We start from the raw sequence: 57,671 nt of genomic DNA, 5'->3' as shown, positions 1-57,671 counted from the left end.
CGCGCAAGCGCCACGCGCTGCTGCTGCCCGCCAGAAAGCTGGCCCGGATAGCGATCTTCGAACCCGGTCAAGTGGACGAGTTCAATGGCTTCGCCGACACGCCGGGCGATCTCGGCCGTTTTCTGACGGCGCATCTTCAACCCGAAGGAGACGTTCTCGAACACACTCAGATGGGGAAAGAGCGCGTAGTTCTGAAACACAAGTGCGGTGTTGCGCTCGCTCATCGCCCGGCCGCAAAGCCCCCGACCATTGAGCGTGATCTCCCCGGAATCCGGCTCGTAAATCCCAGCTATTGAGCGAAGAAGCGTCGTCTTTCCGCACCCAGAAGGGCCCAACAGGGAAAAGAACTCACCATCTCTGACTTCAAGATTGATATTCTTCAGCGCTTCGACTCCGCCAAAGGTCTTAGAGAGATTTCCAACTACGAGCGACATACGGCTCCCCTGTTCGCACCTCCGCCACAGGGGCTCGGCATGCGGGTTTGAATGTCACCGGGTCGCGCGGCCAGGGCGGCGCGACCCGAATACTGCTGTGAGATCAGCGGAGCGGAGCGATTTCTTTTTCGAACCGTTCGTTCCATTCTGACCGGACGGGAAGCACTTTCTCGTAGTCGAGCTTTTCGAGACTCGCTTTTTCCTCATCGGTGAGCAGATATTTCGCGCTCTCCGCAGAGACCTTGATGTTCTTGTTCATCGCATTGCTGCCGAACCGCTCAGCCCGATACGACTGGAATTCCGCCCCGACGATGAAATTGATCAGCGCGCGCGCGCCTTCAGGGTTGGGCGCGCCCTTCATGGCGCCGATCGCCGTGGGGCTCAGGAAATTGGGCGTCGGGATGACGACCTCGGCCGGGATGCCCTTCTTCTTGATCTCGTATCCGGAATTGGCTCCGAACACCGAGATCGCGACCAGCTCGCCCTGGAGATAACCGCCCAGCTTGGCGAAGGTGCTGGTCCAGTCGACGACGCCCGGGGCAATTTCGCGCAGCGCGTCGAATCCCGGCTCGATATTGTCGACCCCGCCGCCGTTCGCCATCGCCAGAAGCACGAGCGTGTAAAGACCATACGTGTTGCTGACCGGCGGGATGGAAACCATGCCCTTGAACTCCGGCCGGCCGAGATCCTCCCATTTTGTCGGAGGCGCCCAACCGTTGCGCTCGAAAATTTCAGGCTGGTAAATGATGCTGAGCGCGTCCGTGTAGGTGAACGCGCCGATCGTCTCGCCATCCTCCACGATCGGCGCTGTATCGTAGAGCGCCGTCAGGTTTGGAACCGAAGTCTCGTCGATCACATCGAAGAGCCCCTGGTGCATTCCCTGCAGCCAGGCGGCGTAATCGCTCATAACCACATCGATCTGGGGATTGTCTTTCTGCGCGATCGCGGTCGCAATGATTTCCGATGATGTGGCCTTTGGCACCAGCACCATTTCGTAGCCTGTCGCTTCCTTGAACTTTTCGGCCCAGCCCTCTTTCTCGAAAGAGGTTTGGATTGTTCCACCCCAGCTCAAGAGATAGACGGTGCCCTTTTCCGCCGAAATAGCAGGGGTGGCCGCGAGAGCCGCTACCGCCGCGACCATGCCCGCCGCACGAATTGCTCGGTAAGTCCGATTGAATGTCATCGCCATGTGTTGCTTCATCTCCATGCTGGATTTGGTGGATTTCGATCCATTTCGTATTTTTCAGTTCCCACCCCGTTCGGCCGGATAGCTGACAGCTGCTTGTGCTCCTGTGCGGCGCGTCTCCGCGATCTCATATTCGTGAGGCCGACAACACCAGCTCGACAACCAGCCGATGATTCCTCAACGCTAGTGAGTGGCGAGACGTAGGGGAAACACAATCATTCTAACTTTTGGTTCGGAAAATCCGATCCCGGCTGTCGTGATGTCCTTTTGGCCCCTGTTTTCAGGTTCGCTCCGCTCAGGATCCGTCCTGCCTAGCCTGATGCTGACGGCGCCCCGATCTGTCCAGTTTGAGCGGTGAATGATTGCCCGCATCCATCTTCATTATTGGCATGCATGTCAGTCGCTTATGCCGAGCCGCACCATATCTGCGTCTCACCTTAGCAGCCTCATCTCGATTTCGTCCACCATCAGAGAGCGTCTCTCGCCAGGGAGCCTCAAACGGAAAGCGTGCGGCCCATCCCAAAATGGAATGGAGGCGGGAGCGTCGTCACGACGGAACTTGCTTAGACAGCGCCTAACCGACGATGAGCGATACTTTTCTTTTTTGAGCCGACGCCGCGCTCCAATATCAGGGTCAACTTTGGTTCCCTGCCGCATTCCAAATCAGGGCCAGCCACATTTTCTCCAATCCGCGGGAACTCGTGTGATTGGGTCGTGATCGAGGCGCCGGCTGGGAGAACCGCGAGCGCATTGAGAGGTGCGGGCGCCCGCATGACCGATCGAACCGACAGGCGCTTTCACCGCGCTCAACGCCATCAGATCCGGTGACAAACCGGTAAAGGACTAAAGGGGCCTGGAAATGCCAACCGAAGAAATAGATACGCTCGTCGTGGGCGCCGGTCAGGCCGGTGTGGCCATGAGCGAGCATCTGACCAGGCGCGCCGTGCCTCATCTCGTGCTGGAACGAAGCCGCATCGCAGAACGCTGGCGCACGGAAAGATGGGACAGCCTGGTCGCGAACGGGCCAGCCTGGCACGACCGATTTCCGGGCATGGAGTTCGAAGGCGTCGGCCCCGACGGCTTCGCCTCCAAGGAAATGGTCGTGGAATATCTCACCGCCTACGCGTCAAAGTTCAACGCCCCCATCCGCTGCGGCGTGGAGGTGAAGGAGGTTCGTCGAAACGCAGGCAAGCCAGGTTTTCGTGTCGAGACATCGAAAGGCGTGATCGAAGCGCGAAACATCGTGTCGGCCACGGGCGCCTTTCAGCGCCCGGTCATCCCGCCAATCGTTCCCGCGGAGGCGGGTGTGACGCAGATGCACTCCACGTCCTATCGCAACCCGGACCAGTTGCCGGACGGCGCGGTGCTGGTTGTCGGTGCGGGGTCTTCGGGCGTCCAGATCGCCGAAGAATTGTTGCGCGCGGGAAGGCGCGTCTATCTTTCGGTCGGCCCACACGACCGCCCGCCGCGGGCCTATCGCGGCCGCGATTACTGCTGGTGGCTTGGGGTTCTGGGCAAGTGGGACATAGAAGCGCCCGCGCCGGGAACCGCGCATGTCACGATAGCAGTAAGCGGCGCGAACGGCGGACATACCGTTGATTTCCGGAATCTCGCCGCCCAGGGCATGACGCTGCTTGGCATGACGGCGGCGTACAAGAACGGAGTGATGAGCTTCGCCCCTGATCTGGCGGAGAATATCGCGCGAGGTGACGCCAACTATCTCTCCATGCTCGACGAGGCCGACGACTATGTCGCGCGAAATGGCGTGGAGCTGCCGGAAGAGCCGGACGCCCGCGTCATCCCCCCGGATCCGGACTGCCTGACCAACCCTATTCTTGAGCTGAATCTTGAAACTGCGGGCGTAGCGTCGATCATATGGGCGACGGGGTTCACGCACGACTACGGCTGGCTCAAGGTCGACGCGTTCGACGAGCACGGGAATCCGAAGCATCAGCGCGGCGTTTCCACCGAGCCGGGGATATTCTTCCTCGGGCTGCCCTGGCAATCGCGGCGTGGATCATCTTTCATCTGGGGCGTCTGGCACGACGCAAAGCATCTTGCGGACCATATCACCACCCAGCGCAAGTATCTGGATTACCACGCCGCAGCGCTTCGCAAGGTGCAGAACGAATACTGAGGCGGCGCGGCGCCTTCCGATCATCGCCAAACTGATCTTAAGATGACGCCACGGCCCGCCCAGATTTGGATTAACGCAGTTGGAGCGCCTCTCATGGCACATACCCGCATCCGCAAATTCAACACTTCGGACACGTATCCGGAACAGAACCTGGACAACGATCTCTGTCAGGCTGTCGTCACTCAAGGCGGCAAAACCGTCTATCTGCGGGGTCAATGCCCCCAGAATCTTGACGACGCGAAGAACATCGAGAGCCACGATCCAGTGGAGCAGACCCATAAGGTCATGCAAAATATCAAGCAGCTGATCGAAGAGGCTGGCGGTACGATGGACCATCTGGTGAAGGTCGTGGTCTATATCACCGACGTGCGCCATCGTGAGGCCGTCTACCGCACCATGGGCGGCTACATAAAAGGCGTTCACCCGGTGTCCACCGGTCTGGTCGTCCAAGCCCTGGCGCGCCCGGAATGGCTGGTGGAGATTGACGGCACCGCCGTCATACCGGATCAGGCCCGATGACGTTTTCTCTCGTCGCTCGCTGCGCCGAAACGGGCATGTTCGGCGTCGCCATTTCGTCCTCCTCACCCGCCGTCGCGGCAAGATGTTCGTTCGCGCGCGCGGGCGTCGGTGCGGTCGCGACCCAAAATGTGACCGACCCTCGCCTCGGCCCTCTCGCGCTGGATTTGATGGAGAAGGGCCTGACCGCTCGTGAAACAGTGGAGGAAGTGCGGAACGTCGGCGCGTTCATCGATTATCGTCAGGTGCTCGTCGTCGACCATGCGGGGCTATCCGCAATCCACTCCGGCGCGAATTCATTGGGAATCTGGACCGAGGCGCAGGACGACAACGTCGCTTCGGGCGGCAACATGCTGGCGAATGAGGGAGTGCCGCAGGCGATCGTGCGCGGGTTCCTTTCATCCGCGGGTCATCTCGGGGATCGCTTGATCGCCGCGATGCGCGCCGGGCTAATCGCAGGTGGAGAAGCCGGCCCCATTCATTCAGCAGGGATGAAGATCGTCGACGAGGTCAGTTGGCCGGTCGTCGACCTGCGATGCGATTGGACCGACGCCTGCCCCATAGAAGCCGTCGCCGCCGCATGGGACGTTTATAAACCACAGCTTGACGCCTATGTTCAGCGCGCGCTGGATCCCCGTCAGGCGCCCTCATACGGTGTGCCTGGTGATGAATGAACGGCGGCGCCCATGAGCAGACCCGCTTGAGGGGGCCGCTCATGGGCGCTATTGCGCAAATCTGATTGTCGCCCCAATGCCCCTTTCCCCGGAAGGTGAACCGCGCCGGGTTTAGCGGAGGCTGATTTCAGTTGGTTGCGCGGCGATGTCCCCGGTTTCCAGAGCGGGACAGAAGTTGGCCTCTGTTTCCGCCGGCGGAATGTTCCCGATAGGCTTGAGCAGACGGCGGTTATTGAACCAGTCCACCCGTTCGAGTGTTGCGTGTTCCACGGCTTCGAAATTGCGCCGTGGGCCGCGGCGGTGACTGACCTCGGCTTTGAACAAGCCGTTGTACGCGGGCCGCCCGCGGCGGTCAGGCTCTCACTCTCGGGCGCTGTGCTGGCGCGCATGCTCGGCGGCGGCGCGGGCGATCCCGACAAGCGGCTGGCCATCTCGCTCCCCTTCGTCATTCGGAAACGCGGCGTCGAGACGAAGCTCGTTCTCGGCGGCGTCCAGGCGGCGGAGCCCGATCCGGCGCTCATTTGCCTGCTGGCGGACGCCCAATGCTGGATGCGCCGGCTATTGACGGGCGAAGGTCCACGGCTGGATCGGAGCCGTTGTCGGATCTTATGAATTCGGGCGGGCCACGCAGGATGAACAGGTCCGTCAGGGCGTCGACCACGTCGGTCGAATTCAGCTTGCGTTGGACACGGATCACCAGCGCCTCCCTCGTGAACTCGTCAATGATGTTGAGCGTGCGGAACAGCCGCCCGTCATGAGTCCGATCCTGGACGAAATCGTAGGACCGGACATGGTTCGGGCGCTCGGGCCTGAGCCGGACGCAGGACCCGTCATTCAGCCAAAGCCGGCCCTTCTTCGCCTGCCTCCGCGGAACTTTGAGCCCTTCGCGCCGCCAGATCCGCTCGACCCGCTTGTGGTTCACATGCCATCCGGCGTTGTTCAGCATCCCGGTCACCATCCGATAGCCGTAGCGCCCATGAGTGCGCGCCAGCTCGATGATGTCTTCGATCAGCCGTTCCTCGTCGGGCTGGCCACATGGAACCCTGCGCTGCGTCGATCTGCGTTGACCAAATGCGCGGCAGGCGCGGCGCTCGGACACGCCAAGCGCCTGCCGCGCGTTGTCGACGCATCGCCGGCGACGCGAAGGGCTCAGAAGTTCCCCCGGGCGGCCTCCGTCAGGATCGTCTTGTCCAGCGTCAGATCCGACACCGCCCGCCACAGCCGCTGGTTCTCCGCCTCCAGCGCCTTGAGCCGCTTCAGCTGGTCGCGGTTCATGCCGCCATATTCCTTGCGCCAGCGGTAATAGGTGTTCGGCGTCACGCCGATCCGCCGAACCGCGTCAGCGATCGACCGGCCCTGCCCCTGCAGAACCTCAACCTGCCGTAGCTTCAGCACGATCTCCTCGGGCTTGTCTTTTTTGCCTGCCATCCTCTGGTCCTCCTGAGAGCGAGATAGCTCTATCCCGGTGGGTGGACCACTTCAGTGGGGGCAGGCCAGACAGTCAGGAGCACTAGACCAACGCCAGCCGAATAGAGAAGAATTACAAAAGTGACTCCCCTGACAATTGTGGTCAGAAGCTTCCTCGAAAGTATGAGGGAGCAATCAGGGGATGCCGGCGCCCACGCCATGAGCGAGCATCTGGCGCTCATCAGCGCCGAGGTCGATCCCGGCGCCCATGCCGCTCCCACTCGATCGGGCCGGCCGGCATACGACGCCGAAACTAGTCGTCCCTGAAAACACCCCCCTCATGGCGCCGCCGTCGCGCGCGCCGGAGCCGAACACAGTCACGGATATCTGGCGGTTCATCAGCGACAACCGGCTCTCGAACCGCGCCTTCATCAGCTACGACGACATCTTCGCTCATTGCTGTGAAGCGTGGAACAAGCCCACGGATCGGTCATGGCGCATCCGAACAATCGACAGGCGGGATTGGGCGCATCAGTCGTAGACCGCGCTCGATGGTATGAGCGTTTCAAATTCATTCAGCTGAGTCCGGCGAAACAGAAAAATGCCCCAGTTCCGGACCTGGAGCATTTTCAACATTGGACCTGTCGTCAAGCTTTTTTGCGCCTGATGAACGCAAAACCGCTAATTCCGGCGAGCAGCAGCGGGAGGCTCGCAGGCAGCGGGACCGCCGAGACGTCGATGCTTACGCCGCCACGGTTATCACCGATGATGTTGTCGTGGATGTAGAACCCGACATCTTGCTCGCTGCCCAGCGTGAAGCTCGCCATCACCATCCCCTCGACTGAGGCGAAGGCTCCCTCCGGGTCCTCGTAGAAGAAAGGCGTGAAGGGGAGCGCGTAATTCACCAGATTTGTTTTCGTATTGTCGGTCGGGGCAACGTTGGTCTTGTTCACCTCGCCGACAGGCTCCGCTGTTTCAGGCATGAAAAAAGCAAAGGAGTGCTCGAAACCCCTGTTGCAGAGCGTTCCACTCGAAGCATCGCAACCTGAGGCGCTGCTCCAGCGTGACCAGGCCAAGAATAGATCCTTGGTCGGCATGATGTTGTACGTGCCAGGGCCAAAGGTATGGTAAGCGATCGAATTCGTGCCCGCATTTATATCGTTAGCATCAAGATAAAAGCTCCCGGCGCTGTCCTTATGGAGCATGCCCGAGTTTCCGCCCACAACGGAATCCAGATTGATCGTCACCGTCGCCGCCGTCCCCGACAGCGGCGCCAGCAGCGCCAGCAGCGCCACCGCCAGCGAAATTGACAGGGTTTTTGCAATTGACATGATTTTCACGAAGATTTCCCCACATTTGAGATACACACGGTTGAAATTAATAATGCCTTGCGAATTAATTCGCAACCCTCTGTAATATAAATAGAAACTTCTACTCAAAATTCGCCTTTTACGCGAGTGCGCGCCACAGCCAAGGATGGTTTCGAGGCGCGAAACGCCCCACGTCAACACGTTCGGGCTCGGCGAGGGCGGGCGATACCGCACCAATGTCTGGGAATACCGCGGCGTCAACTCCGACGGGGCGGGACGGCTCGAGGAACTCGCCATGCATCCGACTGTCAAACCGGTGCGGATGATCGCCGACGCGATCCGCGACGTCTCGGGGCGGGGCGAGATCGTGCTCGACCTGTTCGGGGGCTCCGGCTCGACGCTGATCGCAGCGGAGAAGACCGGCCGCCGGGCGCGGCTCGTCGAGCTCGATCCAATTTATTGCGACACGATCCTCGCGCGCTGGGAGAGGATCGCGAAGGATGAGGCGGAGCAGCTCGTCTGCGGATGGGAGCCCGATGTCGCGGCCAAGGTGGCGGCCGAATGAGCGGGCGCGCCGGAACGCCGCCGAAGCCGCGAGAGACCCAGCTGACAGTCACGCCGGATCGGACCGATTACGAGGTCGGTTACGCGAAGCCGCCGGCGTCGTGCCGGTTCCGGCCCGGCGTCTCTGGCAACCCGCGCGGGCGGCCGAAAGGCGCGAAGAACAAGCGCCCTGCGCTCAACGAGGAGCGGATGAAGGCGATCATTCTTGACGAAGCCTATCGCGAGGTCGCGATGCGCGACGGCGACCGCACTGTTTCGGTCCCGGTCGCCCAGGCCGTCATCCGGGCGCTCGGCGTCAAGGCGGTGAAGGGCGACCACCGCTCGCAGCGGCTTTTCGCCGAGCTGCTCGGCGCCACCGAGCGGGCCAACAAGGCGCTCGCCGACGAGCTCCTCGAAACGGCGATCACCTACAAGGTCGAATGGGAGCGCGAACTCGACCGGCGCGACCGGCTCGGACTCACCGGCCTGCCGGAACCGCTGCCGCATCCCGACCACGTAGTCATCGACATGGACCGCGCCACCGTCAGCTTCTCCGGCCCGCTCACCAAGGAGGACAAGGCCGATCTCGACTGGATGCTCGGGCGCAGGGCCGAGTTCGAGATAGAGCTGACGGAGCTGCGGCGAGAGCTCGAGGAGGATCCGGAGCATCCGCATCGCGCCCTGATCGACAGCGAAATCGCGCACAACGAGCGCATCATCGGGATCATCGACCGAGGTCTTCAAAAGCGAGGCGGTAAATAGACGGAGCGTGGGTCGCGCCTATGGCGCGGAGGCGCCGCGGCCGCCTTCGAGCCGTCGCCACGCAATTACCCACCCCCTGACGATCAGCCAGGGGGCGCTGGGGAACATGTTCGCGCGCGGCGGCGCAGCGTTCGCGGCGGAAAAGACTGCGGTTCTTGAGCGGCTGCGCCAGGCGCGGGCCGTAGCCAGCGACGAAACCGGGGTGCGGCGGTGGTGCGCGAGGTGATGGGCGGGCGTCGCCCCGAGTTCTGGTGTTCGGATCGCTACAGCGCCCAGCAGAACCACGCCGCACGCCATCAGACCTGTCTCGCACATCTGGCTCGGGACGTCGCTTGCGCCGTCGAGGCCAGCGACGACCCCGCACCGTTCCGGCTCAAGCTCTGGTTCGGCGAGGTCTTCGCGCTATGGCGCACCCTCGGCGATCTCGCCGCCAGCACGGTCGCGCGAAAGCGTCGCGAGCTGGAAAACCGGATCGGCGCCATCCTCACCGCTCGGACGGACTGCGGCCTGACCCGCGCCCTGCTGGCGAAGATCGCCAATGCGCGGGACCAGTTGCTCACTTTCATCGACGCTCCCGATCTGATCGAGCCGACAAACAACGCCTGCGAGCGCGCGCTGCGGCCCGCCGTGATCCACCGCAAAGTGACCAATGGCTTCCGCGCCGCATGGGCGGCCCAAACCGACGCCGCCCTGCGCACCCGCGTCGATACCGCGCGGCTGTCGGGCCAGAACCCCTATCGGATCACCCGCCGAACCCTCGCCTCGTCAGCCCGGCGGGAACCGGGCGGGTAATTACAGAAAAAAGGCCCACACTAGGGCCTCGTCTCGGGTTCGCGAATGGTTTGTGGCGGAGGAAGTGTAACAAATACCGAACTCTCTCCCGTGTCGATGGCTTCGGCACGGGATCGCAGCGAAAATCTGCGCATCAACGAGGGGCAGAGACCCGGTCTTTAGCCAGAAGAGACGCTCGGCCCGCCCGGACCATCAGGACCATCTGCATCTAACCGTGATCAAGGGCTATGTCGGCAAGCTGCTCGGGAACGCCCTGGTAGTACGCTACCTGGCGCAGAACCATCCGGAGTTCCTCGGCGGGTTCCAGACCATCACCGAGATCACGCCAGCCGAGGCCGCCGAGGAGGAGTAGCGGCCCGTAGGCCAACAATGGGGACCCGGACCCGATAAGCGCGGGGACTGCGGGAGACGCCGGACCGTGGGCCGGATCAAGCGCGGCGGTGGGGATGGCGGCGAAGCCGCTCGGAGCCCACCAGGCCGGCTGAGCTTTCGCCGGCTGCGCGGCTGCATGGCGTAGCCGTGTCAAAGTTCGGGCGTGTCGAGACGTTGATCGGCTCGGCACGCCCGCTTCCCTCGTCCTGCTGCGCGCAACAACTTCAATCGCTGCAGGCGCAATTTCGATTGCCCGCGCTCTGTCACTCCGATAGCGTTGCAAGCAGCACAGAAATTGGGCGCGCATAGTTAGCGTGCCCACCGGCTGAGCCGGGAGAGCATGATGGACAACGAGAGGTCGGAGCTGCGCTGGGGCGTCGAGCAGCGTCTCGAGTTCATAGAATTCCGCCTGTTCTGGGAGGGACATGTGAACCGCAGCGATCTGATGGACCAGTTCGGGGTCTCGGTGAACCAGGCGTCCACCGACCTGAACCGCTACATCGGCTTCGCACCGGACAATATGGTCTATGACAAGAGCGCGCGGACCTATGTCCGCGGCCCTGGCTTCAAGCCACAGTTTCTCGAACTCGACGCGCGCCGCTACCTCGCACAGCTGCGCTCGCTCGCTGACGGGATCCTCGACCGTGAGGACTCTTGGATCGCCAACCTCCCGCCATATGCGTCCACCCCTACGCCTGTGCGGGGCGTCGATCCGGTGACGCTCCGTTCGGTTGTCGGCGCCATTCGCCGCTCAGAGGCGATCGAAGTGAAGTACCAGTCCCTCTCCAGCCCCGAGCCCCGCTGGCGCTGGATCGCGCCCCATGCCATCGCTTTCGACGGGTTCCGTTGGCACACGCGGGCGTTCTGCCTGACCGATGACTGCTTCAAGGACTTCCTTCTCTCCCGGATCCTCGACATCCGAGGATCGCGCGAAAGCAAAACGTCGGCCGACGAAGATCGCGATTGGCATTCCGAAGTCACGCTGGAGGTCGGGCCCCACCCCGAACTCTCCGAGACGCAGACCAAGGTCATCGCGATTGACTACGGCATGCGAGGCGGCAAGGCGAAGATCAAGGTCCGGCGCGCGCTCCTCTACTACGCGCTCAGGCGGCTTGGGCTCGATACCGATCCAGCCGCCAGGAGGCCGCAGGATCAGCAGATCGTGCTCCTCAATCGAGAACACATTGATCGCAACATCCCCTCCGTCGGCAATGCCTTCGGTCCCGCAAGTCAGGTTCCGGAGAGCTGAATTGATCACGGAATATCACTCCAAGCTATTTGCGTACGAACTGAGTAAGCGGCATTCCGTTGCCGACAATGAAAAACTCGCCGGAGCACTTTTGGACGCGCAGGTCGACCTCAATCCTCACCAGGTTGAAGCTGCACTGTTTGCATTCAAGTCACCGCTCTCGAAAGGAGCGATTCTAGCTGACGAGGTGGGTCTTGGAAAAACAATCGAGGCTGGGTTGGTCCTCGCTCAGAAATGGGCCGAAGGGAAACGTCGCATTCTGATCATCACGCCAGCCAACTTGCGGAAGCAGTGGTCGCAAGAGGTCGAGGAAAAATTCTTCCTTCCGACGCTTATCCTCGAGGCCAAGAACTACAACAAGATGTCGAAGGACGGGGTGCGTAGCCCATTCGATCAGAAGCGCCTTGTGATCTGCTCTTTTCAATTTGCGGCACGGCACGCCGAGGCTTTGATGGTCATTCCTTGGGATTTGGTGGTAATCGACGAGGCGCATCGCCTTAGGAACGTCTACCGACCAGACAATCGGATCGGACGCACTCTGAAGGGCGCGCTCATGAACGCGCCCAAGATCCTGTTGACAGCTACGCCCCTGCAGAACTCGCTGATGGAGTTGTACGGACTTGTCAGCCTGATCGATGACTTCACTTTCGGCGACGCCAAGAGCTTTAGGGCCAAGTACGCGCGGCTGACGGGTGATGATCAGTTCGACGAACTGAAGCAGCGACTGCAAGCTGTCTGCCATCGAACGCTTCGTCGCCAAGTGCTCGAATACATCCGATATACAAATCGCATTCCCATCACACAGGAGTTTGTGCCAACCGAGGCAGAGCAGGCTCTTTACGACATGGTTTCGGAATACCTGCGAAGGCCTTCTCTGCACGCGTTGCCGTCGTCGCAGCGAACCCTCATGACGCTGATCATGCGGAAGCTGCTCGCATCCTCGACTTTCGCCATCGCAGGCGCTCTTGACTCTCTTGCGCGGAAGCTTGAGCGGCAACTCAAGCAAGACACTGACCTGCGGAGCAAGCTCGAGGAGGAACTCGCGGAAGACTACGAGGAGTTCGATGAACTGGCAGACGAGTGGCCAGAGGGCAATGATCAGCCCGAATTGCTGTCCCCGGACGATGTGAACGCGATCAAGAAGGAAATCTCCGACCTACGCGAATTCCGCGACCTCGCTGTTTCGATTTCTGAGAACGCGAAGGGGCAAGCACTTCTCAGCGCGTTGAGCGCTGGCTTCGCCAAGACACAAGAACTTGGTGCCGCCCAGAAAGCCATCATCTTCACGGAGTCGCGCCGCACCCAAGAGTATCTTGTGCGCCTTCTGTCAGACAACGGCTACGGCGATCAGCTCGTTCTTTTCAACGGATCCAACACGGACGCGCAATCCAAACAGATATATGATGCCTGGCTTGAGAAGCACAAGGGTAGCGATCGCATTACTGGCTCACGGACGGCCGACATACGTGCCGCATTGGTCGAGTACTTCCGAGAGAATGCGTCGATCATGATCGCAACAGAGGCCGCTGCAGAAGGCATCAACCTACAATTCTGTTCCATAGTGGTGAACTATGATCTTCCTTGGAACCCCCAGCGAATCGAGCAACGCATCGGTCGATGCCACCGCTACGGCCAGCTTTATGACGTTGTGGTTGTCAATTTTCTAAACAAAAACAACGCAGCGGACCAACGTGTCTACGAGCTTCTGGCCGAGAAGTTTCAGCTATTCTCTGGGGTATTCGGCGCTTCTGACGAAGTCTTGGGATCGATAGAATCCGGTGTAGACTTTGAGAAGCGGATCGTAACCATCTATCAAACATGCAGGTCGACTGAAGAAATCGAAACTGAGTTCTCCCGGCTTCGGGGCGAGATGGATGAAAACATCAGCGCCGCAATGGAGGACACGCGTCGAAAGCTTCTGGAGAATTTCGATGCGGAAGTCCATGATCGCCTGAAAATCAATCTCGACAAGAGCAAGGAGTACATCGGGCGATACGAACGAATGCTCTGGGCCGTCACGCGGCACGAGCTCCGCGACCGCGCCCACTTCGATGACGAACACCTGACCTTCACGCTTAAAGAACCGCCAAGAGGGCTCGCTGTCCCTACCGGTGGCTACGGGATCGCCAAGAACGGTCTGAGCGAGCACAGATACCGTTTGGGTCACCCGTTGGCGCAGCATATCATCCAGCGCGCCAAGGACCGAACGCTCGATGGCGCCGGGTTGGCGTTCGATTATTCGGCCTGGCCGGCCAAGGCCATCAGCATTGAACCGCTTGTCGGGCGCAGCGGCATACTCGCGGCACGCTGCCTTAGCTTTTCCGGCTTCGACGCGCAGGACCACATGCTTTTCGCAGCGATCACCGATGAGGGCGAGCTGATCGAGGAAGATGTCGTTCGGCGTCTGTTCGAGATGCCTTGCAGCGTTCGCGGGGATCCGGGGCCGATCGAACGCCCCCGGCTTGAGGATGCACTCGCTGCGCGCGAACAAGCCGTGACCGACGCCCTGAAGCGCCAGAACGCGGAGTGGTTCTCGGCCGAGAGCCAGAAGCTCGAAAGGTGGGCCGAGGACAAGGTCTTCGCCGCCGAGAAGGAATTGAAGGATGCAAAGGCGCGGATCCTCGAGCTCAAGCGCGAAGCGCGTACGGCCGAGTCCCCCGAGGCGCAGCACCGGATCCAGATGCAGATTCAGGACCTGGAGAAATCCAAGCGCCGGCTCCGCCAACGCATCTTCGAGGTGGAGGACGAGATCATCGACGAGCGTGATCAGATGATCTCGGACCTGGAAGGCCGCCTCCAACAGGATATCAGCAAACAAGAGCTCTTCGCCGTCCGCTGGGCGGTCGTGTGAGCCAACAGAACGCAGGAGAAACTCGCCACATGCCGAACGTCGAGAAACAACGAGAACGTCTGATCAGCCTGCTGAAGGAGCTGTTTCAACTCGACCAGCCGGACCTGGACTTTGGCTTCTATCGCATCATGCATGCGAAGGCCGGTCAGGTAACGAAGTTTCTCGAAGAGGACCTGCTTGGCATCATCCGCAACGCCTTCGGCGAGGCGGACGGCGCCCGTGTCGAGCAAGCGAAGGCGGCCTACGAGGCTGCCCGCCAGCAGGCCATCGAATACGGCGCACCCGATCCGGACGTGACGGAGCCCGTCAAGAAGGCCAAGGCGGCGTGGGATGCGGCCAAGGAGAGCGGTAGCAACGAGGGCGACGTCTACGACCACCTCTACCGCTTCTTCGAGCGCTACTACGACAACGGCGATTTCATGAGCCGCCGCTACTTCGCGCGTGAGACGGACGGCAAGGCGGCCCCCTATGCCGTCCCCTACGACGGGCGCGAGGTCTATCTGCACTGGGCCAACCGCGACCAGTACTACATCAAGACGTCCGAGTACCTGACCAACTTCACCTTCGATCCGACGCAGGCGAAGGACTTCCAGGCCCGTCACGGTGCGCTGTTCGAGCAGAAGCCGCTCAAGGTCCATTGCCGGATCGTATCGGCGTCCGAGGGCGAGCACAACAACGTCAAGGCGTCCGAGCAGACCGAACGCTACTTCATCATCCACGAACCGGAGCCGGTGAAGATCGAGACGGGCGACACCGGCGAGCCGGAACTGGTGATCCAGTTCCAGTACCGCGCTGATCCCGAAAAGACCGGCCAGGAAGGCACCTGGCGCAAGAAGCGCCTTGCCGAGGCGGCGGAGAAGGTGAAGGCGCGGCTGCCCGAGTTGGATGGCGCGGAAGACTTCGTGACCGCACTTATGACCCCGGCGCCGACCGAGAAGGAGAAAGAGCGCACCCTGCTGGAGAAATACCTGACCAAGTACACTGCCCGGAACACGATGGACTATTTCATCCACAAGGACCTGGGCGGGTTCCTGCGGCGCGAGCTGGATTTCTACATCAAGAACGAGGTCATGCGGCTGGATGACATCGAGTCCGCCGATGCGCCGCGGGTGGAAGCCTACCTGGCCAAGGTCAAGGTGCTGCGGCGCATTGCGCGGCATATCATCGACTTCCTCGCCCAGCTTGAGGACTTCCAGAAGAAACTGTGGCTGAAGAAGAAGTTTGTTGTCGACACCCAGTACTGCATCACGCTCGACCACCTCCCGGAGGAGTTCTATCCGGAGATCGCCGCGAACGAGGCACAGCGAGAAGAGTGGTCATCGATCTGCGATTTCCCGAAGAGCAATTCTCTGCCAAAGAGATCTGACGCTCAGGCCAGAAATCTGGTCTTGGACACTGCTCACTTCTCCGCCCCTTTCGTCGAGAAATTGGTCTCCAAAATCGACGTATCTCCTGAGGCGCTCGATGGCCTTCTGATCAACTCAGAGAACAGTGATGGTCTTAACATCATTCGCCGCTCAGCGACGAACGTTGTGAAGTCTATCTATATTGATCCGCCCTTCAACACTGGCGATGACGGCTTCGCCTACAAAGACAACTATCCGCATTCGAGTTGGCTATCATTGATTCGAACTCGCCTAACCCAAGCAATGCCACTGCTGGATCAATCGGGAACTTTTTCGATAAGTATTGGTCCAGAAGAGATTGGATCTCTGCGATTCCTCTGCGATGATATATTCGGCGAGACAAATCGTCTTCCACTTGTAACCGTCAAGCGCGGCAGCGTCACAGGGCATAAGGTTATCAATCCAGGTGTGGTCACGATCTCTGACTACCTTCTAACCTATGCGAAGAAAAAGAAGTCCTGGATCGGCAATGACGTCTACTCCGAACGAGAGAGGGACGTTCGATACAATCAATTCATTCGAAATCGTGCAGAGAGCCATACAGAATGGAGATTTTGTTCGCTGCTTGATGCCTTCTCTGAACACGTCGGGGTCGAAAAGAGACAACTCAGAAAGCACTTCGGCGATGAACTCGAGTCCGAGATAGTAGACTTTGTCAGCGAGAACGCAGATGCAGTTGTTCAAACGGTGACAGTTGATCGTGCCGGCGTTGGAGCCGATTTTCTTGTTGCCGTCGATCGCTCAGCAGACGAGCCAGGTGTTGTTCACTTGCATGCTCGAACTGGAAACCCGGATGTATATCTCCTCGGCGGAAAGAAGATAATTTTCTATGCTGACAAGCTGCAAACAATCGGGGATCGGCGTGTCACTGCTGAGCGTGCTTCTGATATCTGGCTCGATGTTCTGCCGAATGATCTTCACAATGAGGGTGGTGTTGAGTTGAAGAAAGGCAAGAAACCTGAGGCGCTTCTTGCTCGGATCATTGAGATGAGTACGAACAAATCTGACGTGGTGCTCGATTTCTTTCTGGGCAGCGGAACTACCTCTGCAACTGCACAAAAGATGGGTCGGAAGTGGATTGGGATTGAAGCAGCGGCTTACTTTCGAGAGAAATCACTCGCGCGGATGAAGCAGACCTTGGCGGGTGATACGCGAGGCGTAAGCAAGATGTTTAATTGGAAAGGCGGTGGCGCCTTCAAATACTTGCGCCTCGAGACATATGAGGACACGCTAAACAATCTCGCTTTCAGGTCGTCACCGACCACCGTTGAGGCATCAACTGACTTCGCCCGGGATTACATGCTACGCTACTGGCTCGATTTCGAGACCAATGGCAGTCCGTCGCTCCTGAACATCGAATGGTTCGACGATCCGACCGCCTACAAGCTGAAGATCAAGAAGCCCGGCACGGAAGAGTATGTCGAGAAGGCCGTGGACCTTGTCGAGACGTTCAACTGGCTGATCGGCCTGCATGTCGAGCATCTGGACCGCTGGCGTGGCTATGACGCCACCTTCAAGCGCGAGGTTGATCCCCAGCTGCCGGAGGACACGAACACCCGACTGATGCTCGACGGCGCGCTGAAGGAGACGGACGATGGCGCCTGGCGCTTCCGCAAGGTCGAGGGCTACACCCTGCGTACCCCAGGCGATCACAACGACCGCGAGAAGGCGCTGGTCGTCTGGCGCAAGCTGACTGGCGATCTCGAGAAGGACAACCTGATGCTGGATGAGTGGTTCCGGAAGTACCGCCTCTCCGCGCAGGACACCGAGTTCGACGTAATCTACGTGAACGGCTCCAACAACCTGCCCAATCTCCGCCGGGACGAGGAGACCTGGAAGGTGCGCCTGATCGAGGAGGCGTTCCATCAGGCGATGTGGGACGTGGAGGGCTGAGCGATGGCGAGAAAGCCCAAATCCAAGATCAAGCCGCTCCCCTTCGGCCACAAGCTGGTGCTCAACCAGTGGATTGTCAGCCTGTTCGGCTTCGATCCGCTGAAGGACCACAAGAACGGCAAGCGCACGCTCCGGCCGGTGCAGCCGCTGGCCAAGACGGTGAAGGACGCACCGGAGGGCATGACGGCCGAGAACCTGCACCACTTCTACAAGGCGCTGGACGTTCACATGCAGGCGTGCGCCCAGATCACGCGGGCCGACCTGCTGCGCTACGAGCACAACATCGTCAGCCACACGCTGGCGATCAACGAGAAGCGCGACCGTCCGATCGTCTGGAAGTACTACCAGTGGCTCTCACTGCTGTTCGCCGAGATCTATCTCGACCGGTTCTTCGCTGATCGCGCGGCGCTGCTCGATGCGCTGAACGCCTATGTCGATACCTTCGACAAGTACTGGACCGGTGAGGGCTACGAGACGGGGATCACCCCCTACGAGCTCGACGACCTGAACAAGCTCTGCCTGCAGAACGCCACCGGCTCGGGGAAGACGCTGCTGATGCACGTCAACTTCCTCCAGTTCCGGCACTACGCCTCGAAATCGTCGCTCAAGCACGATCTGACGCGGACGGTGCTGATCACGCCGAATGAGCAGCTTTCCCTGCAGCACGCGCGCGAGATGAAGGGCAGCAATATCGTCGCATCGCGGCTTCTGACGGACAGCGGCGACCTTCTCTCCTCGGGCAAGAACGGGCTGCGTCAGGTGGACTACACCGAGGTGACCAAGCTCGGCGACACCGACGGGCCCAACGTCATCGCGACGCGCAATCTCGGCGACCAGAACCTGCTGCTTGTCGACGAAGCCCATCGCGGGATGGGAAGCCAGGAAGAGCGCGGCTGGTTCCGAAGCCGCGCCCGCCTATCGGAGAAGGGTTTCGTCTTCGAGTACTCGGCGACGTTGAAAGAGGCCGTTACGGCAGCGAAGCGCCCGGAAATCGAGGCATCCTACGCGAAGACGATCCTCTTCGATTACTCTTACCGGTACTTCTACGAGGACGGTTACGGCAAGGACTACCGGATTTTCAACCTTCCGCGGACCTTCTCCCAGCTTGAGTTCTCGTACCTGACTGCCTGCCTTCTGAGCTTCTATCAGCAGCTTAAGCTTTACGAGGACAAACAGGGCATTTATGCGCCTTACAACATCGAGAAACCGCTCTGGGTTTTCGTCGGCTCCAGCGTGACCAAGGCCACCGGATCCAAGGCCGAGAAGGCCACAGTTTCTGACGTAGGCAAGATCCTTGTCTTCATCGCGAAGTTCCTGAAGAGCGAGGGTACGTCGGCCGCCGAGATCGAGCGGATCCTTACCGGCAACGCTCAGGAAACTGGTCTTCTCGACGAGAACGGCGGCGACATCTTCGCCGGCGGTTTCGTCTACCTTCAGCAGCTCATGCTCCGGGAAGGCTGGAAGCCTGGCGACCTGTTCCGCGACATCCTCGAAAAGCTCTTTCAGAACCGGGCCGGTGGTGAGTTGTCGATTGCCCGGATCAAGGGCGACGAGAACGAGGTCATGCTGCGTGTCGGTCAGGCCGAAAAGCCTTTCGGACTCATCAACGTCGGCGACGCATCCGGCTTGGCGACGCATATAGCTGAGCAGGAGTTCGACAACGTCGCGGTCCTGGAATCCGAGTTTGCCGAGACGATGTTCGGGCAGATCAACCAGTCCAGTTCCCCGGTCAATCTGCTCATAGGTTCCAAGCGCTTTGTCGAAGGCTGGGATTGCTGGCGCGTCAGCACCCTTGGTCTCATGCATGTCGGCAAGAGCGAAGGCGCGCAGATCATTCAGCTTTTCGGGCGCGGCGTCCGGCTGAAGGGGTATGACTGGTCGCTCCAGCGCAGCGGCTTCGCCACCCCAACCCATCAACCGGAGCTCATCCAGTACGTCGAGACCCTGAATGTCTTCGGGATCGAGGCCGACTTCATGGAGCGGTTCCGAAAGTTCCTCGAAGAGGAAGAGCTTCCCCGCAACGATCAGAAGCAGGTCTTCACAGTTCCGCTGACAGTGACTTACGACTTCGGGCAACGGCTCAAGGTACTGCGTCCCCGAAAGAAGCGTGGTGACGGTCGCGAGTACGATTTCAAGAGGGACGGCGCAGTGCCGGCCCTGACGCTGATCCCAGAAAAGATACGCCAAAAGGGCGTCGCGATAGATTGGTATCCCCGCATCCAGTCTCTTGAGTCCAAGAAGGGCAGCAAGCTAGGCACCAAGGAGGAGACCGTTTTCGAGGATGGCCATCTGGACTTCCTGGACTACGATGACCTTTTCTTCCGTCTTGAGAAATTCAAGCGTGAGCGCACCTGGCACAATCTCAACATTACGAAGTCCATGATCAGAACGCTGCTCACTGACCGGACCTGGTACAAGGTCGTCGTGCCCTCGGGGAAGATGGAGTTCTCGGATTTTGGGAACGTCGCGCTCTGGCAGGAGATGGCGGCAGAGCTCCTGCAGAAATTCTCGGAAGAATACTACAACTACTGCAAGGCGGCCTTTATCGAGCCACGTCTTGAGCTCCGTGAGATCGAAGCTGGTGACGGTAGCCTGCCTGAAGCTGACGAGTACCAGCTAATCGTCGATGCCAGCGAAACAGCGCTGATTAACGACATCCAGAGCCTCACCGGCGAAATATCTACTCGAAAAGCCGGGGTGTTGCGTGCTGGCGATTTGAAAGGCTGCCTGTTTGGCACGCATCTCTACGAGCCAGTGCTTCATACGGCCAAGGGAAGCAAAATCCAGATTGCGCCGGTTTCATTGAATGAGAGCGAATTCCAGTTCCTGGATGATCTGCGCCTCTTTATCGAAAAGGATCAAGCGCGGCTGGCGGCGGAAGGAATTGAACTATTCTTGCTTCGCAATGAGAGCCGCGGGCGCGGGGTGGGCTTCTTTGAGGCAGGAAATTTCTATCCCGACTTCCTTCTATGGCTCGTGAAGGACGGCAGACAGCACTTGGCTTTCGTCGAGCCTCATGGCCTCCAGCATGAAGGCCCTGGCCACAAGAAGATTGAGTTCCATCAGGTCATCAAGGGCATCCAGGCAAGGCTCGCCAGCGAGAACGTCATACTGAACAGCTTTATCGTCACACCGACACGGTTCGGCAAGCTGAACTGGGGCAAAACGATCTATGAATTGGAGGACATGCATGTTCTGTTCATGGAGGATCGAAAAGACACCTATGTCGCCTCAATAATAAATCGCATGGCGGCATAGACAGGGTTTTGGGGGAATGTCGGAAATTTTCAACATCAGGCCCAGCTGGTTTGTCGGCGCCGCGTATAATCGCACCGAGGACCAGACGCCTAGATTTCTCGCCGAAGGCCTCTGGGAAAACAGCTGCGAAGACGGCAAGTATGGCGATCTCGTGCGCGCGATGCGACCGGGCGACCGGATCGCGATCAAGTCGTCCTATACCCGCAAGCGTGAGCTGCCGTTCGACAACCGCAGCGCCTCCGTCTCAGTGATGGCAATCAAGGCGGTCGGCACGATCACTGCAAATCTCGACGACGGTAAGCGTGTGCAGGTCGACTGGACGCCGGTCTCGCCGCCCCGCGAATGGTACTTCTACACTAACCGCGCGACGGTTTGGCGGGTCAAGCCGGGCGGCTGGATGGAGGAGGGCCTCCTGGCCTTCGCGTTTGACGGCCGGCCGCAGGACCTCGACCGATTCCGGAACGAACCGTTCTGGCGGGAGCGGTTCGGCGATGCGGACGGCGAGCAGCGTTTCCGCTGGACAGTCTTCTACAGCGCCGTTGCAGCAAAACTTCTGGACTATCGGGCAGACCGTAAGCCCTTGATCGAAGGCATCCATGCAATCGCGCAAGAGATGGCGGGGCTAGGGTATCTCCAGGACCGCTATCCGGAAGGTGGTACTGGTCCACTGCGCGACATCTGCCCTTTCACGGCGATGGGCGCGTTCAACCGATCCATGACCGACGCCAATCGGCGCGCGATAGCGGGAGCGCTGGCCAAGCTGATTGGCGTGGAGGAGGAGCTTCCGAACTCCTTCGAGGGCATTCCGGTCCTGAACAACCAGCGATCCTGGTTCTTTCGATACGGCGACAAGCGCCGCGAAGGTGACATCGACAAACTGTGGGACCTGTTCGCATCTGCCGCAGCGCTGGTGGAGGCAGATCAGCCCGATCAGCGGGACCAATTCATCGCCGACTACGACGCGGCCATCGACGTTTGGGGCGCCTCGTGGAACCTCTCCACCGGGCTCTACTGGTCGCATCCGTGGGAATTCCCAACTCTCGACAGCAACTCGCGCTCGTTCCTCACCGGCCGGTTACAGATGCGGATCCCAACGATAGGACCGCAGAAGCCGTGCAGTGGCGCGACCTATCTCAAGCTGCTGGACGACCTAAAGGCGCGTTTTTCTGAGGACAGCTACCCGGTCCACAGCTTCCCCGAACTGTCACTGGCCGCATGGCACTACAAGGCGCCCGACGAGTCGCAGGCAGAGGCCCACCAAGGCGGACCGTCGCCCAATGAGGACGAAGAAGATGCGGCTGTCGTCGATCCGGTCCGGACGCCAGCGCCAGCTGTGCCATACGACGTCGACGACATCCTGCGTGAGGGCTGTTTTCTGGAGCGCGAGGAGATCGACCGCCTGCTGGAGCGCCTGCGCACCCGGAAGAACCTGATCGTGCAGGGGCCGCCGGGGACGGGAAAGACATGGATCGCCAAACGCCTCGCGTTCGCGCTGATAGGCGAGCGCGATGAGGCGCGCGTCCGTGCCGTCCAGTTCCACCCGAACCTCTCTTACGAGGACTTCGTGCGCGGATGGCGTCCGAGCGGCGATGGCAAGCTGACCCTTGCCGACGGCGTCTTCATGGAGGCGATCCGCGCGGCGCTGAGCCGGCCGGAAGCCCGGTTCGTCGTGATCATCGAGGAGATTAACCGCGGCAACCCGGCGCAGATCTTCGGCGAGCTGCTGACACTGCTGGAAGCGGGCAAGCGTACGCCGCGCGAGGCACTGGAACTCTGCTACCCCGATGCCGACGGCATGCGGCGCCCGGTGCACGTGCCCGAGAACCTCTTCGTCATCGGCACCATGAACATCGCAGACCGCTCGCTGGCGCTGGTCGACCTCGCGTTCCGCAGGCGCTTCGCCTTCGTCGGGCTCGAGCCGAGGCTCGGGCCAGCCTGGCGGCGGTGGGTGACCGAGAAGGGAGGCGTCGATCCCGCCTTCATCGACGACATCGAGCGGCGCATCCTTGCGCTGAACGCGCAGATCGCCGAGGCGTTCGGCCGCCAGTTCGAGATCGGGCACAGCTACGTCACGCCAACGGCTAAGCTCGAACCCGGCGGCACGCGCGAATGGTTCCGCCAGGTCGCGGAGACGGAGATCGGTCCGCTGCTCGACGAATACTGGTTCGACGCCCCGAAATCAGCGCGCGAGGCTCTCGACCGGCTGCTGCAGGGATGGTGATCGCCGACGCCGGGGTCGCGCGCGAGACCGCTGCGGCGGGATTCATCGGCCGCATCCCGGTGCGCAATATTTGGCTCCTGATGCTTTACGCCTCGGACTTGTTCAGAACGTTGGGCCGCACACGCGTCGATGTCGAGCGCAACCCCGACGAGATCGCCGATCTCGTCGCCGAACTGCTGGCTCAGGCAGTCGAGGAACGCCAGCGTCGACAGCTGAGCCTCGGCTACCGTCAGCGCAGCGCCGATCTCTCCCGGGTCCGAGGCCGGATCGACGTCCTGCGTACCGAGCGCCGACAGCTGCTTGCGCGCGGCGCCGTGGCGTGCCGCTTCGTGGAGCTCAGCGTCGACACGCCCCGCAACCGCTTCGTCCGCGGCGCGCTTGAGGCGGTGGCCCGGTTGGTCGCGCGCCCCGAGCTTCGCCATCGCTGTCGACGGCTGGCGGCGGACATGCAGGCGCTCGGTGTCGCTGGGGCGATGCCGTCGCGCACCGAGCTCAGCGCCGACCGGATCGGCCGCCATGACGCCGCGGACCAACAGATGCTGGCGGCTGCGATCCTGGCGATGGACCTCGTTCTGCCGACCGAGTGGGCGGGTCCAAGGCCTCTGCCAATGCCCGATCGGGAGGAGCAGTGGGCGCGGAGGCTGTTCGAGCGCGCGGTCGGCGGCTTCTACCGAACTGTCCTGCCGCCCGAGCGCTGGCGCGTGCGGACTGGCGGCCCCCTCGACTGGCCGCTCGATTGGTGGAGCGAGGGCGCGCGAGACATCCTGCCGGGCATGCAGACCGATATCGTGCTCGACGATCTGGTGGCGGGCCGGCGGATCGTGATCGACACCAAGTTCACGGGGATCGTCACGGCAGGCTGGCGGCGCGAGGCGACGCTGCGCAGCGGATACCTCTACCAGATCTACGCCTATCTGCGCTCCCAGACAGGTCGGGGCGATGCGCTGGCGGACCGCGCCGAGGGCGTGCTGCTGCACCCAACGATCGGAGAAGCGATGGACGAAGCCATTTCTGTGCACGGACATCTCATTCGTTTCGCCACGGTCGATCTCGCAGCCGACGGCGCGGCTGCGGCCTTTCGTCGGCAACTTCTAAAACTCACTCTTCAGTTTCAGGGCGAGACGCCCCCTGATGAACCTCCAGTCCCTTAGCGGCGTGCAGCTTGCTGCAGAGAACGAATTTCAGCGTGCCCCCTTCAGCCGATCTTGCAGCCCCAGAACGAGGTGTGATCGGCGGCGTAGTAGCCGTCCGCGACCCGGAAATACCCCTGCAGCTCGACGGTATCGCCCGTGGTGAGGGGGACCATGGTCTGGAGCCAGATCGCTGTGGCGAGCGAGACATGGGTGGCGGAGATTTCGCCGAGGGAGCCGCGGATTTCGGTCGTGCCGTTCAGCACCAGCCGCCCGCGCATGCGGGCCGTGGCGCTGGCGTTGATCTTGTAGAGCAGCGTCGCGCCGAACAGGTAGGTGCCGTCCACCGGCGCCACGAAATGGTTGTTTGCGGCGTCGAACGCCCCCTGATCGTTGTAATCCGTGTTGTTGAGACCGATCTTCGTCCAGGTCCCGACGCCGACATAGTTGTCGTAGTTGGTCCAGGCCTTGAAGCGGGGCAGCCGGGGTTGATCGACGATGCCGGTGGCGTTGTCGACGCTGAGCCCGTCGAAGAAGGTGCTGCCGTCGGCCGAGACCGCGAGACGGAAGCGGTCCGAGCCGAAGAGCCCCACAAGCGCCTTGGTCACGAAGCCGGTCTGCAGCGTCCGGCCGAGATCGTCGCCTGCCGCCTCCTTGTTCATGATGTAGAACAGATCGCCGGTGCCACCCTCGGCCACGGTCTTCGCGGTCCAGAGCGCCGCGTTCAGCTTGGCCGAGAACGGGTTCGACGCATCTGCCGTCGTCCCGAGCCCCAGCAGCGCAAGGTTCTGCAGTGCCGTGGGCGTGGTGCCGATCCAGCTCGAGCCGTCGTAGACCAGCAGCAAGCCCTCGTCCTCGACCCACGCCCGCCAGCCGGGGCGCGGCGGAAGCCGCAGCCAGGCGCCATCGGTCCAGAGTGCCACGTTCAGGTCCCAACCCGTCCAGTCGCCCGTCGCGCCCGAGCCGACGATGTAGCGGTCGCCATCGGCAGGGCTGCCAGGCGGAACGGTCAGGCCCCGGTCGAGGACGGAGAGCTGGACGAGCCCGTCGAGGATCCGCAGCGCCTCGTTGTGGGTGACATGCTTCTGGGCCTGCGCCGCGAGGATGTAGGGCAGCAGGAGATGGGTCGTGGCGTCTGGCGACCGACGCCCGGCCGCGCATGACGAAGCGGATCACTCCCTCGGTCTCCACGGCGTCGAAGCCGAAGTGGCGCGACAGCGTGGTGATCGAGGCGCGCGGGCTTTCCAGCGCCGTGATGGCGTAGCCCTCGACCGCGCCCCAGAGGCCGGTGACGTCGATGCGATCCTCGGGCAGCCCGGCGCGGAGGCGGAGGTGCCGGACGAGCGCGGCAAGTGACACCGCCCCGAGCCGCCCGGTCAGCCAGTGGCCGAGCCTCCAGTTGCCACCGTCCGTCCAGACATCGGTGAGCGCCGGGAAGAACGGGTACGGCCGTGCGTCCCAGGTCCAGGCGGCGCATTCGGGCACATGCACCATGCGGCCGCCGTAGACCGAGGAGACCGGGTTGTTCGCAGCCTCGCCCCACCAGAGATACGTCGCCTCGAGATAGGCGCGCTGGATGGCGTCGTCGCGCCAGCCCCGCGAGAAATGCGGCGTGAAGCTCTCCGATGACTTCGGGTCGAAGAAGACGTTCGGCTGGTTCGTCCCTCGGTCGATGGCGGGACAGCCCAACTCGGTGAACCAGATCGGCTTCGACTGCGGCGCCCAATCGGTCGGCGTCCCGCTCTCCACCCCGCTCGGGCGGTTGTAATGCGCGTTCGACCACCAGGCGCGCAGATCCTTGTAGCGGAACACCCAAGGCTTGCCGGCGGCACCGTCCGTGATGGGGGAGCGGAACTGCGCTGACCGATCGGCCGCGCTGGCATAGAACCAGTCGAAGCCTTCGCCGCCCGCGATGTTCCCCTGCAGGTAGGCTCGGTCGTAGATCGCGGGCCAGCCCTCGGCCGCGTCGAGATGCTCGAACCCGTCGCGCCAGTCCGACAGCGGCATGTAATTGTCGATGCCGATGAAATCGATCTTCGGATCGGCCCAGAGCGGATCGAGGTGGAAGAACACGTCGCCGCTGCCATCGCCCGGCTGGTGCCCGAAATACTCGCTCCAATCGGCGGCATAGCCGATCTTCGTCCCCGACCCGAGGATCGAGCGCGCATCCCCGAGCAGGTCCCGATAGGCCTGCACCGCCGGATAGCTGGACGCGCCCGAGCGGATCGTCGTCAGCCCCGGCATCTCGGTGCCGATCAGGAAGGCGTCGACCCCACCCGCCGCCGCGCAGAGATGGGCGTAGTGCAGCACCATTCGGCGCAGGCCCCAGTCGCCGGGCGTGCCGGTCCAGCTGACGCTCTCGCCCGAGATATTGAAGCTGGCGGGCGTGGCCGCGCCGAAGAGCGCCGCGACCTGACTTGCGGCCGTGGCGGTCTTGTCCACGCTCCCTGCGAACCCCGCTGCAGGCGAACACGTGATCCGCCCCCGCCAGGGGAAGGCGGGCTGGCCCGATGCGGCCGCGTTGTCGGAATACGGGTTCGGAAGCGTGTTGTCCGAGGGCACGTCCATCAAGATGAAGGGATAGAAGGTGACCCGCAGCCCGCGCGCCTTCATCTCCTGGATCGCCTGCACCACCGCGAAGTCGGACGGCGTGCCGCCATAGACGGGACGGTCCTCGTCGTCGCGGCTGACGAGGAAGGCGCCAGCACGGCTCACGCCATTGACCGACCAGGTGGCGGGCGTGGTCGACTTGGCCGACACCTCTACCCCGGGCTGGACCTTGCAGGATCCCGCGCGCAGGTCGTCGCCGAACCACGCCACCACGAGGCTGACGCTCTCGACCGCAGGGGCCATCGCCTGCAGCCGGTCCAGCGCCTCCACCATGTCGGTGGAGTCGGCCAGCGCGTTCAGGTTCTCGGGCACCGTCGCGCCGCCATCGGTCTTGCGGATCGCCTGTGTGGCATAGGTGAACTCGCCCGAGGCTGGGATCGATCGGCTTCCCGTCGGCGTCGCCGATGCCCTCCCAGCCGAGCACCGCCCGCCGCGCCAATGCTTTCGCGAAAGCGACGGCGCGTTCCTCGTCGGAGGCGTCCCCGGGCACGGCCTCCACGGCCGGATCGCGGCGTGTCGCCACCATCAGAGCGGTGGTCAGAGGGCGCAGCTGCACCCGCACGCCGGGACCGAGGTCATACCAGCGCGGCGCATTGGTCAGGTCGAGCGTCAGCATCAGTAGTATCCGTTTTGATCAAGGGGCAATTTCGGCCCATTTCCGGTCGTCCCGGATCAGGGCATTGGCGAGGACGATGAGCTTGCGCATCACCGCCGTGATCGCGACCTTCCAGGGCTTTCCACCCTCGTAGAGAGCGAGGTAGATTTTCCTGAGCGGCGCGTTGTATCGGGTCGCGATGACGGCCGGCATGAACAGTAAGGTGCGCAGCCCGTGACGGCCGCCGAAGATGCGGGCCTTGCCCTTCCAGCTGCCCGACTGCCGGGTAACAGGCGCCAGACCGGCGAGGCTTGCGGCCTCCTTCGGGGTCATCGTGCCGAGCTCAGGCATGTCCACAATCATCACCGTCGCGGCCACCGGACCGATGCCGCGTATGGACATCAGGATCTCGTAGCGCCGGGCCAGTTCGGGGTCGGCCTTGATGAGGCGGACCAGCTCGGCGTCGATCTGGGCGATCTGCCTGTCGATCTGGCGTTCCCGGGCCTTGAGTTGGGCCACAACCATCCTGTTGCGTGCGGTGTCCAGCCGGTTCCGGCACGCGGTGCGATCCTTGATCAGGGCAACGCGCGCGACGTGCAACTCCTTGATCTCATGCATGCTCTTGCTGCGGACCGGCGTCGGCTCGAGCGCCAGCGTCGCTCCCATATGCGCGAGCATCCGGGCATCGACACGGTCGGTCTTGGCGATGTTTCCGGTCGCCTGCGCATAGCGACGCGCGCGCGAGGGATTGACCTTGACCGGCCCGTGTCCCGTCTTCGAGAGCGCCGCCTCGAGGTCGCGATGAAAGCGTCCCGTCGCCTCATAGACGACGCGAACCGGATCGGCCCCGAGCCATTTGCAGAGCGCCTTGAGCCCGTTCGTGTCGTTGGAAAACCGCATGTGTTTGCGGTCGGAAAGACGCCAGACTTCAAGACTGGCTTTGGAAATGTCCACACCGATGGTATCGTTCATTGCTTTTCGTCTCCTGGCCTTGTCATGCGGGGCAACGGGCAGACCGTTCCCCAGGTATCCGTTCAGGACATGCGAAAAGCGGGGGGTGACCAAACTACTGACCGGCCCTGATGAGACCACCTCCATAACGGCCCGGCCCCCGCTGCTTCCCGGCATATTTGGAGTGCCGGGAAGCGGCTCCCGTATCGCACGGGAACCGGGGTCTGGATTAAGACAATTCCTCGATGTCGTTGATCAGGGTGGCGGTGCACATCCGGCCTACCCCGCTGTCGCGCGCGGCCTGCCAGTCGAAGGTCGCCTGCACGCCCTGCGGACCGGAAATCTCGATCCGCGTGCGCGGCAGGTAGACGGCGTGCACGGTGAAGGTGAAGCTCTCGCCCGAGGGCAGGACGTAGGCGAATTCCATCTCGCAGGCCTCGCCGTTGATCGCCTGCGTCACCAGCGTCTGGTCGGCGAAGCGCACCTCGATCCGGCCGGTGAGCGCCGCGATGCTTGGGTCCGCGCCGTCGATGCGCCCGTCCGAGCGAATGGTCTCGATCCGGTCGAGGTTGTTGGCATAGGTGATCTCGGCCGAGACCACGTTGCCGAGGGCCGAGCCATTGCGGGTGATCGCCCCGTTGAAGTGCCCGAAGCGCTTCAGCTCGAGCGCAGCGGGTGTCCCGGCGCTGGTGGTCGTGCCCACCGTCTCGCCCTGCGCCACCAGCCGCGCAGTCGCGGTCAGCAGCCCCGAGCGCTGCATCTGCCAGGTGATCTGGTCGAGCACGCAGCCCGAGTACATCGCATAGCGCGGCACCTCGGGCATGCCGGTCTCGATCGACATGCTGGGCAGCGTCCAGGACCCCGACTGGAACTCGTGGGTGTACGGGGCCTCCGCGCCCGTGGTCGTCAGCGCACCGAACGCGGCCTTCAGCCAGAAGCCGAAGGCCTCGGCGTCGAGCGGCACGACAACATCGCCGTCCGCCGTCACCGCGTCCTTGATCGGCGCTAGCGGATCGCGGCCGTAGCCCAGCAACTCCGAGTTCAGCAGTGGCTGCTCCGCCCCAAGCGAAGTGCTGGCGAAGGGCATGCGGGTGAAGCCGCTGACGGGCGGCGTTCCATAGGTCGTTTCGAACGCAAGCGCCATCTGCGCCCGCGCCCCCTGGGCTCGTGCCATAGTGTTCTCCTTGGGTTTTCGGGGTCAGGCCAGCGGGTCGGCCGTGGTGTAGTGCAGCACCACCGGGATCACGGCGGCCTTCAGACTGGCCGCGCCCTCGACCGGCAGATCGACCGCGCGCGGCGCTTCCGCCTCGACCCAGTCGCAGAGCCCGCCCAGCGTGCGGTCGGCGGTGAGCGCCGCGCCGATACTGGCGGTCAGCGTGTCGAAGGCGGTGTCACGGTCGGCACCCTGCACGACCGCCTCGATCTCGGCGCGGTGCTGGTAGTGGTAGCGTAGCGGCGAGAGCGTGACCTCCGGTTCTCCGGGCTCGCCGTCGCGAAGGATCAGGAGGCCAGCAGCTGGCACGCGCTCGGGCAACACGTCACCCCGCAGCGCGGTTGCGGGCACCACCGAGAGCCGCGCGTGCAGCGCGGCGAGGATGGTTTCGCGTGGGGTGGGCATGAAAACCTACTCTGGTCCTGGCTCATCGCTGACATTCTGGCCAAATTCGTCGTAAGATGCTTGATACTCAAGCAGATAATCACCAACAGGGAGCAATTTGCCCTGCTCATTAGAGTGCACATGGACATTGAAATTGAATGTCGTTCCAGTGTTCGCTCGGATCCTTACCACAGGAGCCCCTGAAGGACTTTCCACCAGCCTCGCAGTAACATCAGGGGAACTCAGGAAATTCGGCTCGAGGCGACCTGTGCCGGTAAAGTTCTTGACTGGCCTCGAAATGGAAATCAGCAGGCGCCCAGCATTTGTCGTGTTATCTGAATTATCTACTTCTTGCTTGACGCTGACTGCTGGCTCTCGCGCCAACGAGTACTCTCTAATTTCCTCCAGAACAGTCTCGTCAGATTTGCCGCTAGTTCGCTCTTGGTGAAGTTTTAGAAATTGATCCGTGTGGTAGATTAGTATCTTATTGCCAGTTTCTTGATACGCCTCCCGCAACAGCTCCAAGCGTGGATTAAGAGTCCGACCACTCTTCTTCTCCCACCAGTCTTCCTTTGTTTCCGAAGTGACCAGTATCATCGGGTGATCAATTTCCTTCCCATGGGAAAGTATCTCCCTCCACATTAGAAAATCGCCCGCAAAGCCTGTTCCATCTTTGCCCTCGTCCATGTAGCCGGGTGGAATTTTCTCGTTTTTCCTCCTCTCGGCTTCTTTGATGAGCTCCTCTAGATTATCCGGTTCTTTTCCGATACCATCTTCCAACGCAACTTCGAGGCGTTGCACAATCTCATCTTCCTGATCATAATCAGGGGCTTTAGTTCGCTCGCTATCGATCCCGTCGCGAAGAGACTGGCACGCCTCTCGGACTTTTCCATCAAGAGAGTCGCTCAATTCCCTTGGTATAACGCGACACGCTCTTATTGCATCGACGGACGCGGAAAGCGCCTTCTCGAGGTCATCGAGGGGTTTTTTTGCCTTGTCGAAATCGTTTCTGGTTTCAGTTATGACCACACGTCGGTTCTTGATGAATTCGCTCGCTGTCTGATTTGAAATCCAAAGTCGTCCCTTGAAGCTCTCGAGAGCGGCGAGAAGTGCTTCGCGTGTAGACTGATTGTACCGGTAGAGGTCAAGAATGACATTCGCGTCCACGGTCAGAATGCCTTCATTCCACGCCGCCTCGTAGTCGCCCTGATCAAAGAAATACCAACAGAACTTGTCGCGCATGATCACCCCCGGATCGTTCATCGAACCTTGGGCGCAACACGCGCTATCTTCAAGAGTTGTTCGCGCTTGCCGCGTTCATGCTCCCATGCGCCCTCGCACCCGCCAAACAGCATGGACTTCAATCCATGCTTGTCCGCGCCCTGTAGTCGGTGCTGTTGCGTGGCTCCTATCGCTGGGCCGGGGCTTAAGGGCCAGTCGAGGCCTACGTGCGTCCGTCCACCCAGTTCGCCACAATCAGTCCTGGCACGCTGTCCAGCGCCCGGTCTACGTCCCGCGCCAGGTCCAGCCGCTTCGGCAGCTTGACCTGCGGCACCAGCAGGAAGATCGGCGCGGTAACCTTGCCGCGCCCGGTCTTCGAGCGCGACACCACCGCCTGACCCTTCGTGTTCAGCCGACCCTCCGCCACCAGCAGGCTGGGGCCCGTGCGGCGGTAGACGAAGCGCAGCCGCAGCCCGCGCCGCCGCTCCCATTCGCCGGGTGTGATCCTGCCGCCCCGCAGGGACTTGCCCGCCGCGGGCAGCGGGATCGCCAGCCAGAACCCGTCCTTCGAGCGGATCAACGGCCCCGTGTCATGCGCGCCCACGATGACCGGCGCCTTTGACCAGACCAGCGCCGCGGCGTCGAGGCTCTCGCCCGACCTCGGGAAGTTCTGGCTCCGGATCGAGTTAGCCAGCCGGGCACCGAGACCCGCGCCGGTGATTTGTAACCGCCACGCCGTCTTCAGCCCGGTCCCGGCCTCGCGCATGGCAGAGGTCACCGCGCGTTCGCCCGCCGCGACCTCGGCCGCCATCATCGCGACGATGTCGGGATCGATGTCGAGCTTCAGTTTCATCGCGGTCATGCCGGGCGCAGGTCGACGGTCCAGACCAGCCGCTCGCGGTCACGGACCGGCTCGCCCTGAATAAGGAAGGCCTCGCCGTCGATTTCGATCCGGTCGCCGGGACGCGGGTTCGCCACCTCGGCCACGCGCAGGTCGATCCGAGTGGTTTCGGACCAGACCTTCCGGTCCAGCTTGTCGTCTCCGCTCGCGGCGCGCGGCATGATCCCGGCGCCGATGATGTTGTTGACCAGCACCGCGACGGCCTTGGCCGCATGCGGGTTGTTGCGCACCAGATCGCGCATCCGGTCGCGCAGCAGCGCCCCGGCGACGCCGATTTCGGTGTCGGCCGAGGATCCCGGCGCACGCCAGCCCTCCGTGCGACGCCCGCGTGCCGCGCCGTCATAGCCCCGCGTCAGGGTCTCGAAGGCCTGACGCGCCATCACGCGGCGCGCGGCCATGCGCGGTGCCACCGTGGCGATGGCGTGATCGAACCAGGTCGCCGACATCACCGGTCCCCGCGGCTGAAGCCCGCGAGCCCGGCCACCGGCAGCGGCCGGGTGGTGCCCCCGATGGCGCGCTCGATGGTCCGGATGCGGGCGAGCAGGTCCTCGGCCGAGCCGTAATCCACCGACTTGCCGTCATAGCTGACGCGCGTCGTGCCGCTGGCATAGGCCCGGCGCAGCGCCGAGAGCTCGGTTTCCGTCCAGTCGGTCATGTTCAGAACCATCCCTCCCGCCGTCCGAGCCAATCGGAGCGGCGCTTGCCCTGCGGGGCCTGTCCCGGCCGGTTGATTTGTCCCGCGGGATCGGTGTCGGTGGGGGCGGCCCCGAGCTGATCCTCGAGGTCGCGCCATCTCTCGTCGGGCCAGCGGTCCGCGCCCGCGATCCAGGCGGCGGCGCGGGCGTAGACCCGGCAATCCAGCGCCTCGTTGCGCTCGCGCAGCTTCTGCCATTCCAGCCGGGCGAAACCACGCTTGGTACGCACCGTCACCAGCTGCTCGGCCACGAACTGCTTCAGCCATTCGTTCTCGACCCAATGCGGCAGATGCACCGAGCCGGGCGGGAAGGCCGCCCCGTCGGCGATATCCTCCTCGGTCGGGCGCGCCAGCCGCAGGAAGCGATAGGTCTCGGCCTTGAAGGTCGACACCGCCACGGTCCAGAGCCGCGCCCCGCGCCGCAGCCGCTTGCCGCCCTCGGTCGCGTCGACGAAGGTCGGGCCCGAGACCGGGCTCGAACGATTGAACCCCTCGACGCCCTTCACCGGCGACACCTGCCCGAAGCCTTGCGCCCGCGACCATGAATAGACCGCCGGAGCCTCGTAGCCCGTGTCGATGGAGAGCCGCGCGATCCGAAGATGCGCGCCACGCTCGTGCGGCCAGCTTCTGTCCAGCAGCGCGGTCAGCTCCGACCACGCATCGTGTCGATCCGGCCCGCCTTCGATCACGACATGGTCGACGAGCCACGACTCAAGACCACGACCCCAGGCCCAGACATCGACCTCAATCCGGTCCTTCTGCACGTCCGCCCCGGCGGTCAGGAACAGCCCGCCCGCAGGCACAATGCCCGGTTTCCAGCGTTTGCGCCGGTCGTAGAGCCGCTGCCAGTCCGGCGCTTCGCCGGTCTCGACCCAGGTCTCGCCAAGGATCGTGTTGCGGAACGCCTTGATCGCCTCGTCCGACCCCTGTGCCGCGTCCCAAGCCCGCACGATCCGCTCCCAGCTTAGCCAGCCGACCGGCGAATAGAGCGCCGAGAGGTGATATCCGACCGTGGTCGGATCGGGGGCGGTGGCGGTGGCCCGCCATTCGCCACCCTCCAGCATCGCCGTCTTGTGGTGTTCCGCGATTGCCGCGTCGCAGCCCTCGCAGTGATACTCGGCCGTTTCCGGGCGGCCCTTCTGCCAGCGCAGGCGGTCGAACTTCAGCCACTGCGCGTGGCAGCAATGCGGGCACGGCACGAAGAACCGGCGCTGGTCGCTGGCCTCGAACTCACGCTCGATGCGCGACAGCCCCCGGATGGTGGGCGTCGAGACCAGCAGCACCTTGCGCCGATGCGCGAAGGTCGCCCGCGCGACCGAGGGCCCGGTTGCGTTCGTCCCGGCCCGCGACGTCGAACTTGCGGGCAATGTGCAGCATCTGGTCCAGTTCCTGTGGAGGTGGCTGGTTTGACAGCGTCGGCGGCGGCCCGATCCAGATCTGCGCCGCCTCGCGTAGGCCAGCGGCGTGGTGGAGCCCCGGTTGGCGCCCGAGCCAGGCAGGGTTCAGCGCCAGCCACCGCGCCACGGCATCCACCAAGGTCATCTGAAAATTGAACGCGGGCTTGTAGAGGGGGTCCAGTCCTCGCCGAGACCCTTCAGCACCGCGCTAATGTTCTGGTGCTTGAACTCGACGGACCCCTCGGACCGGTCGTTCAGCAGCGGCAGCAGCGCCCGGCGATGCTCGGCTTTGCTGTAGCGGCGCGCCGAGATGTCATCGGCCAGCATCGCGAAGTAATCCGCGACGATCAGGTCGTTCTCTTGATCCGTCCAGGGCCCGTTCGACATTGTGCCAGGCTATGGACGCGAAGTCTGTTTGTCATCAGAGACTTCCGGCAGGGTCCTGGCTCACTTCGGACGCTTCCGCCCGACTTGGGGATCGGCCGCCACGGAGCCGTCCTTCTGGCCGCCCTGCGCCTTCGTGTCGGTCTCCTTCACCGGATTATTTCGCGAACGGGACGAACCCATGAACGCGGCAACCCATTGGAAATGCGAGGATGTTTTTCGCCGTCCCGTGGCCGTCGAGGGGCGCTCGAAGAGAGACGCAGGCCGTTCGGAGACCCATTCTGCGTCAGGCACCCAGTCTCCGAAGGGCGGATAGCCCTGCCAACACCCTTTGACACAAAAAGAAAAAAAGCCCCAATCGGGGCCCTTGGACGGATTCAGTATCTGAATGTGGCGGAACGAGAGAGATTCGAACCCACAGTTCTGTAGACGCAAATGACTCCGCGTGGCTATCGGGTTTGAATTCTGTCTCCGGCCCACGCCGTCGAGTTTTTCACCATGATCACCACCCACTGGACTTCGCGCGCGACGCAAGCATTGGTGCGTTGAACGCGGACCGGCGGAGGCCGGGCGCGGCGACCCCGGCCCGGCTCCGGGGCTTCGGGTCGTGGGAGGCCGCGCGATCAGCGCGCGGCCCGGAACCGGAGACCGCCCGATGGCCCGACAACTCAAACTCACCGACCTGCAACTCGTCCTGCTCTCCGCCGCCGCGGCCCGCGCCGACGGCATGGTGCTCCCACCGCCGGAAAGCGTCCGTGCGCGCGGCCGGACGCTCGATCGGACACTCCAGAAACTCCTCAAGCTGGCGCTCGTCGCCCCATGCGAGACGACAGACCCCTCTCAGATCTGGCGACAGGACGAGGCCGGCGGCTCCCTCGGCCTCGCGATCACCGCGGCCGGCCGCGCCGCCCTTGGCCTCGAAGCGACCAGCGGCGAGAGCGAGACGCGGAAGGAGGAGGTTGAGGACGCGCCAGAGCTCCGCGATCCTGATGGCGATCCTGACTCCGAGCCCGGTCCGGCGTTCGCCCAAACTCCCGCCCCCTTCGCTCCGCGCGTGAAGCCGGGCACGAAACAGGCGCGGCTGGTCGACCTGCTGAGCCGCCCCACGGGCGCGACGATCGGGGAGCTCGTTGATGCTTTCGGCTGGCGACCCCATACGACCCGGGCGGCCCTCACCGGCCTCCGGCGGAAGGGATACCAGGTGAACCTCGCGAAGGACGCGGACGGCCGCGCGTCCTACCGCGCGACGCCGCCTGCGGGGGCGCGTGATGACGCCGCGTGAGGCGACGACGTCGGGCGGCGGGCGCACCCGTCGCCCGGGTCCCGATCTGGAGGCCGCGCTCGGCAGGCTCGACGCGATGAGCGACACGGAGTTCGCGATCGAATGGGAGGCGGCGCAGGGCGCGCCGCTTCCTCCCGGCCCGCCCGCGCGGTTGCTCCGGCTCGCGCGCGCCCATGCTCTTCAGGCCGCGGCGCTCGGCGGCCTGAAGCCCGCGCTCGCGCGCCGGCTCGATCGCATGGCGGCCGGCGAGGACGAGACCGAACCCTCGGATCGGCGACGCTGGAAGCGCATCGTGATCAAGCCGGGCGCGACCCTCGTTCGGGACTGGCGCGGGCGACCTTATCGCGTCGAGGTCGAGGCCGACGGAAGCTTCTCCTGGGGCGGCCGGCGGTGGCGCTCGCTCTCGGCGATCGCGCGGGCGATCACCGGCGTGAACCGCAACGGCCCGGCCTTCTTCGGCCTGAGGGAGGACGCCGGCGATGAAGCGGCGTGATCCCGGGCGGAGGAAGGCGATCCGCTGCGCCGTATACACGCGGAAGTCCACGGAGGATGGCCTCGAGCAGGACTTCAACTCTCTCGACGCCCAGCGCGAGGCCTGCGAGGCCTATGTCCTCAGCCAGAGATCCGAGGGCTGGTCGTTATCGCCGGAGCGCTACGACGATGGCGGGATCTCCGGCGGCACGCTGGAGCGGCCCGCGCTGCAGCGGCTTCTGGGCGATGTGGCCGAGGACAAGGTCGACATCATCGTGGTCTACAAGGTCGACCGGTTGACCCGATCTCTCGCCGACTTCGCAAAGCTGGTCGAGGCGCTCGACGCCGCCGGGGCCTCCTTCGTCTCCGTCACCCAGTCCTTCAACACCTCGACCTCGATGGGCCGTCTCACGCTGAACATGTTGCTCTCCTTCGCCCAGTTCGAGCGGGAGGTCACCGCCGAGCGGATCCGCGACAAGATCGCGGCGTCGAAGAAGAAGGGCATGTGGATGGGCGGTCCGGTCCCGCTCGGCTATGATCTGGCCGAGCGGAGCCTCGTCGTGAACCCCGCCGAGGCCGAGACGGTCAGGCGTATCTTCCGGCTCTATCTCGAAGCCGGATCCGTCGTCGCGCTGAAGGCCGATGCGGACCGGGCGGGTCTTCGCTCGAAGCGGCGGATCAGCCGGGCGGGGCGAACGTCCGGCGGCGAGCGCTTCAGCCGCGGCGCCCTCGCCCTGATCCTGCGCAACCCGCTTTACATCGGCGAGATCGCGCACAAGGGCGAGCGTCATCCCGGGCGGCATGACGCGATCCTCGATGCCGATCTCTGGCGCGAGGTTCAGGAGCGGCTCGATGCGGGCGCCGCATCAACCAGGAGCGGCCCGGCGCATGCCGCGCCAAGTCCGCTCGCCGGGCTGATCTTCGATGCGGAGGATCGACCGCTGACGCCGAGCCACGCTTCGAAAGGCCACGCTTCCAAAGGATCCGCGAAGCTTCGCTATCGCTATTACGTCTCGCATCGGCTGATCGCCGGCGCCGCAATGGACCATCCGGGCGCCTGGCGGCTGCCGGCGCAACCGGTGGAGTCGGCCGTGCGCGGAGGGCTGACGGCGCTTCTGAACAAACGCGGGACGCTCGCGGCGATCGCGTCCGCCGCCGCTTCGGCCGCCGAGCAGCGCCTGCTTCGGGAAAGGCTTCAGGGATTGGCCGGACATTTCCGGACCTCAGCCAATGGGGGCCTCCGGCAAGATCTCCTGCGGGTTGACGCCCGCGTCGAGGTCGGCGCTGATGCGATCGCGCTTTCACTCTCGGGCGCTGCGCTGGCGCGCATGCTCGGCGGCGACGCGGACGATCCTGACAAGCGGCTGGCCATCTCGCTCCCCTTCGTCATTCGGAAACGCGGCGTCGAGACGAAGCTCGTTCTCGGCGGCGTTCAGGCGGCGGAGCCCGATCCGGCGCTCATCCGCCTGCTGGCCGACGCCCGATGCTGGATGCGCCGACTCCTGACGGGTGAAACTCCATCCGTACGGGCGCTGGCGCGGGAGGCGAAGCTGGACCATCGGCATGTCGCCCGCGCGCTGCCGCTGGCCTTCCTCGCCCCCGACATCGTCGCCGCGATCATGGGTGGGCGCCAGCCGCCCAACCTCACCATCGCCGCGTTGAAGCGGCTCGATCGCCTCCCCCTCCGCTGGGCGGATCAGCGCGACGCGCTCGGATTCGTCGATCAGATCTGAGTCGCCAGCCGCTTCCCCGAAGAGCTTGGGCCGATCAGATTCCGCCCGCCCCTGCATGACGGAGGTCTCGCCTGTGGAACCATCGACAAAGAGAGCACGCGAAACGGCGGGTGGGGTCTCGCGAATCCCGGAACTGAGCAAAACGTCTCGGAGGGCGCGAAAACGTCTCGAAAAGGCGTCTCTCGGACGGCATGAGCGCCAGGTTATCGCGCTAACCTACGGGAATGTCGGCGGAATTCATTCCGGACCTGGAAACGGCGGAATCCGGCGGACTGGATGGTGGGACGTACTGGATTCGAACCAGTGACCCCAGCGATGTGAACACTGTGCTCTACCAACTGAGCTAACGTCCCGCCGGCGCGGTGATTAGGCGGGGCGCGCCCGGTCGTCAAGCGGTTTCCCGATCAATCGCGCCGCCAGGGCCGGCAATTCCTCGAAAGTCTCGAACACAGCTTCGGGCTTGAGGTCCGCGACCGGCGTCGATGAAAAGCCGCCCGCGAAGAGCGCGCACGGCACCCCGGCCGCCGCCGCCGCGAGCCGGTCCGTCTCGGTGTCGCCCACCATCACGGCGCGGTCCGGCGCGCCGCCGAGGCGCTCTATCGTGGTCAGAACATGCAGCGGATCGGGCTTTCGCACCGGCAGACTGTCCGCGCCGAGCAACACGCCATAGCGCCCACCGCCGCCCAGGCGATCGATCAGCATCCGCGCCAGCCGCTCCGGCTTGTTGGTGCAGACGCCGACCCGCCAGCCATCGGCGATCAGCGCGTCGAGCGCCGCTTCCGCGCCGGGGAAATAGCAGCTTCGCTCGGAAATCCGGGCTTCATACGCGTCGAGAAAGGGCGGATAGGCGGCGAGGATCTGATCGTCTGTCAGCAGCCTCCCCACCTTCGCCGCGGCGTGCCGCATCAGCCCGCGCCCGCCTTTCCCGGCGGCTGGGCGCCCTTCCACCGGGTCGATCTCGGGCAGGTCGAACCGGTGCGCGACCGCGTTCATCGCCGCGATCAGATCGCCGGCGGTGTCGACAAGCGTGCCGTCGAGATCGAAAATCGCGCTTCGGATCATAGGGCCTCCACCACCAGGTTCGCCGCATCATATCGACGCCGCCGCGGAAACGGAATGGCGTGCGGCCCGCCGCGCTGGACAGAGCGCCGTCATGATGCTTTGCGTGGCGACGCAGCATCATGACCGGAGCGAATCCATGGACAATTTCATCGACGATATCGCCGGAAAGCTCGACGAGCTGCGCGAAGAGGGTCTCTTCAAGACCGAGCGCGTGATCCAGACGCCCCAGCGCGGCGCGGTCGGGGTGGACGGCGCGGAGGTGATCAATCTTTGCGCCAACAATTATCTCGGCCTCTCCGATCATCCCGACCTGATCGAGGCGGCGCAGGCCGCGCTCGGACGCTGGGGATACGGGATGTCCTCGGTCCGGTTCATCTGCGGGACGCAAGCGCCGCACAAGGCGCTGGAGGTGCGGCTGGCGGCGTTTCTCGGCTTCGAGGCTACGATCCTGTATTCGAGCTGCTTCGACGCCAATACCGGCCTCTTCGAGACGTTGCTCGGCCCGGCCGACGCGATCATCTCGGATACGCTGAATCACGCGTCGATCATCGACGGGGTGCGGCTGGCGAAGGCGCGCCGCTATCGCTACGCGAATGGCGACATGGCGGATCTGGAGGCGCGCCTGAACGACGCGTCCGACGCGCGCTACCGGCTGATCGTCACCGACGGCGTCTTCTCCATGGACGGGCATATCGCGAAGCTCGCCGAGATCTGCGATCTTGCGGACCGCCACCAGGCGATGGTGATGGTCGACGACAGCCACGCGGTCGGCTTTCTCGGGGCGAACGGGCGCGGCAGCCACGAGCATTGCGGCGTGATGGGCCGGGTCGACATCATGACCGGCACGCTCGGCAAGGCGCTCGGCGGCGCGTCGGGCGGCTATGTCGCGGCGCGAAAGGAGGTCGTGGAGTGGCTGCGCCAGCGCTCCCGCCCCTATCTCTTCTCCAACAGCCTCGCGCCGATGATCGCGGAGACATCGCTGAAGGCGCTCGACCTGATCGAGGGCTCGGGCCGGCTTCGCGACCGGCTCTGGCGGAACACCGCGCGGTTCCGCGAGCGCATGGCCGCGCTCGGCTTCGAGATCCTGCCCGGAGAACACCCGATCGCGCCGGTCATGCTGCGCGACCCGAAGCTGGCGCAAGACATGGCGGCGCGTCTGATGGCGCGCGGCGTCTTCGTCACCGCATTCTCATTTCCGGTGGTGCCGCGCGGAGAGGATCGGATCCGCACGCAGATGTCGGCGGCGCATGACGAAGCCACGCTGGAGCGCGCCATCGACGCCTTTGCGGCCGTCGGGCGAGAGATGGGGATCATTCGATGAGAAACGGCATGCGCGCGCTGGTGAAGACGGAACCCGCCCCGGGGCTGACGCTTCAGGAGGAGCCGGTTCCCGAGATCGGGCCGTCCGATGTTCTGATCAAGGTGCGGAAAACCGCGATCTGCGGCACCGACGTCCATATCTGGAACTGGGACGAGTGGTCCGCGAAGACGGTGCCGACGCCGATGGTCACCGGGCATGAATTCTGCGGCGAGATCGTCGCCATCGGCGCGTCGGTCAAGACATGCGCCGTCGGGCAGAGAGTCTCCGGCGAAGGGCACGTGACCTGCGGGCGGTGCCGCAACTGCCGCGCCGGGCGGGCGCATCTTTGCCGCGCCACTCAGGGGGTCGGCGTGAACCGGCCCGGCGCCTTCGCCGACTTTCTCAGCTTGCCGGAAGCGAATGTCGTGCCGATCCCGGACGACATTCCCGACGAGATCGCGGCGATCTTCGATCCGTTCGGCAACGCCGTCCACACCGCGCTCAGCTTCGACATGGTCGGCGAGGACGTGCTCGTCACCGGGGCCGGGCCGATCGGGATCATGGGCGCGATGGTCGCGCGCCGCGCCGGCGCGCGAAAGGTGGTCATCACCGACATAAATGAAGACCGCCTGGCGCTGGCCCGCAAGATGGGCGTGGCCCACGCCATCAACCCCTCCCGGACCACGCTCAAGGAGGTCATGCGCGAAATCGGCATGACCGAGGGCTTCGATGTCGGACTGGAGATGTCAGGCGCGGCGCCGGCGATGCGCGACATGATCGACGCCATGAACAATGGCGGCAAGATCGCGCTTCTCGGCATCGCGCCGGTCGAGTTCGCGGTCGACTGGAACAAGGTCATCTTCAAGATGCTGACGATCAAGGGCATCTACGGAAGGGAGATCTTCGAGACATGGTACAAGATGATCGGCCTCGTACAAGGCGGGCTGGACCTCGCGCCGCTGATCACGCACAGGATGGCGGCGGAGGATTTCCGCGAAGGGTTCGAGCTGATGCGCGCCGGCGCCTGCGGCAAGGTGGTGCTGGACTGGAGCTGACCCCGCTCGGGCGGCGCGCCTGCGGGCGGGGCGATGCGCCGACGCGCGCGGGCCGCCGGCCGCCCACGGCCCGGGCTTTTCCGGGCCGAGAGCTGGGCGATCGCCCCTACACGGCACTTCCCGCGCCCTCGAAAGACGGGTAAGGACCGGCGTATGAACATGCCGCTCGCACCCGCCGCCGCCATCATCCTCGCCGCCGGCGAAGGTTCGCGGATGAAATCCGCGATTCCAAAGCCCCTGCACGCCATTGGCGGGCTCCCGCTTCTCGTTCATGCGATCCGCGCCGCGGAGACGCTGGCGCCGGCGAGGGTGACCGTGGTGACAGGCGCCGGCGGCGACGAGGTGGCGAAGGCCGCGCGCGCCGCCCGTCCCGATATCGAGATCGTCGAACAGGCGGAGCGCCTCGGGACCGGCCATGCCGTGCTTTCGGCGCGCGGCGCGCTCGCGGCGCATGATGGCGACGCGGTCGTGCTCTACGCCGACACCCCCTTCATACGGGAGGACACGCTCAAGGCGATGCGCGCCCGCCGCGCCGCGGGGGCGGATATCGTCGTGCTCGGGTTTCGCGCCGCCAGGCCGGGCGGTTACGGCCGGCTGGTGATAGAGGGCGACACGCTTTTGTCGATCGTAGAGGCGCAAGACGCGACGCCGGCCGAGCTCGAGATCGACCTTTGCAATTCGGGCGTCGTGATGATGGACGCCGGCCGCCTCCTCTCCTTGCTGGGCGAGATCGGCAACGACAACGCAAAGGGCGAATACTACCTCACCGATATCGTCGCCATCGCGCGAGACCGCGGCCTCGCCGCCGCCGTGGTGGAGTGCGACGAGGGCGAGACGCTCGGCGTCAACTCCCGCGGGGATCTCGCCGAAGCCGAAGCCGCATGGCAACGCCGCGCACGCGCCGCGGCCATGGAGGCCGGCGTGACGCTGATCGCGCCGGAGACGGTCTTTTTCAGCCACGACACGCGGCTCGGCCGCGATGTGACGGTGGAGCCCAACGTCGTTTTCGGCCCGGGCGTCACTGTCGCGGATGGGGCCGTGATCCGCGCATTCTGCCATCTCGAGAGCTGCGCCGTCGCTGAAGGCGCGATGATCGGGCCCTTCGCGCGGCTTCGGCCCGGCGCCGACATCGGGGCGAACGCCCGGATCGGCAATTTCGTCGAGGTGAAGAACGCCCGTTTCGACGCCGGCGCGAAGGCCAATCATCTCGCCTATATCGGAGACGCCAGCGTCGGCGCCGGCGCGAATATCGGCGCCGGCGCGATCACCTGCAATTATGACGGCGTCCTGAAACACCGGACCGAGATCGGGGAGCGCGCCTTCATCGGCACCAACGCCTCGCTCGTCGCGCCGGTCAACGTGGGCGCGGGCGCCTATGTGGCCTCCGGCGCCGTGGTGACGGCCGACGTGCCGGCCGACGCGCTCGCCATCGCACGCGCGCCGCAGGTGCTGAAACTCGGATTCGCCGCCCGATTCCGGTCGAAATTGCAGGCGAAGAAAGCGATGAAAAACAAGGAGCGCGGCTGATGTGCGGTATTATCGGCATCGTCGGGAAATCGGAGGTGGCGCCAGCCATCATTGCGGCGCTGCACCGGCTCGAATATCGAGGCTATGACAGCGCCGGCATCGCGACCGTCGCCGATGGGGCTCTCCACCGGCGCCGCGCGGTCGGCAAGCTCGCCGCGCTCACGGCGGAGGTGGACGCGAGGCCGATCTCCGGCCGGATCGGCATCGGCCACACCCGCTGGGCGACGCACGGCGCGCCGACCCTCGCCAACGCGCACCCGCATCAGGCGGACCGCGTCTCCGTCGTTCATAACGGCATCATCGAGAACCACCGCGCGCTCCGCGAAGAACTGACCGCCGCCGGCCGGAATTTCGCGACCGGGACCGACACGGAAACCATCGTCCAGCTTTGCGCGCATCTGATGCAGGGCGGGCTCGGCCCCGAAGAGGCCGCCGTGGCGACGCTGTCCCGTCTCGAAGGCGCGTTCGCGCTCTGCTTTCTCTTCGAGGCCGAAGACGACCTGATCGTCGTCGCGCGCCGCGGCTCTCCGCTGGCCATCGGTTATGGGGATGGAGAGATGTTCGTGGGCTCGGACGCGCTCACGCTCGCGCCGCTGACCAATCGGATCGCCTATCTCGAAGAGGGAGATCGGGCCGCCATCAGCCGCAGCGGCGCGGTCATCCATGACGCCGCCGGCGCGCGGACCGAGCGGCCGATCCGCACCATCTCGGTCGAAAACGTTCTCTCCGACAAGGGCGAGTATCGCCATTTCATGGCCAAGGAGATCCACGAACAGCCGACCGTCGCCGGCTACGCCGTCGCCGCCTATGTCGACGCTGCGCGGCGGCGCGTGACATCGCCCGCGGAGGCGGTGGACTTCGCGGCGCTCGACCGGTTGATCCTCGTCGCCTGCGGCACGGCCTATTACGCCTGCCACGTCGCGAAATACTGGTTCGAGGGGATCGCCCGCATTCCGGTCGAAATCGATATCGCCTCCGAGTTCCGCTACCGGGCGCCGCCGCTCAGCCAGCGAGAGGCGGCGATTTTCGTGAGCCAGTCCGGCGAGACGGCGGATACGTTCGCGGCGCTCACCTATGCGGCCGACAAGGTGAAAACCACACTCTCGGTGGTCAACGCGCCCGAAAGCTCGATCGCGCGCGCCTCCGATATCGTTCTGCCGATTCGGGCCGGCGTCGAGATCGGCGTGGCCTCGACCAAGGCCTTCATCTGCCAGCTCATCACCCTCGGCGCGACCGCGATTCTGGCCGCGCGCCAGCGGGGCGCGATCGACGCCGCGGAAGAGGCCAGACTTTGCGACCTCCTCGCCGAGATCCCGCGCCGGATCGCCGAAGCGCTCGTGCTGGAGGACGAAATCGCGGCGGTCGCCCATGATATCGCGAGCGCGCGCGACGTGCTCTATCTGGGGCGCGGCTCGATGTATCCGCTCGCGCTCGAAGGCGCGCTGAAACTGAAGGAGTTGAGCTACATCCACGCCGAAGGCTACGCCTCGGGCGAGATGAAGCACGGCCCGATCGCTCTGATCGACGATTCGGTGCCCGTGGTGGTCATGGCGCCGACCGACGCCGTCTTTGAAAAGACCGTGTCCAACATGCACGAGGTGATGGCGCGCGGCGGCAGGATCGCTCTGATCACCGACGCGAGCGGGGCCGCTTTGGCCGGCGCGGACGCATGGCGCCAGGTGGTGCTGCCCCAGATCGACCCCTTCATCGCTCCGATCGTCTACGCGGTTCCGGCGCAGCTTCTCGCCTATCACGCCGCGCTCGCGAGAGGGACGGATGTGGATCAGCCGCGAAACCTCGCCAAATCGGTAACTGTGGAGTAATGTCCTCCCGAGCATATAGGCGGGAACCGGCGCAACGTCGCCGGAAGAGGGTGATGGCATGAGCATTTTTCGGCGCGGCTCCGCTGCGATTCTCGCAGGTCTGTTCGCGATTCTGGCGCTGGCGGCCTGCTCATCGGTGAAAAAAACCGCGAGCGGCCCGACCCCCTACGACAAGACCGTGGTGGATGATTGTTACACGGTCGACCTTTTCACCGTCGCCAAGGTCGAAAAGCCCGCCGCGGACGTCCCGAGCGAATGGGCCGGCTATTCCGGCAAATGGGGCAGCGCCGCGTGGGACGGAAAATGGTGCCATGACCTTTACGTCCTGAAGATCGCCGCCAGCGGCGAGGTCGAGGTGATGGATCTTCACGCCCCGTACGAACCCTGGGCGAAGCCGGCCACCGCCTTCCGCCGCAAGGGCTGGATCTCCAAGGATGGGCGCCTCCGTGTTTCACATGGCCGCGTCGTCTCCGAGTACTGGCTTGAAAACGGCCGGCTCTATGGCGTCCGCAAGGAAGGAAATGGCGAATTGCGCATCGCCATGCAGCCGCGGGTGAATTCGCGGCTTTGATCGGCGCCTGACTCGCCTGGCCGGTGGTGGGCGGTCCTGCCGCAACCCGAAACGGTTGCAGCGGCTCCTCGTTTCCATCATCCTGATCCGCCTGAGAACAACGCGGAGCCCGCATTTGCGAAAATTCATGATCGTGATCGACGACACGCCGGAGTGCACGAATGCGCTCCGCTTCGCGGCGCGCCGCGCCGCCAAGACCGGCGGCGGCGTCGTGATGCTCTATGTGATTCGTCCCGAGGAGTTTCAGCACTGGATCGGCGTGGCGGAAGTGATGCGCGCCGAAGCCCGCGAAGTGGCGGAGGAGCGGCTGACCAATCTCGCCGAAGAGGTGAAGGCCCTCTCGGGCGTCTTGCCGGAATTCGTCATCCGGGAAGGCGACCCGCGCGACGAGGTCATCACCTATATCAAGGAGGATCCGGAGATCGGCGTGCTCGTTCTCGGCGCCAGCGTCAGCGGCGACGGACCCGGGCCCCTGGTCTCCGCCCTCGCCGGGCGCATGGCGGGCGCTCTGCCGGTGCCTGTCACCGTGGTTCCCGGCTCCATGTCCCTGGAGCGGATCGACGCGGTCTGCTGACGCCACTTTAGACTCATTCTTGATTTTGGCCGGGCGAGGGTCCACATCTGCCTCTCCAGCTCAGGAGAGGCACGATGTTCATCCAGACCGAATCGACCCCGAATCCGGCGACTTTGAAGTTCCTGCCGGGGCAGACGGTTCTCGCCGCGGGTTCCGCCGATTTCCCCACCGAAGCGAGCGCCGGCGTCTCGCCCCTGGCGAAGCGGCTTTTCGCGATCGGCGGCGTCGAGGGCGTCTTCCTCGGCCCGGATTTCATCACCGTCACCAAGGATGATCAGGACTGGGCGCACCTGAAGCCCGCCATCCTCGGCGCCATCATGGAGCATTTCACCTCCGGCCAGCCGGTCATGGAGACCGATGCGCGCGCCGACCACGCCGCGCATGACGGGGCCGACGACGCCGTCGTCGGCCAGATCAAGGAATTGCTCGACACGCGCGTGCGCCCCGCGGTGGCGCAGGATGGCGGCGACATCACGTTTCACGGCTTTGATTCAGCCGGCGTCGTCTATCTTCACATGCGCGGCTCCTGCGCCGGATGCCCATCCTCGACGATGACGCTGAAGATGGGGATCGAAAATCTTCTCAAACACTACATCCCCGAAGTGACCTCCGTTCAGGCGATCGAGGCCTGATCCGCGCCTTGCCGCTCACACTCGTCATCGACACGGCGGCCGGGCGCTGCGCGGCCGCGCTCTTCGATGGGGAGCGGGCGCTGGGCGTCCATGATGAGCCGTTGGCGAAGGGGCACGCGGAGCGGCTCTTCCCGATGATCGGCGAATGTCTCGCCTCCGCCGGGCGCGGCTACGCGGAGATCGGCCTCATCGCAGTCTGCACCGGCCCCGGCAATTTCACCGGCGCGCGGATCGGCGTCGCGGCGGCGCGCGGGCTCGCGCTCTCCACCGGCGCGGCGGCGGTCGGCGTCGACCGCTTCGAGGCGCTGGCGGACGGGCGCGACGGCGTCGTCTGCGTCGCGCTTTCCGGGCGCGGCGGCGCGCTCCATCTCGCGCGGTTCGAAGACGGCGCCCCCACGCGGGAGGCGGAGACCCTGCAGCCGGAGGCGGGCGCCGCCTTTGCGGAAGGCGCGCTCGTGATCGGCGGCGGCGCGGCGGCGCTCGGCGCCGCCCTCGGAGCGATCCGGATCGGCGACATGACCGACGACGCGCCGCTCGTTGCCTTCGCGCGGGTCGCCGCCCGAAAGGCGTTGAGCGGCGCGCCCCGCCCGGCGCCGCGCTATCTCCGCCCCGCCAACGCGGCGCCCGCACGCGGCGCGGCGCCTCAAATTCTTCCGTGAACGCCCCCGTCGGCGTCCGCCGCGTTTTTCAACCGGCGGCGGACCGGCTCGCCCGCCTCGCCCGGCTTCACGCAGCCGCCTTCGCCCCCCATGGAAGAGGCTGGACCGCGGCGGAAATCGCGAGCCTCGCCGAGAACGGACCATTGATCGCGGCCGATGACGACAGCGGCTTCGCGCTCCTCTCCCTGGCGGCGGACGAGGCCGAGTTGCTCGCCATCGCCGTCGCGCCCTCTCGCCAGCGCGCCGGTCTCGGCGCCGCCCTGCTCGATTCAGCGCTTCTCGAGGCCGCGACATGCGGCGCGGCGATCATGCATCTGGAGGTCGCCGCCGACAACGCGGGCGCCATGGCGCTCTATCTCGGCCGGGGCTTCACGAAGAGCGGCGACCGGCCGCGCTATTACGCGCGCGCCGGAGGGCGGCGCATCGACGCTCTCCTGTTGGCACGGGCGCTCTGAGACGGGCGCTCACCGCCCCTCGATCCGCCAGGCGCCGACCATCAGCCCCGCGGCCAGGACGAGCATCAGCCAGCCGGGAGCGAGCGGGGTCAGCCGGACATCCTCCACCGCGTAGGCGCCGCGCCGGGCCAGACCGACCCAGCCGCGGCCCGCGGCGGCCCGGCCCTCGCGCACCCGGCGAATGGCCGGCGCGCCGTCCTCCAGCCAGACCATTCCGCCCCGCGTTTTCATCGCCAGCGGCGCCAGGAGATCGGTCATCGCCACCGCCCGTTCGAATTCGATCGGTGAAGGCGGCCCGACCGCGGCGAGCGCGCTGAGGACGCCGTCGCTGAGACGATGAAGCCCCTGCTCCTCCGCCGCGAACACGGCCCGCCATCGGCCCGGCCCGGCGGCGGCGAAGCGCGCCTCCGTCCGGGCGCCGGAAGGCGCGACGATCTCCAGCCTCTCCGGCGGCGCCTCGGCGACGGAGCGGCGCGTCACCGTCAGGCGCGCGCCCTCGGCCGCGACCGACAGCGCCTCCTCCTCCAGCTCCGGCTCCTTCATCAGCCAGTGAGCCAGCCGGCGCAGAAGCTCCGCCTGCGGGCCACCGCCTTCGTAACCGCGCGACCAGAGCCATGCGTGATCGGAGGCGAGGACCGCGACCCGCCCTTCGCCGACATGATCGAGCACGAGAAGCGGCTTCTCGCCCACCCCGGTCATCAGCACTTCGCCCGAGCGCCGCTCCACCTCGACCTGACGCAGCCAGCGGCCCCAGCGCGGCTCCCCTCCTCCCGCCCCGCCGTCGAACTGATCGAGGTCCGCGGTGACGGGATGGCGCGCGCCGGTCTCGCTGATCCGCGGCGTGTAAGGCGCCTCGATCACGGCCGATGTCGGCGTGACCGGCAGGATATCGGCCAATGGCGTCCGATAGAGGCTTTCGACCCCCGCGAACCATGGCCCGGCCGCGATCAGCACCGCGCCGCCGTCGCGCACATAACGCGCGATGTTGGCGATATAGGCCGAAGGCAGAACCCCGCGCCGCCGGTATCGGTCGAAAATGATCAGATCGAACTCGTCGACCTTCTCCAGGAACAGCTCCCGCGTCGGAAACGCGATGAGAGAGAGTTCGAAAACCGGGGTGCCGTCCTGCTTGGTGGGGGGGCGGAGGATGGTGAAATGCACCAGATCGACCGAAGGGTCCGCTTTCAACAGGTTTCGCCATGTCCGCTCGCCGGCGTGAGGCTCCCCGGACACGAGCAGAACGCGGAGCCGATCCCGCACGCCGTTCACCGTGAACGCCGCGCGATTGTTTCGCAGCGTGATCTCGCCCTCCGTCGGCGCCAGCGCCAGTTCGACCACATTGGCGCCGCCATGGCCGATCTCGACCTCCAGGGTCGCCTCCCTCCCCGGCCGGACCTCCGCCGCGCCGACCGTCTCGCCATCGACGGCGATGGAGACCCGCGCCGGGCCAAGCCCTTTCAGCAGCGCCGGCGGGCCGCTCTCCTCGACCGAGAACCGGAACGCCGCCCGCTCGCCGACGACGCCGAACGCGGGCGCGGCCGCAACCGTCAACCGCCGGTCGAATTCATGCCGGGCGCCGGTGATCAGGCCATGAATCGGCGCCGGAAAGTCAGGCGTCGCCTCGACGTCGTGAATCTCGCCGTCGGTGATCAGGATCGCGCCGGCGATGCGGTCCGCGGGAACCTCGGCCGCCGCGGCGTTGAGCGCGGTCAGAAGCCGCGTTCCCGGATCTCCGACCGGGCCGCCCTCGTTCCGGACCCGTATGGTGCGGCTCTCGATCGGGGCCTCCGGGTCGCCGGCGGCCAGCGCTTCGAGCGACGCCCGCACATCGGCCTCGGCCGCCTGCGCCTCCGCCCGCCGGTCGCCGATGGTCTGGCTCTCGGTCTCGTCCACCACGACGAATGCGATGTCCGAGAGCGCGCGACGCGTCTCCCGCACCAACGCCGGATTCGCGAGCGCGAGCAAAAGCACGGCGAACCCGAGCGCGCGCAGCCCCCAGGCCGGCGAGCGCAGCCAGCCGGCGAAGGCGCAAAGCGCAAGCGCCGCCGCAGCCGCCGCCGCGATGAGCGGCGCCGGCGCCAGCGGATCGAAAACCAGAGCCGCGTTCAATTTCCCAGCCTTTCAAGCAGCGCGGGCACATGAACCTGATCCGATTTGTAGTTCCCGGTCAGCGCGTACATCACCAGATTGACCCCGAAGCGAAACGCCGTCTCACGCTGGCGAAACCCGTCGCCAGATCCGACGGGGGCGAGAAAATCGCCATCCTCGCCGATGGCCCAGGCCGCCGCCCAGTCCGCCGAGCCGATCACGAGCGGCGAGACGCCGTCGTTCGGATCGGAGATCAGCCGCCCGGGCGCCTCCCCTCCCGGCGCGTCGCGCGGCGCCTCCAGCCAGACGGCGCCCCCGGCCCAGCGGCCGGGAAAGCGGTCCAGGAGATAGAATGTCCGGGTGAGGACGTGATCCTCCGAGACCGGCGCCAGAGGCGGCAGATCGAGCGCGCCGACCAGCCGCCGGAGCGCCGCCGAATTCGGCCCGGCGGCGGAGCCCGCGCGCGCCAGATGCGCGTCCCGCGTGTCGAAGACGATCATCCCGCCATGGCGCATATATGCGTTGAGCCGTTTCGCGGCCTCGTCGGACGGGGTCGCCTGCGCCTCCCCGATCGGCCAGTAGAGGAGGGGAAAGAAGACCAGCTCGTCCCGCTCCAGATCGACGCCCATCGGCTCCGCCGGCTCCACCGCGGTTCGCGCCGCGAGAACCCGGCTCAAGCCGCGGAGGCCCGCCTCGGACATCCGATCGAGCCGCGCGTCGCCGGTCACAACCCAGGCGAGCACGGTCTGGTTCGCCGCCGCCAGCGCGCGCGCGGCGCCGCGCTCGTCCGCGTCGCCCGGCGTCGGCGCCGCGAAGACCGCCAGAACCGCCGCCGCCGCCAGAGCGCGGGTGAGCCGGGGCCGCCGCCCTGAAAGCCAGAGCGCGGCGAGAAGATCCAGCGCGAAAAGAAGGATCGCGGCCCCGAGCAGCCAGCGCGCCAGAGGGCGCTCCCCCCGCTCGCCGAGGATCTCAAGCGCGGCCGAGCCGGGCGCCGGCGGCGCGAGCGTCGGCGGCGTCGGTTCAGGGAAGAGATTGTAGGCGACCCGCGCCGTCTCGCCCGCGTAGATCCCCGGCGGCGCGTCCGGCCCGGCGGGCGCGCCGAGGCGGCCGGCGGGAACCGGCGCGAGGTCGCCCGCGGAGGCCGCGACATGGCCGAAGCCATCCAGAGCGGCCACCTGGCGCATCGGCGTATCGGCCGGCGGCGCTTCGCCCGCCCCGCCCCCGCCGGAAAGCGCGATCAGCCGGCGCAGCATATCCACGAACAGGCCCGAAAGCGGCAGCGACGACCATTCGGCGTTCGCCGTCACATGGAACAGAACGACCCGCCCGGCCCCAAAGGGCGCGGCCGTGACAAGCGGCGTGCCGTCCTCCAGCGTCGCCCATGTCTTCGCGGCCAGGTCCGGGCCCAGCCGGGCGAGGATCTGGCGCGAGACCGTCACCTCCTTCGGCGCGACGAGCCCATGAAACGGGCTTTCCCGGGTGAAATCCCTCACCTTTTGCGGCGCGCTCCAGGCCATTGTTCCGCCAATGGCCCGCCCGCCGTTGCGAAGCCTCACCGGCAAGAGCGGATCGTCGGGCGCCATGGCGTCAGCGGCCGGATCCGTCCCGCGCGCGAGACGGGGCCCCGCGAAGCGCACCAGAAGCCCACCGGCCTCGACCCAGGGCTCGAGCGCGGCGCGCTCCGCCGGCGCGAGGCGCCCGATATCCGCGAGGAAGATCGCATCGGGGTTGCCCTCGATCAGCGTCCCGACATCCCCCTCGATCAGGCTCGCGTTCGTCTCCAGCGCCGTGCGAAGATAATGAAGCGATGAGACGAGCCTCAATCCGTCATCGTCCGCGTCTCCGGTGGCGAGGCCGACCCGGCGGCGCCGGACGCTCTCATCCGTGAGCGCGACCGCGCCGGCGCTCTCCTCGCCGATCAGCGCGACGCGGGTGATCTGGTTCCGAAGTTCAAGCGGCAAGTCGATCTCGACATCATGCGCCGCCTCCCCCTCATCGAACGCAGCCTCGAGCGAGGCGAGACGGCGCTCGCCCGGCTCCGCGCCGGGCGCCCGGCCGAAAACGCCGACCCGAACCGCCCCGCCGGCGTCGGTCGCCGCGCGGAGCGCGGTGACGATCAGCCGGCCATCCACCAGCCGCGGCGCCGAGAGCGCCAGCGCCGGCGCGGCGGCATGAACGATCCGCAGCGCGCCGAGGCTGGCGAGCGCCTGCTCGAACGCGCCCGCATCGCCATGGTCCAACCCGTCGGTGATATGAATGGCCTCCACCCCGGCCGGGGGCGTCAGCCCGGCGAAGGCCTCGGCGTATGCGGCCCTGAGCGGCGCCCAGGGCGCCGGAGACAGTTCCTCGAGAACGCCGCGCCATTCCCCGGCCGGGCGCAGGTTCAGCCGGAAATCGGGCGGAACCGGCGCCGAGAGGACATGGAGGGAGACCGGCCGTTCCGCCCGCTCCGCCCTGGTCAGCGCCGCGAGCGCCGCTTCGCGCCGCGCCTCCCAGTCCGGGGCGCTGGCCCAGCCCCCGTCAAGCGCGAGGATCACCGGCCCGGCGCCGGCCAGCCGCTCCCGCGGGTTCAGCACCGGGTCCGCGAAGGCGAGGATCACGGCCGCCGCGATGACCATCCGGAGCAGAAGAAGCCACCAGGGCGTCCGGTCCGGCGTCTTTTCCGGGTCCTCGAGCCCGAGCAGCAACCGCACGCCGGGAAAGGCCAGCCGGGCGGGCGACGGCGGCGTGGCGCGAAGAAGCAGCCAGAGCGCCGGCAGCGCGGCGAGCGCCGCGAGCAGCCACGGGTTCAGGAAAGCCAGCGCGCCGAGAGTGATCATGAGCGCCGCCCCGCCGCGAGGGTCGCGTGGAGCCAGAGCAGGGCCTTTCGCGGGCTCTCATCGGTCCGGTGGATCAGGCCTCGCCAGCCGCATCTGCGCGCCGTCAACTCCAGATCGCGGCGGCGCGCCGCCAGACGCTCCTTGTAGGCCGCCTGCAGGCCGCGCGCGCGATCGGTCTCGAACCTCACGCCGCGGCCCATCGATTCGAAGACGAGCCTGCCGTCGAAGGGGAATGTCTCCTCCGCCCGGTCGACGATCTGGACATAGGCGCCGGAGACGCCCGCATCCGCCGCGCGCGAGAGCCCCGAGAAGATCGCTTCGCGCGGGCCCATGAAATCCGAAAGAAACACCGCCCGGCCGCCGCGCGCCAGATCGGACCGGGGCGGCGCGCCGAAATCCGGCCGATCCTCGCGCGTTCGCGTCAGGACCGCGCCCATCCGCACGAGCTGCGCCTCTCCGCTTGCGGGGCGGGCGGCGTCGCCGCCAAGAAGGCTCACCCGTTCGCCGCCGCGGATCAGAAGGACGCCGAGCGCCATCGTCAGAAGCGCCGCGCGCTCCGCTTTCGTGCGGACGGCCCGGCTCGAACGAAAATCCATGGCCAGCGCGTCATCGCTCCAGATCGAGACGGTCTGCGCCGCCTCCCACTCCATCTCGCGGACGAACATCTGCTCCGAACGGGCGGAGCGCCGCCAATCGACGGCCTGATGCGGATCTCCGGGCTCCGCCGCACGAAATTGCCAGAAGGCCTCTCCCGGCCCGGCCCGGCGGCGGCCATGGACCCCCGGCGCGACCGACGCCGCGAGCCGCTCCGCCTCGACCAGGAGAGCCGGAAGCGCGCCCGAGGTCCGTTCCGCGTCGCGCCGGAGCCAGCCGCCGCCGATCCGCTCCACCGGCGGCCGCGCGGGTCCGGGCGCGAGAGCCATCAGGCCGCCGCTTCCGCGCCCGCGCCCAGCGCGCGCGCGGCCAGCGCGTCGACCACCCGCTCGAGGCTTTCGCCTTCGGCGCGCGCGGCGAAGGTCAGCGCCATCCGGTGGATCAGCGCCGGCCGCGCGAGCGCGAGCACATCGTCGATATCGGGGGCGAGCCGGCCATCCATCAACGCCCGCGCCCGCGTCGCCAGCATCAGCGCCTGCGCGGCGCGCGGCCCCGGGCCCCAGTTCACCGATCGATCGATGAAATCATAGGTCTCCGGCCCGCCAGGCCTGGCCGATCTGACCAATCTGAGGATCGCGTCCATGACGCTTTCTCCGACAGGCATGCGCCGGACCAGCCGCTGCGCGGCGATGAGCTCGGGGCCGGTGAACACCGGGCGCGCCTCGCGCTCCTCGGCCATCGTCGTCGCGATCAGGATTTCGCGCTCGGCGGCGAGCGTCGGGAACGCCACGTCGATCTGCAGGAGAAACCGGTCGAGCTGCGCTTCAGGCAGCGGATAGGTCCCTTCCTGCTCGATCGGGTTCTGCGTCGCCAACACATGGAAAGGCGGCGCGAGATCCCGGCGCCGCCCGGCGATGGTGACGAATTTCTCCTGCATCGCCTGCAGAAGCGCCGATTGCGTCCGGGGCGAGGCCCGGTTGATCTCGTCCGCCATCAGGAGCTGGCAGAATATCGGCCCTTCGATGAAGCGGAAACTCCGCGCGCCGCTCTCCGCCTGCTCGAGCACCTCCGCGCCCAGAATATCCGCCGGCATCAGATCCGGGGTGAACTGGATCCGCTTCGAATCCAGCCCCATCACCACGCCCAGCGTCTCGACCAGCCGCGTCTTGGCGAGACCCGGAGCGCCGACCAGAAGCGCGTGCCCGCCCGAGAGCAGCGCGTTCAGCGCCAGATCGACGACGTCGGCCTGGCCGATCACCCGCCCGGCGATCTCCGCCTGCGCCAGGCGGAGCTTGTCGCCAATGGTCTCGATTTCGCCGAGTATGTCGGTCTCCGCGCTCATTCGCGCCCTCCCTGATCGGATACGCCCGGACTGGCGCAGGCGGCCCATCCTGTGCAGCCTTCCCCATGACCCTATATGGTGTAGAAGGAAAATCGAGTCACCTGGATGTAAAAATGACGGTAGACGCCACGACGCCAGCCCCTGACGATCTCGCCAAGACCCTCGCGGCGGCGGCGAAAGGCGGCAAGAAGGGGCCGCCGCCGGTTCATCTCTGGAACCCGCCTTTCTGCGGCGATCTCGACATCAGGATCGCGCGGAACGGCCAGTGGTTCTATCTCGGCTCGCCGATCGGGCGGCTCCCTCTGGTGAAACTGTTCGCCTCCGTCCTGAGAAAGGACGGGGAGAAGTATTTTCTCGTCACCCCGGTCGAGAAGATCGGCATCACTGTGGAGGACGCGCCCTTCGTCGCCGTCGACTTCACCGTCTCCGGCGACGGGCGCGACCAGGATCTGACCTTCATCACCAATCTGGACGACGAGGCGCTGGCCGGCCCCGACCATCCAATCCGCGTCGAGCGGGATCCTCAGACCGGCGAGCCTTCGCCCTATGTCCACATCCGCGCCGACCTGGAGGCGCTGATCGACCGGAAGAGCTACTATCGGCTCGTCGAGGCGGGATCGGTCGAGGAGGTGAACGGCGAGCGGCTCTTCGGCGTGCGTTCGGCCGGGGTCTTCTTCCCGTTCTGCCCGGCGGCGGAGCTGGGGCTTTGACCGTCCTGGACCCCTCGTCGCCGCCCGGCGGTCCCGAGCGGCGTGAGCGCGTGAAAACGCAGGATCCAGCGCCCGCGTCGCCGCGGCGCGAGCCGGCGGGACCGGCGCGCCTGCGCCCTCCGCTCGACCGCGGCCGCATCGAGCGGGCCGTGCGTCTATCGGGCGCGCGAAGATCCGATTTCGACCTGAATCCCGAGATCGTGACCGACCCCGCCTTTGGGCGCGCGCTTCGCCCGGCGGCGGTCCTTTGCGGCCTGATCGAACGGCGGGGCGGCTACTCGGTGATCCTGACGAAACGTCTGGAGACGATGCGCCACCACCCCGGCCAGATCGCCTTCCCCGGCGGCAAGATCGACCCCGACGACGCGGACGCGGTCGCCGCCGCGCTCCGCGAATCCAAGGAGGAGATCGGCCTGTCGCCGAGCGCCGTCGACGTGATCGGCTCGATCGACCCCTATGTCACCGGCACCGGATTCCAGATTCAACCGGTCGTGGCGATGGTGGACCCCGGCTTCCTGCCTCATCTGGAGCCGCGCGAGGTGGAGGAGGCGTTCGAGACGCCGCTCGATTTCCTCATGGACCCCGCCAATCTCCAGCTGCACTCCGGCGTCTGGGGCGGGAGAACGCGGCGCTATTACGCCATTCCCTGGCGCGAGCGGTATATCTGGGGCGCGACGGCCGGCGTGTTGAAGAGCCTCGCCGACCGGATCGCCGCGCTCGAGGGGCCGGAATCCGGAGAATGACCCGGATCTCGCCGGCCTGGCTTCGCGCTCCGGAGACCATGCGCGTGATGGCGGCGCTCGCGCCCGCGCGCCCGCTCTTCGTCGGCGGCTGCGTCCGCGACGCGCTTCTCGGCCGAGAGGCCGGCGATCTCGACATCGTGGCGGCGGCGCCGCCCGAAGAGAGCCTCCGCCTCGCCGCAGCGGCCGGGTTTGCGACGCATCCGACCGGGATCGCGCATGGCGTCGTCACCGTCGTCGCGGACGGCCGCGCGTTCGAGGTCGCCTCGATGCGGCGCGACATGGCGACGGACGGGCGGCGCGCGGTCGTCGCCTACACGACCGACATCGGGGAGGACGCCGCCCGCCGGGACTTCACCATGAACGCGCTCTACGCCGACGCCGACGGCCGCGTCCTCGACCCGCTGGCGGCTGGGCTCGACGACCTCCGCGCCGGACGGATCCTCTTCGTCGGCGCCCCGGCCCGGCGGATCGAGGAGGACAATCTTCGCATCCTCCGCTTCTTCCGGTTCCACGCCACGCTCGGAATCACGACATTCGATCCGGCCGGGCGCGCGGCCTGCGTCCAGGGCGGCGCCGGGCTCAGGCGGATCTCGAAGGAGCGTATCGGCGCCGAGATGATGAAGCTGCTCGGGGCGCCCGACCCTCTGCCGGCGCTGATCGCGATGGAGAACGTCCTGACGATCTGCCTTCCGGGCGCGGCGCCGCCGGCCGGCCTCATCGCCGCCGAGAAGCGGGCCGGAGAGCCGCCCGACGCGCTTCGCCGGCTCGCCGCGCTTGGCGCCGAAGAGCCGCGCCGGGCGCTCCGGCTCTCTCGCGTCGAGAGCGCGCGGCTTCGGAATATCGCGGCTGCGCTTCGCGCCGACGAGCCCGCCGCCGCGCTCGGCTACCGTTTCGGGATCGAGGCGGCGCGGGACGCCATCCTGATCCGCGCCGCAAGGGGAACGCCTCCGCCCCCCCGCTGGCGCGAGGAGATCGCCCGCGGCGCGGCCAAGGTCCCGCCGGTCTCCGCGTCGGACCTGATCGCGGCCGGCGCCTCCCCCGGCCCCGCGCTCGGCGCCAGGCTGAAGGCGCTGGAGGAGCGCTGGATCGCGTCGGACTTCCGGGCGACGAAGGCCGCGCTTCTCGCCTCGCTCTAGGACTCGAACTCGACGAGAAGATCCTTCGCCTCGACCTGGCTGCCGACCGGGGCCGCGATGGTCTTCACCACGCCGCCCGTCTCCGCGTGGATCGCGGTCTCCATCTTCATCGCCTCGATCGCCATCAGCACCGCGCCCGGCGCCACTTCCTGCCCCTCCCGCACCGCGACGGAGGCGATGACGCCCGGCATCGGCGCCGCGACATGGGCCGGGTTCCCCGGCTCCGCCTTCGGGCGCTTCACGGCGCTGGCGGCGGCGTTGCGATCCGGCACCCGGATCACGCGCGACTGGCCGTTCAACTCGAAAAACACCTTCACATCGCCATCGGCGTTGGTCTCGGAAAGGGTCAGGAGCCGTAGAACCATCGTCTTGCCGGGCTCCAGCTCGATCGCGATCTCTTCACCTTCCTCCATCCCGTAGAAATAGGTGAGCGTCGGCAGCACGCGAACCGGCCCGTAATCCCGGTGCCGCCCCATGTAATCGAGATAGACCTTGGGATACATCAGGTAGCCGCAGAGGTCCTCGTCATCCACCGCGAACCCGCCCAACTCAGCGGAGACTTTTGCGCGCACCGCCTCGATATCGACCGGCTCCAGCCCTTCGC

General features: G+C 65.4%; 43 protein-coding genes, 1 tRNA gene and 8 pseudogenes (2 of these 52 cut by a window edge). 28 read left to right on the top strand and 24 right to left on the bottom strand.

Features of this window, described 5'->3' with window-relative positions; genetic code table 11:
• Both WG921_RS05775 and WG921_RS05770 read right to left on the bottom strand, forming a co-directional pair.
• Positions 1 to 434, bottom strand: partial view of an ABC transporter ATP-binding protein gene (locus WG921_RS05775; RefSeq protein ID WP_340108255.1) — the start only. Its footprint begins 631 nt before the window's first position; 434 of the gene's 1,065 nt are visible here — the first part of the coding sequence; it begins with the start codon at positions 432 to 434; the stop codon falls past the left edge of the window.
• 103 nt (positions 435 to 537) lie between these two features.
• Positions 538 to 1,623 (bottom strand): extracellular solute-binding protein, encoded by a 1,086-nt coding sequence (locus WG921_RS05770; protein ID WP_340108254.1) that lies wholly within the window; start codon positions 1,621 to 1,623, stop codon positions 538 to 540.
• 856 nt (positions 1,624 to 2,479) lie between these two features.
• On the opposite strand from WG921_RS05770, the gene WG921_RS05765 reads away from it, so the two are divergent.
• The 3 genes from WG921_RS05765 (at position 2,480) to WG921_RS05755 (ending at position 4,947) form a co-directional block, all read left to right on the top strand.
• On the top strand, positions 2,480 to 3,757 hold the full coding sequence (locus tag WG921_RS05765; RefSeq protein ID WP_340108253.1) for a flavin-containing monooxygenase: 1,278 nt from the start codon (positions 2,480 to 2,482) through the stop codon (positions 3,755 to 3,757).
• Between the two features lie 93 nt (positions 3,758 to 3,850).
• Positions 3,851 to 4,276: a RidA family protein gene (locus WG921_RS05760; RefSeq protein WP_340108252.1), complete on the top strand. Its 426-nt coding sequence runs from the start codon at positions 3,851 to 3,853 to the stop codon at positions 4,274 to 4,276.
• A complete protein-coding gene (locus tag WG921_RS05755) occupies positions 4,273 to 4,947 on the top strand; it encodes a DUF1028 domain-containing protein (RefSeq protein ID WP_340108251.1) in 675 nt (224 codons plus the stop codon). The genes WG921_RS05760 and WG921_RS05755 overlap by 4 nt, the downstream gene beginning before the upstream one ends.
• Positions 4,948 to 5,058: 111 nt before the next feature.
• On the opposite strand, the pseudogene WG921_RS05750 reads toward WG921_RS05755, so the two are convergent.
• The 3 genes and pseudogenes from WG921_RS05750 to WG921_RS05740 form a co-directional block, all read right to left on the bottom strand.
• Positions 5,059 to 5,277: pseudogene (locus tag WG921_RS05750) on the bottom strand (hypothetical protein); the annotation flags it as partial.
• Positions 5,278 to 5,533: 256 nt separating this feature from the next.
• Positions 5,534 to 6,375: pseudogene (locus tag WG921_RS05745) on the bottom strand (IS3 family transposase); the annotation flags it as partial.
• Positions 6,376 to 7,001: 626 nt separating this feature from the next.
• Entirely contained in the window at positions 7,002 to 7,685 is a 684-nt protein-coding gene (locus WG921_RS05740; RefSeq protein WP_340108474.1) for a VPLPA-CTERM sorting domain-containing protein, read from the bottom strand.
• A gap of 145 nt (positions 7,686 to 7,830) precedes the next feature.
• Between WG921_RS05740 and WG921_RS05735 the strand changes: the two genes are divergently transcribed.
• From WG921_RS05735 to mcrC, 10 genes and pseudogenes are all read left to right on the top strand, one after another.
• Complete coding sequence (locus tag WG921_RS05735) at positions 7,831 to 8,229, top strand: DNA-methyltransferase (RefSeq protein WP_340108250.1); 399 nt, start codon at positions 7,831 to 7,833, stop codon at positions 8,227 to 8,229.
• A complete protein-coding gene (locus WG921_RS05730; protein WP_340108249.1) occupies positions 8,226 to 8,969 on the top strand; it encodes a DUF5681 domain-containing protein in 744 nt (247 codons plus the stop codon). Before WG921_RS05735 ends, WG921_RS05730 begins: the two co-directional genes overlap by 4 nt.
• A gap of 76 nt (positions 8,970 to 9,045) precedes the next feature.
• Positions 9,046 to 9,761, top strand: a pseudogene (locus WG921_RS05725) (IS66 family transposase); the annotation flags it as partial.
• 214 nt (positions 9,762 to 9,975) lie between these two features.
• Complete coding sequence (locus tag WG921_RS05720) at positions 9,976 to 10,113, top strand: hypothetical protein (protein ID WP_340108248.1); 138 nt, start codon at positions 9,976 to 9,978, stop codon at positions 10,111 to 10,113.
• A gap of 363 nt (positions 10,114 to 10,476) precedes the next feature.
• Positions 10,477 to 11,382: a WYL domain-containing protein gene (locus tag WG921_RS05715; RefSeq protein WP_340108247.1), complete on the top strand. Its 906-nt coding sequence runs from the start codon at positions 10,477 to 10,479 to the stop codon at positions 11,380 to 11,382.
• Between the two features lies 1 nt (position 11,383).
• Positions 11,384 to 14,233: an SNF2-related protein gene (locus WG921_RS05710; RefSeq protein ID WP_340108246.1), complete on the top strand. Its 2,850-nt coding sequence runs from the start codon at positions 11,384 to 11,386 to the stop codon at positions 14,231 to 14,233.
• Positions 14,234 to 14,262: 29 nt separating this feature from the next.
• Positions 14,263 to 17,532, top strand: a complete 3,270-nt coding sequence (locus WG921_RS05705) for a site-specific DNA-methyltransferase (protein ID WP_340108245.1) — start codon at positions 14,263 to 14,265, stop codon at positions 17,530 to 17,532.
• A 3-nt stretch (positions 17,533 to 17,535) separates the two neighbouring features.
• On the top strand, positions 17,536 to 20,790 hold the full coding sequence (locus WG921_RS05700; RefSeq protein ID WP_340108244.1) for a DEAD/DEAH box helicase: 3,255 nt from the start codon (positions 17,536 to 17,538) through the stop codon (positions 20,788 to 20,790).
• Between the two features lie 16 nt (positions 20,791 to 20,806).
• Positions 20,807 to 23,011 carry an McrB family protein gene (locus tag WG921_RS05695; protein ID WP_340108243.1) on the top strand — a complete coding sequence of 735 codons (2,205 nt, stop codon included), beginning with the start codon at positions 20,807 to 20,809 and terminating at the stop codon, positions 23,009 to 23,011.
• Positions 23,005 to 24,162, top strand: coding sequence for a 5-methylcytosine-specific restriction endonuclease system specificity protein McrC (gene mcrC / locus WG921_RS05690; protein ID WP_340108242.1), 1,158 nt, complete (start codon positions 23,005 to 23,007; stop codon positions 24,160 to 24,162). The genes WG921_RS05695 and mcrC overlap by 7 nt, the downstream gene beginning before the upstream one ends.
• Before the next feature lie 44 nt (positions 24,163 to 24,206).
• On the opposite strand, the gene WG921_RS05685 is transcribed toward mcrC, so the two are convergent.
• From WG921_RS05685 to WG921_RS05630, 12 genes and pseudogenes are all read right to left on the bottom strand, one after another.
• Complete coding sequence (locus tag WG921_RS05685) at positions 24,207 to 25,259, bottom strand: DUF2793 domain-containing protein (RefSeq protein ID WP_340108473.1); 1,053 nt, start codon at positions 25,257 to 25,259, stop codon at positions 24,207 to 24,209.
• 25 nt (positions 25,260 to 25,284) lie between these two features.
• A pseudogene (locus WG921_RS05680) lies at positions 25,285 to 27,129 on the bottom strand (baseplate multidomain protein megatron); the annotation flags it as partial.
• A 256-nt stretch (positions 27,130 to 27,385) separates the two neighbouring features.
• The gene (locus WG921_RS05670) at positions 27,386 to 28,318 is read right to left on the bottom strand and encodes an IS110 family RNA-guided transposase (RefSeq protein ID WP_340108241.1); all 933 of its coding nucleotides are present in this window, start codon (positions 28,316 to 28,318) and stop codon (positions 27,386 to 27,388) included.
• A gap of 208 nt (positions 28,319 to 28,526) precedes the next feature.
• Positions 28,527 to 29,471, bottom strand: coding sequence for a phage tail tube protein (locus WG921_RS05665; RefSeq protein ID WP_340108240.1), 945 nt, complete (start codon positions 29,469 to 29,471; stop codon positions 28,527 to 28,529).
• 24 nt (positions 29,472 to 29,495) lie between these two features.
• Complete coding sequence (locus tag WG921_RS05660) at positions 29,496 to 29,915, bottom strand: acyl-CoA transferase (RefSeq protein WP_340108239.1); 420 nt, start codon at positions 29,913 to 29,915, stop codon at positions 29,496 to 29,498.
• Between the two features lie 6 nt (positions 29,916 to 29,921).
• A complete protein-coding gene (locus WG921_RS05655) occupies positions 29,922 to 31,136 on the bottom strand; it encodes a PIN-like domain-containing protein (RefSeq protein ID WP_340108238.1) in 1,215 nt (404 codons plus the stop codon).
• 202 nt (positions 31,137 to 31,338) lie between these two features.
• Positions 31,339 to 31,968 (bottom strand): DUF6441 family protein, encoded by a 630-nt coding sequence (locus tag WG921_RS05650; protein ID WP_340108237.1) that lies wholly within the window; start codon positions 31,966 to 31,968, stop codon positions 31,339 to 31,341.
• Positions 31,969 to 31,973: 5 nt separating this feature from the next.
• Positions 31,974 to 32,138: pseudogene (locus tag WG921_RS17920) on the bottom strand (head-tail joining protein); the annotation flags it as partial.
• Positions 32,139 to 32,192: 54 nt separating this feature from the next.
• A pseudogene (locus WG921_RS05645) lies at positions 32,193 to 32,396 on the bottom strand (phage portal protein); the annotation flags it as partial.
• A 65-nt stretch (positions 32,397 to 32,461) separates the two neighbouring features.
• The gene (locus tag WG921_RS05640) at positions 32,462 to 32,671 is read right to left on the bottom strand and encodes a phage head-tail joining protein (protein WP_340108236.1); all 210 of its coding nucleotides are present in this window, start codon (positions 32,669 to 32,671) and stop codon (positions 32,462 to 32,464) included.
• Positions 32,672 to 32,673: 2 nt separating this feature from the next.
• A pseudogene (locus tag WG921_RS05635) lies at positions 32,674 to 34,065 on the bottom strand (phage terminase large subunit family protein); the annotation flags it as partial.
• Positions 33,980 to 34,494 (bottom strand): annotated as a pseudogene (locus WG921_RS05630) (DUF3883 domain-containing protein); the annotation flags it as partial. The pseudogenes WG921_RS05630 and WG921_RS05635, both read right to left, overlap by 86 nt.
• A gap of 652 nt (positions 34,495 to 35,146) precedes the next feature.
• Here WG921_RS05630 and WG921_RS05625 point away from each other — a divergent pair.
• The 3 genes from WG921_RS05625 to WG921_RS05615 are packed head-to-tail and all read left to right on the top strand — an operon-like array spanning position 35,147 to position 37,977.
• Positions 35,147 to 35,773, top strand: coding sequence for a DUF3489 domain-containing protein (locus WG921_RS05625; protein WP_340108235.1), 627 nt, complete (start codon positions 35,147 to 35,149; stop codon positions 35,771 to 35,773).
• Positions 35,760 to 36,266: a DUF2924 domain-containing protein gene (locus tag WG921_RS05620; protein WP_340108234.1), complete on the top strand. Its 507-nt coding sequence runs from the start codon at positions 35,760 to 35,762 to the stop codon at positions 36,264 to 36,266. The genes WG921_RS05625 and WG921_RS05620 overlap by 14 nt, the downstream gene beginning before the upstream one ends.
• Positions 36,253 to 37,977, top strand: a complete 1,725-nt coding sequence (locus WG921_RS05615; RefSeq protein ID WP_340108233.1) for a recombinase family protein — start codon at positions 36,253 to 36,255, stop codon at positions 37,975 to 37,977. Before WG921_RS05620 ends, WG921_RS05615 begins: the two co-directional genes overlap by 14 nt.
• 277 nt (positions 37,978 to 38,254) lie before the next feature.
• On the opposite strand, the gene WG921_RS05610 is transcribed toward WG921_RS05615, so the two are convergent.
• A tRNA-Val gene (locus WG921_RS05610) sits at positions 38,255 to 38,330 on the bottom strand.
• A gap of 13 nt (positions 38,331 to 38,343) precedes the next feature.
• A complete protein-coding gene (locus WG921_RS05605) occupies positions 38,344 to 39,039 on the bottom strand; it encodes an HAD-IA family hydrolase (protein ID WP_340108232.1) in 696 nt (231 codons plus the stop codon).
• A 91-nt stretch (positions 39,040 to 39,130) separates the two neighbouring features.
• On the opposite strand from WG921_RS05605, the gene WG921_RS05600 reads away from it, so the two are divergent.
• The 9 genes from WG921_RS05600 (at position 39,131) to WG921_RS05560 (ending at position 47,635) form a co-directional block, all read left to right on the top strand.
• A complete protein-coding gene (locus tag WG921_RS05600; RefSeq protein ID WP_413788559.1) occupies positions 39,131 to 40,360 on the top strand; it encodes a glycine C-acetyltransferase in 1,230 nt (409 codons plus the stop codon).
• 8 nt (positions 40,361 to 40,368) lie between these two features.
• A complete protein-coding gene (gene tdh, locus WG921_RS05595; RefSeq protein ID WP_340108471.1) occupies positions 40,369 to 41,394 on the top strand; it encodes an L-threonine 3-dehydrogenase in 1,026 nt (341 codons plus the stop codon).
• Positions 41,395 to 41,553: 159 nt separating this feature from the next.
• The gene (gene glmU / locus WG921_RS05590) at positions 41,554 to 42,921 is read left to right on the top strand and encodes a bifunctional UDP-N-acetylglucosamine diphosphorylase/glucosamine-1-phosphate N-acetyltransferase GlmU (protein ID WP_413788567.1); all 1,368 of its coding nucleotides are present in this window, start codon (positions 41,554 to 41,556) and stop codon (positions 42,919 to 42,921) included.
• Complete coding sequence (gene glmS / locus WG921_RS05585; protein WP_340108230.1) at positions 42,921 to 44,744, top strand: glutamine--fructose-6-phosphate transaminase (isomerizing); 1,824 nt, start codon at positions 42,921 to 42,923, stop codon at positions 44,742 to 44,744. The genes glmU and glmS overlap by 1 nt, the downstream gene beginning before the upstream one ends.
• Before the next feature lie 58 nt (positions 44,745 to 44,802).
• Complete coding sequence (locus WG921_RS05580; RefSeq protein ID WP_340108229.1) at positions 44,803 to 45,315, top strand: hypothetical protein; 513 nt, start codon at positions 44,803 to 44,805, stop codon at positions 45,313 to 45,315.
• 115 nt (positions 45,316 to 45,430) lie between these two features.
• Positions 45,431 to 45,889 carry a universal stress protein gene (locus WG921_RS05575; RefSeq protein ID WP_340108228.1) on the top strand — a complete coding sequence of 153 codons (459 nt, stop codon included), beginning with the start codon at positions 45,431 to 45,433 and terminating at the stop codon, positions 45,887 to 45,889.
• A 74-nt stretch (positions 45,890 to 45,963) separates the two neighbouring features.
• Entirely contained in the window at positions 45,964 to 46,521 is a 558-nt protein-coding gene (locus tag WG921_RS05570) for a NifU family protein (protein WP_340108227.1), read from the top strand.
• An 8-nt stretch (positions 46,522 to 46,529) separates the two neighbouring features.
• A complete protein-coding gene (gene tsaB / locus WG921_RS05565) occupies positions 46,530 to 47,180 on the top strand; it encodes a tRNA (adenosine(37)-N6)-threonylcarbamoyltransferase complex dimerization subunit type 1 TsaB (RefSeq protein ID WP_340108226.1) in 651 nt (216 codons plus the stop codon).
• Positions 47,177 to 47,635, top strand: coding sequence for a GNAT family N-acetyltransferase (locus tag WG921_RS05560; protein WP_340108225.1), 459 nt, complete (start codon positions 47,177 to 47,179; stop codon positions 47,633 to 47,635). The genes tsaB and WG921_RS05560 overlap by 4 nt, the downstream gene beginning before the upstream one ends.
• A 9-nt stretch (positions 47,636 to 47,644) precedes the next feature.
• Here WG921_RS05560 and WG921_RS05555 read toward each other — a convergent pair whose 3' ends face one another.
• From WG921_RS05555 to WG921_RS05540, 4 genes are read right to left on the bottom strand one after another with little or no spacing between them, the layout of a single operon-like run.
• Complete coding sequence (locus tag WG921_RS05555; RefSeq protein WP_340108224.1) at positions 47,645 to 49,744, bottom strand: glutamine amidotransferase; 2,100 nt, start codon at positions 49,742 to 49,744, stop codon at positions 47,645 to 47,647.
• Positions 49,741 to 52,542, bottom strand: a complete 2,802-nt coding sequence (locus tag WG921_RS05550; protein WP_340108223.1) for a DUF4159 domain-containing protein — start codon at positions 52,540 to 52,542, stop codon at positions 49,741 to 49,743. The genes WG921_RS05555 and WG921_RS05550 overlap by 4 nt, the downstream gene beginning before the upstream one ends.
• The gene (locus WG921_RS05545; RefSeq protein WP_340108222.1) at positions 52,539 to 53,465 is read right to left on the bottom strand and encodes a DUF58 domain-containing protein; all 927 of its coding nucleotides are present in this window, start codon (positions 53,463 to 53,465) and stop codon (positions 52,539 to 52,541) included. The genes WG921_RS05550 and WG921_RS05545 overlap by 4 nt, the downstream gene beginning before the upstream one ends.
• Positions 53,465 to 54,478, bottom strand: coding sequence for an AAA family ATPase (locus WG921_RS05540; protein WP_340108221.1), 1,014 nt, complete (start codon positions 54,476 to 54,478; stop codon positions 53,465 to 53,467). The genes WG921_RS05545 and WG921_RS05540 overlap by 1 nt, the downstream gene beginning before the upstream one ends.
• 113 nt (positions 54,479 to 54,591) lie before the next feature.
• On the opposite strand from WG921_RS05540, the gene WG921_RS05535 reads away from it, so the two are divergent.
• From WG921_RS05535 to WG921_RS05525, 3 genes are all read left to right on the top strand, one after another.
• Positions 54,592 to 55,188 (top strand): DUF1285 domain-containing protein, encoded by a 597-nt coding sequence (locus tag WG921_RS05535; RefSeq protein ID WP_340108220.1) that lies wholly within the window; start codon positions 54,592 to 54,594, stop codon positions 55,186 to 55,188.
• Positions 55,189 to 55,337: 149 nt separating this feature from the next.
• Positions 55,338 to 55,931: an NUDIX hydrolase gene (locus tag WG921_RS05530; RefSeq protein WP_340108219.1), complete on the top strand. Its 594-nt coding sequence runs from the start codon at positions 55,338 to 55,340 to the stop codon at positions 55,929 to 55,931.
• Positions 55,928 to 57,067: a CCA tRNA nucleotidyltransferase gene (locus WG921_RS05525; RefSeq protein ID WP_340108218.1), complete on the top strand. Its 1,140-nt coding sequence runs from the start codon at positions 55,928 to 55,930 to the stop codon at positions 57,065 to 57,067. Before WG921_RS05530 ends, WG921_RS05525 begins: the two co-directional genes overlap by 4 nt.
• On the opposite strand, the gene pyc is transcribed toward WG921_RS05525, so the two are convergent.
• Positions 57,064 to 57,671 carry the 3' end of a pyruvate carboxylase gene (gene pyc, locus WG921_RS05520; RefSeq protein ID WP_340108217.1) on the bottom strand. 2,842 nt of this gene lie beyond the right edge of the window, so only the last 608 of its 3,450 coding nucleotides appear in the window; the start codon falls outside the window, past its right edge — the gene reads right to left on this strand; the stop codon is at positions 57,064 to 57,066. The two genes, WG921_RS05525 and pyc, sit on opposite strands and share 4 nt — an antisense overlap.

The sequence above is a fragment of the Paludibacillus litoralis genome (genome assembly GCF_037646705.1).
GTDB classification, from domain to species: domain Bacteria; phylum Pseudomonadota; class Alphaproteobacteria; order Rhodobacterales; family Rhodobacteraceae; genus Pikeienuella; species Pikeienuella litoralis.
Note: the sequence above shows the minus strand (reverse complement) of the source record. Positions and strands in the feature narration are given on the sequence as shown.

Coding starts and splice junctions, on each gene's coding strand:
- WG921_RS05740 (WP_340108474.1), bottom strand. CDS start 7,685: ATGTCAATTGCAAAAACCCTGTCAATTTCGCTGGCGGTGGCGCTGCTG.
- WG921_RS05660 (WP_340108239.1), bottom strand. CDS start 29,915: ATGCCCACCCCACGCGAAACCATCCTCGCCGCGCTGCACGCGCGGCTC.
- WG921_RS05540 (WP_340108221.1), bottom strand. CDS start 54,478: ATGAGCGCGGAGACCGACATACTCGGCGAAATCGAGACCATTGGCGAC.
- tdh (WP_340108471.1), top strand. CDS start 40,369: ATGCGCGCGCTGGTGAAGACGGAACCCGCCCCGGGGCTGACGCTTCAG.
- WG921_RS05705 (WP_340108245.1), top strand. CDS start 14,263: ATGCCGAACGTCGAGAAACAACGAGAACGTCTGATCAGCCTGCTGAAG.
- WG921_RS05665 (WP_340108240.1), bottom strand. CDS start 29,471: ATGGCACGAGCCCAGGGGGCGCGGGCGCAGATGGCGCTTGCGTTCGAA.
- glmS (WP_340108230.1), top strand. CDS start 42,921: ATGTGCGGTATTATCGGCATCGTCGGGAAATCGGAGGTGGCGCCAGCC.
- WG921_RS05525 (WP_340108218.1), top strand. CDS start 55,928: ATGACCCGGATCTCGCCGGCCTGGCTTCGCGCTCCGGAGACCATGCGC.
- WG921_RS05625 (WP_340108235.1), top strand. CDS start 35,147: ATGGCCCGACAACTCAAACTCACCGACCTGCAACTCGTCCTGCTCTCC.
- WG921_RS05615 (WP_340108233.1), top strand. CDS start 36,253: ATGAAGCGGCGTGATCCCGGGCGGAGGAAGGCGATCCGCTGCGCCGTA.
- WG921_RS05550 (WP_340108223.1), bottom strand. CDS start 52,542: ATGATCACTCTCGGCGCGCTGGCTTTCCTGAACCCGTGGCTGCTCGCG.
- WG921_RS05755 (WP_340108251.1), top strand. CDS start 4,273: ATGACGTTTTCTCTCGTCGCTCGCTGCGCCGAAACGGGCATGTTCGGC.
- WG921_RS05700 (WP_340108244.1), top strand. CDS start 17,536: ATGGCGAGAAAGCCCAAATCCAAGATCAAGCCGCTCCCCTTCGGCCAC.
- WG921_RS05765 (WP_340108253.1), top strand. CDS start 2,480: ATGCCAACCGAAGAAATAGATACGCTCGTCGTGGGCGCCGGTCAGGCC.
- WG921_RS05580 (WP_340108229.1), top strand. CDS start 44,803: ATGAGCATTTTTCGGCGCGGCTCCGCTGCGATTCTCGCAGGTCTGTTC.
- WG921_RS05650 (WP_340108237.1), bottom strand. CDS start 31,968: ATGAAACTGAAGCTCGACATCGATCCCGACATCGTCGCGATGATGGCG.
- WG921_RS05695 (WP_340108243.1), top strand. CDS start 20,807: ATGTCGGAAATTTTCAACATCAGGCCCAGCTGGTTTGTCGGCGCCGCG.
- WG921_RS05605 (WP_340108232.1), bottom strand. CDS start 39,039: ATGATCCGAAGCGCGATTTTCGATCTCGACGGCACGCTTGTCGACACC.
- WG921_RS05770 (WP_340108254.1), bottom strand. CDS start 1,623: ATGGCGATGACATTCAATCGGACTTACCGAGCAATTCGTGCGGCGGGC.
- mcrC (WP_340108242.1), top strand. CDS start 23,005: ATGGTGATCGCCGACGCCGGGGTCGCGCGCGAGACCGCTGCGGCGGGA.
- WG921_RS05620 (WP_340108234.1), top strand. CDS start 35,760: ATGACGCCGCGTGAGGCGACGACGTCGGGCGGCGGGCGCACCCGTCGC.
- WG921_RS05600 (WP_413788559.1), top strand. CDS start 39,131: ATGATGCTTTGCGTGGCGACGCAGCATCATGACCGGAGCGAATCCATG.
- WG921_RS05730 (WP_340108249.1), top strand. CDS start 8,226: ATGAGCGGGCGCGCCGGAACGCCGCCGAAGCCGCGAGAGACCCAGCTG.
- glmU (WP_413788567.1), top strand. CDS start 41,554: ATGCCGCTCGCACCCGCCGCCGCCATCATCCTCGCCGCCGGCGAAGGT.
- WG921_RS05735 (WP_340108250.1), top strand. CDS start 7,831: ATGGTTTCGAGGCGCGAAACGCCCCACGTCAACACGTTCGGGCTCGGC.
- WG921_RS05715 (WP_340108247.1), top strand. CDS start 10,477: ATGGACAACGAGAGGTCGGAGCTGCGCTGGGGCGTCGAGCAGCGTCTC.
- WG921_RS05535 (WP_340108220.1), top strand. CDS start 54,592: ATGACGGTAGACGCCACGACGCCAGCCCCTGACGATCTCGCCAAGACC.
- WG921_RS05545 (WP_340108222.1), bottom strand. CDS start 53,465: ATGGCTCTCGCGCCCGGACCCGCGCGGCCGCCGGTGGAGCGGATCGGC.
- WG921_RS05760 (WP_340108252.1), top strand. CDS start 3,851: ATGGCACATACCCGCATCCGCAAATTCAACACTTCGGACACGTATCCG.
- WG921_RS05670 (WP_340108241.1), bottom strand. CDS start 28,318: ATGAACGATACCATCGGTGTGGACATTTCCAAAGCCAGTCTTGAAGTC.
- WG921_RS05655 (WP_340108238.1), bottom strand. CDS start 31,136: ATGCGCGACAAGTTCTGTTGGTATTTCTTTGATCAGGGCGACTACGAG.
- WG921_RS05640 (WP_340108236.1), bottom strand. CDS start 32,671: ATGACCGACTGGACGGAAACCGAGCTCTCGGCGCTGCGCCGGGCCTAT.
- WG921_RS05570 (WP_340108227.1), top strand. CDS start 45,964: ATGTTCATCCAGACCGAATCGACCCCGAATCCGGCGACTTTGAAGTTC.